The organism is Streptomyces yerevanensis, assembly GCF_000716805.1.
Classification (GTDB): Bacteria; Actinomycetota; Actinomycetes; order Streptomycetales; family Streptomycetaceae; genus Streptomyces; species Streptomyces flaveus.
In genome coordinates, this window is the sequence record NZ_JNWJ01000002.1 from 57,672 (window position 1) to 113,779 (window position 56,108).

Annotated in this window: 57 protein-coding genes and 1 pseudogene (2 of these 58 cut by a window edge); 24 read left to right on the top strand and 34 right to left on the bottom strand. The window is 68.4% G+C overall.

From position 1 onward, the window contains the following. From OP79_RS02265 to OP79_RS02280, 3 genes are all read right to left on the bottom strand, one after another. On the bottom strand, positions 1-375 hold the beginning of the coding sequence (locus OP79_RS02265; RefSeq protein ID WP_033318180.1) for a sugar ABC transporter substrate-binding protein. It extends 717 nt beyond the left edge of the window; only the first 375 of its 1,092 coding nucleotides appear in the window; it begins with the start codon at positions 373-375; its stop codon lies off the left edge, out of view. Between the two features lie 1,338 nt (positions 376-1,713). Then, positions 1,714-2,133: an integrase core domain-containing protein gene (locus tag OP79_RS02275; protein WP_157857266.1), complete on the bottom strand. Its 420-nt coding sequence runs from the start codon at positions 2,131-2,133 to the stop codon at positions 1,714-1,716. A gap of 154 nt (positions 2,134-2,287) precedes the next feature. Further along, positions 2,288-3,727: a DUF1996 domain-containing protein gene (locus tag OP79_RS02280; protein ID WP_033318388.1), complete on the bottom strand. Its 1,440-nt coding sequence runs from the start codon at positions 3,725-3,727 to the stop codon at positions 2,288-2,290. Between the two features lie 383 nt (positions 3,728-4,110). On the opposite strand from OP79_RS02280, the gene OP79_RS02285 reads away from it, so the two are divergent. Beyond that, positions 4,111-4,515 carry a transposase gene (locus tag OP79_RS02285; RefSeq protein ID WP_078491568.1) on the top strand — a complete coding sequence of 135 codons (405 nt, stop codon included), beginning with the start codon at positions 4,111-4,113 and terminating at the stop codon, positions 4,513-4,515. A 286-nt stretch (positions 4,516-4,801) separates the two neighbouring features. Here OP79_RS02285 and OP79_RS02290 read toward each other — a convergent pair whose 3' ends face one another. From OP79_RS02290 to OP79_RS02310, 5 genes are all read right to left on the bottom strand, one after another. Then, positions 4,802-5,788 (bottom strand): aldo/keto reductase, encoded by a 987-nt coding sequence (locus OP79_RS02290; protein ID WP_033318182.1) that lies wholly within the window; start codon positions 5,786-5,788, stop codon positions 4,802-4,804. A gap of 104 nt (positions 5,789-5,892) precedes the next feature. Beyond that, positions 5,893-6,852, bottom strand: a complete 960-nt coding sequence (locus OP79_RS02295; protein ID WP_033318183.1) for an amidohydrolase family protein — start codon at positions 6,850-6,852, stop codon at positions 5,893-5,895. Positions 6,853-6,903: 51 nt separating this feature from the next. Continuing rightward, on the bottom strand, positions 6,904-8,490 hold the full coding sequence (locus OP79_RS02300) for a Na+/H+ antiporter (RefSeq protein ID WP_033318184.1): 1,587 nt from the start codon (positions 8,488-8,490) through the stop codon (positions 6,904-6,906). Between the two features lie 70 nt (positions 8,491-8,560). After that, the gene (locus tag OP79_RS02305; protein ID WP_033318185.1) at positions 8,561-8,986 is read right to left on the bottom strand and encodes a nuclear transport factor 2 family protein; all 426 of its coding nucleotides are present in this window, start codon (positions 8,984-8,986) and stop codon (positions 8,561-8,563) included. A 110-nt stretch (positions 8,987-9,096) separates the two neighbouring features. Beyond that, positions 9,097-10,113 (bottom strand): zinc-dependent alcohol dehydrogenase family protein, encoded by a 1,017-nt coding sequence (locus OP79_RS02310; RefSeq protein ID WP_033318186.1) that lies wholly within the window; start codon positions 10,111-10,113, stop codon positions 9,097-9,099. A 401-nt stretch (positions 10,114-10,514) separates the two neighbouring features. On the opposite strand from OP79_RS02310, the gene OP79_RS02315 reads away from it, so the two are divergent. From OP79_RS02315 to OP79_RS02335, 5 genes are all read left to right on the top strand, one after another. Next, positions 10,515-11,384 (top strand): helix-turn-helix transcriptional regulator, encoded by an 870-nt coding sequence (locus OP79_RS02315; RefSeq protein ID WP_033318187.1) that lies wholly within the window; start codon positions 10,515-10,517, stop codon positions 11,382-11,384. Positions 11,385-11,560: 176 nt separating this feature from the next. Then, positions 11,561-12,340: an IclR family transcriptional regulator gene (locus tag OP79_RS02320; RefSeq protein WP_033318188.1), complete on the top strand. Its 780-nt coding sequence runs from the start codon at positions 11,561-11,563 to the stop codon at positions 12,338-12,340. 120 nt (positions 12,341-12,460) lie between these two features. Next, the gene (locus OP79_RS02325; protein WP_033318189.1) at positions 12,461-13,396 is read left to right on the top strand and encodes a dioxygenase family protein; all 936 of its coding nucleotides are present in this window, start codon (positions 12,461-12,463) and stop codon (positions 13,394-13,396) included. Continuing rightward, complete coding sequence (locus tag OP79_RS02330) at positions 13,393-14,175, top strand: fumarylacetoacetate hydrolase family protein (protein WP_033318190.1); 783 nt, start codon at positions 13,393-13,395, stop codon at positions 14,173-14,175. The genes OP79_RS02325 and OP79_RS02330 overlap by 4 nt, the downstream gene beginning before the upstream one ends. Beyond that, the gene (locus tag OP79_RS02335; RefSeq protein WP_063741857.1) at positions 14,172-15,044 is read left to right on the top strand and encodes an aldolase/citrate lyase family protein; all 873 of its coding nucleotides are present in this window, start codon (positions 14,172-14,174) and stop codon (positions 15,042-15,044) included. The genes OP79_RS02330 and OP79_RS02335 overlap by 4 nt, the downstream gene beginning before the upstream one ends. A 69-nt stretch (positions 15,045-15,113) precedes the next feature. Here OP79_RS02335 and OP79_RS02340 read toward each other — a convergent pair whose 3' ends face one another. The 5 genes from OP79_RS02340 to OP79_RS02360 form a co-directional block, all read right to left on the bottom strand. Further along, entirely contained in the window at positions 15,114-15,983 is an 870-nt protein-coding gene (locus tag OP79_RS02340) for a helix-turn-helix domain-containing protein (RefSeq protein WP_033318191.1), read from the bottom strand. A gap of 80 nt (positions 15,984-16,063) precedes the next feature. Next, the gene (locus tag OP79_RS02345) at positions 16,064-16,762 is read right to left on the bottom strand and encodes a type 1 glutamine amidotransferase domain-containing protein (RefSeq protein ID WP_033318192.1); all 699 of its coding nucleotides are present in this window, start codon (positions 16,760-16,762) and stop codon (positions 16,064-16,066) included. A 25-nt stretch (positions 16,763-16,787) separates the two neighbouring features. Continuing rightward, entirely contained in the window at positions 16,788-17,180 is a 393-nt protein-coding gene (locus tag OP79_RS02350; RefSeq protein ID WP_033318193.1) for a nuclear transport factor 2 family protein, read from the bottom strand. Positions 17,181-17,233: 53 nt separating this feature from the next. Further along, positions 17,234-17,833: a flavodoxin family protein gene (locus OP79_RS02355; protein ID WP_033318194.1), complete on the bottom strand. Its 600-nt coding sequence runs from the start codon at positions 17,831-17,833 to the stop codon at positions 17,234-17,236. A 221-nt stretch (positions 17,834-18,054) separates the two neighbouring features. After that, positions 18,055-18,966, bottom strand: a complete 912-nt coding sequence (locus tag OP79_RS02360; protein WP_033318195.1) for an alpha/beta hydrolase — start codon at positions 18,964-18,966, stop codon at positions 18,055-18,057. Positions 18,967-19,322: 356 nt separating this feature from the next. Here OP79_RS02360 and OP79_RS56750 point away from each other — a divergent pair, with 356 nt between their 5' ends. Then, positions 19,323-19,901 carry a TetR/AcrR family transcriptional regulator gene (locus tag OP79_RS56750; protein ID WP_033318196.1) on the top strand — a complete coding sequence of 193 codons (579 nt, stop codon included), beginning with the start codon at positions 19,323-19,325 and terminating at the stop codon, positions 19,899-19,901. A 17-nt stretch (positions 19,902-19,918) separates the two neighbouring features. Here the strand turns inward: OP79_RS56750 and OP79_RS02370 are convergent, their stop codons facing one another. Then, positions 19,919-21,619, bottom strand: a complete 1,701-nt coding sequence (locus tag OP79_RS02370; protein WP_281193090.1) for an FAD-dependent monooxygenase — start codon at positions 21,617-21,619, stop codon at positions 19,919-19,921. Positions 21,620-21,791: 172 nt separating this feature from the next. On the opposite strand from OP79_RS02370, the gene OP79_RS02375 reads away from it, so the two are divergent. From OP79_RS02375 to OP79_RS02405, 7 genes are all read left to right on the top strand, one after another. After that, positions 21,792-22,220 (top strand): nuclear transport factor 2 family protein, encoded by a 429-nt coding sequence (locus tag OP79_RS02375; protein WP_078491570.1) that lies wholly within the window; start codon positions 21,792-21,794, stop codon positions 22,218-22,220. A 20-nt stretch (positions 22,221-22,240) separates the two neighbouring features. Further along, positions 22,241-22,888 (top strand): VOC family protein, encoded by a 648-nt coding sequence (locus OP79_RS50320; protein WP_051744346.1) that lies wholly within the window; start codon positions 22,241-22,243, stop codon positions 22,886-22,888. Further along, a complete protein-coding gene (locus OP79_RS02385; protein ID WP_033318198.1) occupies positions 22,885-23,724 on the top strand; it encodes a fumarylacetoacetate hydrolase family protein in 840 nt (279 codons plus the stop codon). The genes OP79_RS50320 and OP79_RS02385 overlap by 4 nt, the downstream gene beginning before the upstream one ends. A 110-nt stretch (positions 23,725-23,834) precedes the next feature. Further along, complete coding sequence (locus tag OP79_RS02390) at positions 23,835-24,578, top strand: methyltransferase domain-containing protein (RefSeq protein ID WP_033318199.1); 744 nt, start codon at positions 23,835-23,837, stop codon at positions 24,576-24,578. 208 nt (positions 24,579-24,786) lie between these two features. Further along, positions 24,787-25,782: a hypothetical protein gene (locus OP79_RS02395; protein ID WP_033318200.1), complete on the top strand. Its 996-nt coding sequence runs from the start codon at positions 24,787-24,789 to the stop codon at positions 25,780-25,782. Further along, positions 25,779-26,879, top strand: coding sequence for a zinc-dependent alcohol dehydrogenase (locus OP79_RS02400; protein WP_033318201.1), 1,101 nt, complete (start codon positions 25,779-25,781; stop codon positions 26,877-26,879). Before OP79_RS02395 ends, OP79_RS02400 begins: the two co-directional genes overlap by 4 nt. A 45-nt stretch (positions 26,880-26,924) precedes the next feature. Then, positions 26,925-27,812 (top strand): SDR family oxidoreductase, encoded by an 888-nt coding sequence (locus OP79_RS02405; RefSeq protein WP_157857267.1) that lies wholly within the window; start codon positions 26,925-26,927, stop codon positions 27,810-27,812. A gap of 311 nt (positions 27,813-28,123) precedes the next feature. On the opposite strand, the gene OP79_RS02410 is transcribed toward OP79_RS02405, so the two are convergent. Both OP79_RS02410 and OP79_RS55160 read right to left on the bottom strand, forming a co-directional pair. Then, positions 28,124-28,582, bottom strand: a complete 459-nt coding sequence (locus OP79_RS02410) for a MarR family winged helix-turn-helix transcriptional regulator (RefSeq protein WP_033318202.1) — start codon at positions 28,580-28,582, stop codon at positions 28,124-28,126. A gap of 145 nt (positions 28,583-28,727) precedes the next feature. Further along, positions 28,728-28,883, bottom strand: coding sequence for a hypothetical protein (locus OP79_RS55160; RefSeq protein ID WP_157857268.1), 156 nt, complete (start codon positions 28,881-28,883; stop codon positions 28,728-28,730). A 292-nt stretch (positions 28,884-29,175) separates the two neighbouring features. Here OP79_RS55160 and OP79_RS02415 point away from each other — a divergent pair, with 292 nt between their 5' ends. From OP79_RS02415 to OP79_RS02430, 4 genes are all read left to right on the top strand, one after another. Continuing rightward, positions 29,176-29,817, top strand: a complete 642-nt coding sequence (locus OP79_RS02415) for a (2Fe-2S)-binding protein (RefSeq protein ID WP_033318203.1) — start codon at positions 29,176-29,178, stop codon at positions 29,815-29,817. Positions 29,818-29,829: 12 nt separating this feature from the next. Next, positions 29,830-30,810, top strand: a complete 981-nt coding sequence (locus OP79_RS02420) for an FAD binding domain-containing protein (RefSeq protein WP_033318204.1) — start codon at positions 29,830-29,832, stop codon at positions 30,808-30,810. Beyond that, positions 30,807-32,993 (top strand): xanthine dehydrogenase family protein molybdopterin-binding subunit, encoded by a 2,187-nt coding sequence (locus OP79_RS02425; RefSeq protein ID WP_033318205.1) that lies wholly within the window; start codon positions 30,807-30,809, stop codon positions 32,991-32,993. Before OP79_RS02420 ends, OP79_RS02425 begins: the two co-directional genes overlap by 4 nt. A gap of 159 nt (positions 32,994-33,152) precedes the next feature. Next, positions 33,153-34,325: an XdhC family protein gene (locus tag OP79_RS02430; RefSeq protein WP_051744347.1), complete on the top strand. Its 1,173-nt coding sequence runs from the start codon at positions 33,153-33,155 to the stop codon at positions 34,323-34,325. Position 34,326: 1 nt separating this feature from the next. On the opposite strand, the gene OP79_RS02435 is transcribed toward OP79_RS02430, so the two are convergent. The 13 genes from OP79_RS02435 to OP79_RS02495 form a co-directional block, all read right to left on the bottom strand. Further along, positions 34,327-35,274 (bottom strand): nuclear transport factor 2 family protein, encoded by a 948-nt coding sequence (locus OP79_RS02435; protein ID WP_033318206.1) that lies wholly within the window; start codon positions 35,272-35,274, stop codon positions 34,327-34,329. 180 nt (positions 35,275-35,454) lie between these two features. After that, the gene (locus OP79_RS02440; protein WP_033318207.1) at positions 35,455-36,249 is read right to left on the bottom strand and encodes a class I SAM-dependent methyltransferase; all 795 of its coding nucleotides are present in this window, start codon (positions 36,247-36,249) and stop codon (positions 35,455-35,457) included. A 42-nt stretch (positions 36,250-36,291) separates the two neighbouring features. After that, positions 36,292-36,732 carry a MarR family winged helix-turn-helix transcriptional regulator gene (locus tag OP79_RS02445; RefSeq protein WP_033318208.1) on the bottom strand — a complete coding sequence of 147 codons (441 nt, stop codon included), beginning with the start codon at positions 36,730-36,732 and terminating at the stop codon, positions 36,292-36,294. Positions 36,733-36,822: 90 nt separating this feature from the next. Beyond that, positions 36,823-37,497: a response regulator gene (locus tag OP79_RS02450; protein ID WP_033318209.1), complete on the bottom strand. Its 675-nt coding sequence runs from the start codon at positions 37,495-37,497 to the stop codon at positions 36,823-36,825. Continuing rightward, a complete protein-coding gene (locus OP79_RS02455; RefSeq protein WP_051744348.1) occupies positions 37,494-38,759 on the bottom strand; it encodes a sensor histidine kinase in 1,266 nt (421 codons plus the stop codon). The genes OP79_RS02450 and OP79_RS02455 overlap by 4 nt, the downstream gene beginning before the upstream one ends. Before the next feature lie 121 nt (positions 38,760-38,880). Next, the gene (locus OP79_RS02460; RefSeq protein ID WP_033318210.1) at positions 38,881-39,717 is read right to left on the bottom strand and encodes an ABC transporter permease; all 837 of its coding nucleotides are present in this window, start codon (positions 39,715-39,717) and stop codon (positions 38,881-38,883) included. Further along, complete coding sequence (locus OP79_RS02465; RefSeq protein ID WP_033318211.1) at positions 39,714-40,652, bottom strand: ATP-binding cassette domain-containing protein; 939 nt, start codon at positions 40,650-40,652, stop codon at positions 39,714-39,716. Before OP79_RS02465 ends, OP79_RS02460 begins: the two co-directional genes overlap by 4 nt. Before the next feature lie 289 nt (positions 40,653-40,941). Beyond that, positions 40,942-42,072 (bottom strand): sensor histidine kinase, encoded by a 1,131-nt coding sequence (locus tag OP79_RS02470; protein ID WP_245685192.1) that lies wholly within the window; start codon positions 42,070-42,072, stop codon positions 40,942-40,944. Between the two features lie 22 nt (positions 42,073-42,094). After that, a complete protein-coding gene (locus OP79_RS02475; RefSeq protein WP_342669486.1) occupies positions 42,095-43,087 on the bottom strand; it encodes a response regulator transcription factor in 993 nt (330 codons plus the stop codon). Continuing rightward, positions 43,084-44,148, bottom strand: coding sequence for a quinone oxidoreductase family protein (locus OP79_RS02480; RefSeq protein WP_051744349.1), 1,065 nt, complete (start codon positions 44,146-44,148; stop codon positions 43,084-43,086). The genes OP79_RS02475 and OP79_RS02480 overlap by 4 nt, the downstream gene beginning before the upstream one ends. A 173-nt stretch (positions 44,149-44,321) precedes the next feature. Continuing rightward, positions 44,322-45,410: an amidohydrolase family protein gene (locus OP79_RS02485; protein WP_157857269.1), complete on the bottom strand. Its 1,089-nt coding sequence runs from the start codon at positions 45,408-45,410 to the stop codon at positions 44,322-44,324. A gap of 345 nt (positions 45,411-45,755) precedes the next feature. After that, positions 45,756-46,040, bottom strand: coding sequence for a hypothetical protein (locus tag OP79_RS02490; RefSeq protein WP_033318212.1), 285 nt, complete (start codon positions 46,038-46,040; stop codon positions 45,756-45,758). Positions 46,041-46,693: 653 nt separating this feature from the next. Beyond that, the gene (locus tag OP79_RS02495) at positions 46,694-47,293 is read right to left on the bottom strand and encodes a TetR/AcrR family transcriptional regulator (protein WP_033318213.1); all 600 of its coding nucleotides are present in this window, start codon (positions 47,291-47,293) and stop codon (positions 46,694-46,696) included. Between the two features lie 142 nt (positions 47,294-47,435). On the opposite strand from OP79_RS02495, the gene OP79_RS02500 reads away from it, so the two are divergent. Both OP79_RS02500 and OP79_RS02505 read left to right on the top strand, forming a co-directional pair. After that, the gene (locus OP79_RS02500) at positions 47,436-48,230 is read left to right on the top strand and encodes an alpha/beta fold hydrolase (RefSeq protein WP_033318214.1); all 795 of its coding nucleotides are present in this window, start codon (positions 47,436-47,438) and stop codon (positions 48,228-48,230) included. 176 nt (positions 48,231-48,406) lie between these two features. Next, positions 48,407-48,778 carry an antibiotic biosynthesis monooxygenase family protein gene (locus tag OP79_RS02505; RefSeq protein ID WP_033318215.1) on the top strand — a complete coding sequence of 124 codons (372 nt, stop codon included), beginning with the start codon at positions 48,407-48,409 and terminating at the stop codon, positions 48,776-48,778. A gap of 224 nt (positions 48,779-49,002) precedes the next feature. Here OP79_RS02505 and OP79_RS02510 read toward each other — a convergent pair whose 3' ends face one another. The 4 genes and pseudogenes from OP79_RS02510 to OP79_RS02520 all read right to left on the bottom strand — a co-directional run bounded on the left by OP79_RS02510 (position 49,003) and on the right by OP79_RS02520 (position 50,570). Then, the gene (locus OP79_RS02510; RefSeq protein ID WP_157857270.1) at positions 49,003-49,203 is read right to left on the bottom strand and encodes a hypothetical protein; all 201 of its coding nucleotides are present in this window, start codon (positions 49,201-49,203) and stop codon (positions 49,003-49,005) included. Between the two features lie 227 nt (positions 49,204-49,430). Then, a pseudogene (locus OP79_RS58420) lies at positions 49,431-49,547 on the bottom strand (AsnC family transcriptional regulator); the annotation flags it as partial. A gap of 10 nt (positions 49,548-49,557) precedes the next feature. Next, positions 49,558-50,013: a MarR family winged helix-turn-helix transcriptional regulator gene (locus OP79_RS02515; RefSeq protein WP_051744351.1), complete on the bottom strand. Its 456-nt coding sequence runs from the start codon at positions 50,011-50,013 to the stop codon at positions 49,558-49,560. 101 nt (positions 50,014-50,114) lie between these two features. After that, complete coding sequence (locus OP79_RS02520; RefSeq protein ID WP_051744352.1) at positions 50,115-50,570, bottom strand: MarR family winged helix-turn-helix transcriptional regulator; 456 nt, start codon at positions 50,568-50,570, stop codon at positions 50,115-50,117. A 250-nt stretch (positions 50,571-50,820) separates the two neighbouring features. Here OP79_RS02520 and OP79_RS57995 point away from each other — a divergent pair, with 250 nt between their 5' ends. The 3 genes from OP79_RS57995 to OP79_RS02530 all read left to right on the top strand — a co-directional run bounded on the left by OP79_RS57995 (position 50,821) and on the right by OP79_RS02530 (position 54,208). Then, positions 50,821-50,943, top strand: coding sequence for a hypothetical protein (locus tag OP79_RS57995; protein ID WP_281193094.1), 123 nt, complete (start codon positions 50,821-50,823; stop codon positions 50,941-50,943). A gap of 223 nt (positions 50,944-51,166) precedes the next feature. Beyond that, positions 51,167-52,702, top strand: coding sequence for an aldehyde dehydrogenase family protein (locus OP79_RS02525; protein ID WP_051744353.1), 1,536 nt, complete (start codon positions 51,167-51,169; stop codon positions 52,700-52,702). Positions 52,703-53,125: 423 nt separating this feature from the next. Then, complete coding sequence (locus OP79_RS02530) at positions 53,126-54,208, top strand: amidohydrolase family protein (RefSeq protein ID WP_078491589.1); 1,083 nt, start codon at positions 53,126-53,128, stop codon at positions 54,206-54,208. A gap of 98 nt (positions 54,209-54,306) precedes the next feature. Here OP79_RS02530 and OP79_RS02535 read toward each other — a convergent pair whose 3' ends face one another. Then, entirely contained in the window at positions 54,307-55,089 is a 783-nt protein-coding gene (locus OP79_RS02535; protein ID WP_033318217.1) for an IclR family transcriptional regulator, read from the bottom strand. A 120-nt stretch (positions 55,090-55,209) separates the two neighbouring features. On the opposite strand from OP79_RS02535, the gene OP79_RS02540 reads away from it, so the two are divergent. Beyond that, positions 55,210-56,108 carry the 5' portion of a cupin domain-containing protein gene (locus OP79_RS02540; protein WP_051744354.1) on the top strand. 178 nt of this gene lie beyond the right edge of the window, so only the first 899 of its 1,077 coding nucleotides appear in the window; the start codon lies at positions 55,210-55,212; its stop codon lies off the right edge, out of view.

Here is a 56,108-nt window from a genome sequence, read left to right on the forward strand (position 1 = left end):
GTAGTCGATCGTGGCGACGCCCTGCGCCTTGGCCTTGTCCAGAACCGCCTTACCCGTGCCGCTGTCCAGGTTCACGATCACCAGGACGTTCACGCCGCTGGTGATCATCTGGTCCGCGATGGTCTGGAACTCCTGCTTGTCGCCCTGCGCGTTCTGGATGTCGTACTCGACGCCCGCCGCCTTGAACGCCTCGGAGAGGTACTTGCGGTCCGCGGTCTCCCAGCGGGCCGAGGACTTGCTGTCCGGGAGGATCACACCGATCTTCGGCTTGGCGTCGGAGCCTGAGTCACTGCCGCTCGACGAGTCGTCGCCACAGGCGGTGAGCGAGCTGACCAGTGCCACCGAGGCGGCGGTGAGGAGGAGTCCCTTGCGCATGGGCAGGGTCCTTTCTGGTGTTACGGCCGGACGACCGGACGTACGAGGGTGGTGAGAAGAAAGGCGAGAAGCGCGCTCTCGGGGGAATTGCCGGGTGTCGGGTGATCCGCCCGGCTGAATGTTGTGAGCGGGAACTTACGGCGCTCCGGAACCCGTGCGCCAGAGTGCGGGCGGTGCTATTTGTTATCCGCCATAACAATTAGGTGACGCTGTCGCAACGCGGCGACCTCTCTGCCTCCTGTGCGCCATGAACCCGGAGAGGGCATGAGGCCGTGCGATGGCGGCCGTGCAGTGGCCCATAGGGCGGCGTGGCCCGGAGTGTCCACGCTGATGGCGCTTCCACGGCCGTGACCGCGTCCGTGCCCGCGCGCGTTGGTGTGCCCGTGTGCATCACGACCGGACCGGAGCTGGGCCCGCACCGGGAGCCGGACGGCGGGAGCCCTGTGGAGCGATCCACCTTGCGGGCAGGGGGTGAAAATGGCTCCGATCTTCGGCCTTTTGGGGTGTCTGCGCACCGCATGGAGGAGTGGGGATGCCGCATGGAGGAGTGGGGATGACAGCACGGGATCGTCCGGGCCGGGACTTCGCAGGCTGGCGTGCTCCCAGCCTGCTCGCGCCGTTCACTCCAGCGTGCGGTGCCGGAATTGGTACTTGTCGGCGCCGTGTCAGGTGCCGGTGTCCTCAACGGCTCGCGTCAGTCGGGTCGGTTGCTCAACGGGGCCACCCGGAGGTACGGCCGATCGAGGGCGGGCTGCTGGTCGCTGTCGTCGTGATCGCTGGCGCCTACACCCGGGCAGGCCCTTGCGTGTTGTTGTTCGGCCTGTCGTGCCGCATCGGTGAGGCGTCTGCTGTGGGGCCGGCCCCGGCCATGATGCAGTCAGCGGAGGGTCTGTTGGCCGGACTGATTGAAGTGGTGGGGGCTGTAACCCGACTCGACCGAACTGTTGAGGCGCATGGGCGCCGAGCCTGGCTTCTGTCGTCACGCGGCTGCGGACAAGGCACCGACCGGGCCGGGGTCTGGAACACAGGCTGATCCTCGAGTCGGCTCGTCAGATGCGGTGCGGACACCGACCGGAGAGTCGGCGACAGATGCCGACTGCGATCGGTGCGGGCCGCCTCAGCGCAGTGATCGTCCTGGTCGATCCGTGTGACTCCGACCGGGTTTCTGGCCTCGGCAGGCCGGACGTTGTGGCGGGCTGGCCGTTTTTTGACCGCTGCGCGTTACTCGCCGTGCCCATCCTCGGGGGCTCCTTGGACCATTTCCTGCGTGGCGAGGCGGATGGGCCGCTTTTAGCGGCAGGGGACCGCGGCAGTCTGAACCGCTGATCGGTGGAGGCTCTATGCGTTGGCTCCAGCCGCCGGTTGGGGTTGGTGTTGAGCGTAGTGGTTGGTCTCGTGCTCGTGGGGCGGGATGTCGCCGATCGCGGTGTGGAGGCGCTGGTTGTTGAACCGGTCGACCCATTCCGCGGTGGCCAGTTCCACGTCGGCCAGGCCGTGCCAGGGCTTGCGGGGTTTGATCAACTCGGTCTTGCAGAGGCCGATCTGGGATTCCATGGGCGCGTTGTCCAGGGCGTCGCCGACGGTGCCGAGCGAGGCGTCGATGTCGGCCTCGAGGAGGTGCGCGCTGAACGCGAACGACGTGTACTGACTGCCCGCATCCGAATGATGAACCAGCCCCGGCCCAGCGGGAGTTCCGACGCGGTCACGGCGCCACAGGGCCATGTCGAGGGCGTCGAGGACGAGCTTGGCCGATGCCACGCTGGAGGTGGCGGTCGTCCTTCGGTGTGACTGAGAAACGCAACATGTCGATGGTGCGCTGCCCGCTTGACGCCTCGGACGTGGCGTTCCCACCAGCATTCCGTTCATGGCGGTGGGCGTCGTCAGCGCGACGCCCACCGCCCGGTACTCGGACTCAGCTGCACTTACGTCCGGTGTTGATGCACTGGACCGCCTTGTTCATCAGCTTCGCGTCGAAGACGTTGATGAAGTCACCGTGGTCGGTGACCGGCTTGTGCTGCTGTTCGGGGAAGCTGTCCAGCGAGAAGAACGGACGGGTCTTGCCGTTGTCCTTGACGCTGGGCGCGTCCACGTCGTACACCAGACGTTGCACCAACTGGGGAATGGCCTTGAAGCCGGTCGGGCAGTTGCCGCCCGCGTCAGCGAAGGCCACGTGCGTACGGTGGTTGGCGCTGTCGATGTTCGTGCCGTCCCAGCAGCTCTGGAACTTGAAGGTGCGCACCACGTCGCTGCCTGACGGGCAGAGGGGGTACTTGTCCTTCAACTGCACCTTGTTCTCGAAGCCGGTGCAGCTCCATGAGGCGTTGGCGTTGGCCGTGCCGTTGACGAACGCCTTGGCGTCACCGGTGATGATGCGCAGGAACTTGGGCATCGCCACCACCTTGCCGCGGGGGCTGCCCACGAAGTTCAAGGTGGCCTTCTTAGCCGTCAGAATCCGGCCCGTGTTGCCCTCGGCACCGCCGCCCTGCTTGTCGGCGTCGAACTCCTTGGTGCCGTCCTGCAGGCGCAGCACCGGCCAGTAGTAGGACGACTTGTCGCCCCTGTTCTGGCAGCTGGTCCCGGCCTTGGCGAAGTCCTGGTCGCTCGAGAAAGCGTCGTTGTCCTGGTTGCCGATGTAATCGTGCAGGTGGTGTGCGCCGTTGGTGACACCGGGCGCGACGATGACGTTGTCGCTGTTGTACAGCTTGTTGGCGTTCACTCCGCACTTGCTGACGAAGACGCCCTTTGAAGCCTTCGCCGACTTGGCCGGCGTGCGCACATTGGACTTCACCTTGGTGATGTCCACGAAGTCGGCGGCGACGGGGCCGTTGCCGGTCCCTCCGGCATTGGTGCTGTTGCCACCCTGACCGGCGGCGGGCTGGTTGCCGGTGGCGCGCAACGTGCAGGCCGCCAATGCGTCGAGGCCCTGCGGCTTGGCTGCCACACGGCCGATGGCGATGGCGATCCGGTCGATCGTCGCCTTCCGCTTGTCCTTCAGCGGACCCACGATCGCGTTCTGGGCGAAGTTGGGGTCCTGCTGAATCGCCTTCTGGGAGGTGGAGAGGCGCTGGTATGCCTCGGATATCTGCTTGTCGAGGAGTGCCAGCTCCTTGTCGACCTGGGCCTTCGCCTTGGCAGGCACTGATTTCAACTGCTGGCCGACGTCGGGGCAGTCAATGGTGGAGGTTCCAGCCGCGAGCGCCTGGTTCTGGGCAGAGCCCTTCGACGCGCTGGTTTCGTCGGCCGAGGCGTAGAGGTTGACCGCCACCAGTCCACCGGCCCCTATGGCCAGTGCGGCCGCCGCGCCTACCGCCCGGCGGGCGGTCTTCGATCTTCTTCGCGTGTTGCGTCTCATCAGGCCTCTCAAGGACATCTCCGGAGCCGGCAGGACTTCCGGCATGGGGGAAGCGCATCCTCAGATACGAATGTGCGCGCCGAATACTCAGCGAATTCTCAAGTTCGTAGGTTCCTCCATCCGCAAACAGTGCATAAGGTCCCAATCGTGGCCAGGTCAGCTTCCAGTAATTGTTGTGACGGGCAACAGGTCGCCCGGGGCGGTTACGGTGAGTTCGACGCACCGGCCGACATCTGTCTCTGCGCCGGCGAGCGTCGTCTCCCGGGCTCGGGAGGGTCAGGCCTTCCCGGCCACATCTGTCCCCGTCGCCCATGGTTGAAGCTTCCCCTTGATCGTGGACACCTGGAGACTGGGACCTGAGGTTCCAGAGGAAGTAGCACCAGGTGGGAAGCAAGTACACGAAGCGGTACACCGAGGAGTTCAAGCGGGACGCGATCGCGCTCGTGGACTCCTCGGGTAAGACGGTCACCGCGGTCGCCCGGGAACTCGGCATCAGCTCGGAGTCCTTGCGCGGCTGGTACCGCCGGGCCAAGGCAGACCGGGGCGAGGGGCAGCCCGGCGAGCTGACCAGCGCCGAGCGTGAGGAACTGCGCCGGCTCCGCAAGGAGAACCGCGAACAGCAGCAGACGATCGAGATCCTGAAAAAAGCGACGGCCTTCTTCGTGAAGGAGAGCGACCGGTTCATCGAGACCTTCTGCAACCGCCGCCGCCTGCGCAAGCACAAGATCTTCGGCTACCTCACCCCGGCCGAGACCGGACAGCGGCACCAACACACCCTCGCGGCATAACATCGAGTGTCCAAGATCACGGGGAAACTTCACCCGCATACCCGCCCACCGTTTCTGACAAGGACTGAGCCTGGTCCGCAGGGTTGGGTGGCGTCGGCAGCGTGTACTCGGGGGTACCGTGCCCGTACGCGTGGGACGGCTTCCGTGAGGTGGAAGCCATCCCATCCGCGATGGGCCCGATCACGACCTTCATTGGTGTGCGGCTCGCTACCGGCGGAAATGGCTGCGAACGGGTGCTGCCACCGAAACCGGTGCGCCCGCCCGCAGCTCGCTTCCGTTCGTCTGGCTACTTGTCGACCAGCGACATGTGGTGCTCGTTGTAGCGGTCTCCCTGTACCCCGACCCGGCCGGCGAGTTCATTGAGGTCCGACAGTTCGTCGGCGGAGAGCGGCAGTTGGGCGGCGCCGGTGTTCTCCTCGATACGCGCGATGCGCCGCGTTCCGGGAATCGGAACGATCGACGGATGCTGTGCAAGCAGCCAGGCAAGGGCGACCTGCCCCGGTGTGGCGTCCTTGGCCTGCGCGAGCGTTGCAATGTGCTCGACGAGAGCCTGGTTGGCCGCTCGATTCTCGGCCGTGAACCGTGGAATGGTTGTTCGGACGTCGCCGGCCGCGAACGACGTGGAGGCGTCCACCGCCCCGGTCAGGAACCCCTTGCCGAGCGGGCTGAAGGGCACGAATCCGATTCCGAGCGCCGCGCACGTCGGCAGGACCTGTGACTCGGGATCTCGGGTCCACAGCGAGTACTCGCTCTGCACTGCCGTGACCGGGTGGACCGAGTGAGCACGGCGGATAGTCTCCGCACTGGCCTCCGAGAGCCCGAAGCAGCGGACCTTGCCCTCCTGCACAAGCTCGCCCACCGCGCCGGCGACGTCTTCGATCGGCACCTGTGGATCAACGCGGTGCTGATAGAACAGGTCGATCGTCTCGACCCCGAGCCGTTCGAGGGAGGCCGTGGCGACGGCACGGATCTGCTCGGGCCGGCTGTTGAGTCCGGCTGACGCACCGTTCTCGATGCGGAATCCGAACTTCGTGGCGATCACCACTTGGTCACGTACCGGAGCGAGGGCCTCTCCGACGAGTTCCTCGTTGACGTAGGGGCCGTACACCTCCGCGGTGTCGAAAAACGTGACCCCGCGGTCCACGGCCCCACGGAGCACGGCGATCATGTCGCTTCGATCACCGGGGTTCGGGCCGTAGCTCTGGGACATTCCCATTGCGCCGAGACCGATGGCGGAGACTCGGAGGTTTCGCCCGAGCGTTCGCGTGTGCATTCTTCCTCCTTGTTGATGCCAACCTTGTTGATGCCAACACCGGTCGACGTTCACAGCCGAGCGATGTTGACCGCGTGATCGCGCTGAGCCTGGGCGGCTGTCGTTCACCGCGCAGCCCCCGGGAACAGGCGTTTGGCGTTGGCCGTCGTCAGGGAACGCCACGTGGTCCCCTCTGCCGGTGACTCGGCCGCGTCGATCGCCGCGATGTGGGCGTCGGCCAGCGGGGGAGGCGTCCAGCAGTAGTCGCTGCCGAACAGTACGCGGTCCGGATCGACGAGCTTCAGCAGCGCGGGGACCTGGCGTGGGAACGCCGTGCCCGCCATGTCGTAGTACAGGCGCTGTAGTTGCTGCACGGCATCGAGGGAGGCCGAATTCTCCGAAGGCAGGAACAGCCTCATGAACTCGTTGATGCGGTCGGCCAGGACGGGAACCGCGCCACCGCCGTGCGGAACGATCACCTGCATGTTCTGATGTCGCGTCAGGACGCCCGCCATCACCAGGTCCGTGACGGCACGGGCCGTGTCGAAGATGTACTCGACCATCGGCCGTGGTCTGCCGAGTGCGGACTGTTCCCAGCACACCGGTGAGGTGGGGTGCAGGAAGACCACGGCCCGGCGGCGGTCGAGTTCCGCGAAGACCGGGTCGAGGCGCTGGTCGCCCAGGTACACACCGTGCGTGTGCGTCAGCAAGGCCACGCCGTCGGCGTCGAGTTCGTCGAAGGCGAATGCGATCTCCTCCAACGAGCCGTCCATGTCCGGCAGGGGAAGCGACACGAAATTGCCGAAGCGGCAGGGGTGTTCGCGGGTCAGTTCGGCGGCGAACTCGTTGACGCGCCGGGCGAGGAGGCGGGCCGCCTTGTCGTCGCCGAAGTGCACGCCGGGGGAGGACATGGACAGCATCGCGGTCTCGATGCCGTTGCGGTCCATCAGGTCCAGGTGGGCTTTCACGGACCACGACGGCCAGCCGCCCATGCCATCGGGGTGAGCGTGGCCCGCCGTTGTCGCCTGCTGGACGTAGAAGTCGGGCAGGAGGTGGGCGTGGACGTCGATCAGGCCGGAGGACATGACAGGGATCCCTTCCGGGGGGCTTGTGTGAAGGCGGGTGTCGGGCTCGGGTCACTCCACCTGCTCGCGTCCGGCCAGCCGCACCTCTTCGTTGTCCAGCGCGGCCTGGAGCCGGCGCAGCACGGTGTCGTCGATCTGTCCCTCGTCGCGCAGGCGGACGACGGTTGCGCGTCTGTGGGCGATGAGGGCGAGGCGGAGGTCGGTGTAGTGGCGGTTGTGGAGCAGGGCGGGATCGTCGTCGGTGCCCGCGTCCTTGGCCCGTACGGTCGCCAGGTGGGCCCCGTACTCCTGGCTCAGCCACTCCATGACTTTCGGGGTGGTGCCCAGTTCGGCAGCGAGTCGCGGCAGTGCTGTGATGGCTTCCTCGGTCGCCTTTGTCTCGGCGAGGACCTGCTCCTCGTCGACGGACGTGTCGCGCGGCAGCCGGGCCCAGCGCACCACGCCCGGCAGCAGCAGTCCCTGCACCACGAGAGTGACCACGATGACGCCGGAGGTGACGAAGACGATGAAGGCACGGTCGGGGAACGGCTCACCCGAGTCGAGGGTCTCCGGCACCGAGAGCGCCACGGCGAGCGACACCGCGCCCCGGAAGCCCGCGAACCCGCTGACGGTGCGGGCCCGGTGACTGATTCTGCGCAGCCGCTGCTCAGGACGCCGGTCGAGCAGGCGGATCAGGTAGGCGGAGGAGAACAGGAACGCGAACCGGACCATGACCAGCACCACGCTGACCACGCCGATCGCGATCAGGGCGTCCTGGAGGTCGGAGCGGTCCAAGTGCCGGAGTGCGTACTGGAGTTCCACTCCGACCAGGACGAACAGTGCGCCGTTGATGATGAAGGTGAGCAGTGGCCAGAAGGCCAGCGCCTGGCGGCGATGCTCGGCGCGGATGAGGCTGGGAGCCACCTGGGCCATGATCAGCCCGCTCACGACGACCGCGAGGACACCGGAGGCGTGGATCAGCTCGGCGAGCAGAAACGCCGTGAACGGCGCCAGGATCATGACGAGATTGCCGAGCAGGGGATCGTCCAGGCGGCGCCGCAGGTTCATGTTGATCCAGGCGACCAGCACGCCGACCGCTGCCCCGCCGCCGTAGGCCAGGAGGAACAGCGCGCCCACGTGCGGAACGGTGAGGTGTTCCTCGCCGACGGTGATGCCGACCGCCAGGCCGAAGATGACCAGTGCGGTGCCGTCGTTGACGAGGCTTTCGGCACGCAGCACGGTGACCTGACGGCGCGGCAGGGAGCGGGCCAGGACGCCGACCGCTGTCGCGTCGGTGGGAGCCACCGCCGCGCCCAGCGCCCAGGCCGGTCCCCACGGCAGTCCGAGCGCGTGCCCGGCGACGGCCACGGCCCCCGCGGTGAGGATCACCAGGACCGTGCTGAGCAGGACGATGCCGCGCAGGTTGGAACGGATCTCCCGGATGGACGTGGTGAGGCTCTCCCAGTACAGCAACACCGGCAGGAAGAGCAACAGCACCACTTCCGGCGGCAGTTGAGTCTGACGCGCGGCCGGGACGAGCCCCAGAAGAGCACCCACGATCAGCAGTACGACGGGTGGTGCTACGCGGAAGCGCTGGGCGATGACCTGGCCCAGTAGCAGAGCCACGCCCAGGAGCACGACGAGTTCGAGACCGAGCATGACTGTTGCTCCCGTGTGGGCGGACTGCGGACTGGGGACTGGGGACGAACGGGTCTGGGCAGACCTGCGGTCAGGCGGGAGCGGTGGTGAGCGGCTCACCGAGGCAGGTACGCGTGATGCCGAGCGAGTCCTCGAAGACGCGGTAGTCGGTGATCAGTCCGTCGGCGACGGTGAAACGCAGGATCATCTCGCTTTCGAGCACCTGCCCCGAGGGACGGAACCGGGAGGCGTAACGGCCCGGTACCAGTACCCGTCCGTCGGCCTCCACCATGGTCTGCAGCTCGAACACGAGCGGATCGACGGCTGCGAAGAACGCGGTGAGGGACTGCTCGATGTCCTTTGGCCCGGTGCGGTGACCGGCCCAGGGCGTCAGTGCCGGATCGCCCGGGATCGTCCAGGTCGCGTCGGGAGCGAAGCGGGAGAGGATCCGCTCCATGTCGCGGGCGCCGAGGGCTTCGAAGTACGCCTCGACGGTGAGAATCGCCTCGCTGGTCATGGCGGTCGGTCCGTTCTGCTGGGCTGCGGTGGGCGGGCGAGGTTGCCGCTCGTTGGTGCCGGCGGTGGTGGGCGCGGCTGATCCCGCGCCCCCCACCGCCAGGGTTCGGGTCAGGGACGCAGCAGCGTCTTGATGGCGCGGCGCTCGTCCATGGCCTTGTAGCCTTCGGCGACCTCGTCCAGGGGCAGGGTGAGGTCGAAGACCTTGCCCGGGTTGATACGGCCGCTGAAGACGCGGTCGATCAGGTCGGGAAGGTAGGCGCGCACGGGGGCGGGGCCACCGCGCAGACCGACATGGGAGAAGAAGAGCTGCAGACCGTCGATCTGCACGTCGTGCGGCATGCCGACGAAGCCGACGTTGCCGCCCGGGCGGGTGGACTGCAGGGCCTGCTGCATCGACTGCTGCGTGCCGACGCACTCGAGTACGGAGTCGGCGCCGACGCCGTTCGTCAGTTCCTTGACGCGGGCGATGCCTTCCTCGCCGCGCTCGGTGACGATGTCGGTGGCGCCGAACTCCAGGGCCAGCTTCTGCCGGGACTCGTGGCGGCTCATGGCGATGATGCGTTCGGCTCCCAGTTCCCTCGCGGCGATGACGCCGGACAGGCCCACCGCGCCGTCACCGACGACCACGGCCGTCGAACCGGGCTTCACCTCGGCCGCCCTGGCGGCGTACCAGCCGGTGCCCATGACGTCGGACAGGGCCAGCAGGTCCGGGATCAGCTCCTCGGCCGGCTGCTCCGGGGTGGCGACCAGGGTGCCGTCGGCGAGGGGGACGCGGACGTACTCGGCCTGGCAGCCGGTGACCCACTGCGCGTGCCGGCAGGAGGTGTGGTAGCCGGCCTGGCAGATCGGGCAGGTGTTGTCGGAGGCGACGAAGGAACCGATGACGAACTGGCCCGGCTCGACGTTCGTTACGTCGCTGCCGACCTCCTCGACGACGCCGACGTATTCGTGGCCGATCGGCTGCGGCTCGGTGACCGGCAGGACACCCCGGTAGCTCCACAGATCGGAGCCGCACACGCAGGCGGCGGCGGTCCGGATGACCGCGTCCGTCGGCGCCACGATCTTCGGCTCTGGGGCGTTCTCCACCCGGATGTCACCGGGCGCGTGAATGATGGTTGCTCGCATGATGCTCTCTCAGGCTCGTCAGGTCGCCCCGCGGATGGACGATCGCGGGCAGCGGGCGACCGGCACGCTGCCAGGAGTGTGGAGGTGACCGGGCGGCGTCAGGTCATTGCCGAGGAACGTGACATCCGTCCTCACCGTCCTTTCTCGCCTCCTCCGTCAGCCGCATGGAATATGGAATACGGAATATCGGTGGCATTCGAAAACAATCCCGGTCCCGGGGTCGGCGGCCCCGCCTGTACGGTGAATGTTCTCCACGGGCCGGTCCTGGTCGGCGGCCACCTCATCGAGCCTGCCGCCATTGAGTGAGCCCGCAAAGGGGAGAATTCCATCCCGGGAATTACTTATCCAGGGGAGGAATCCTTACCCCCCTGGCGAAGGCTGAGCGGTGCGAGACTGGGCGTATGACCAGCGACGCGCATCTGAACGAGCTGGGAGAATTCCTCAAGGCGCGGCGGGCCGAGTTGAGCCCGCGCACCGTAGGCCTGCCCGACACCGGTGGCCCCCGGCGGGTGGCCGGCCTGCGCCGGGAGGAGGTCGCCGTGCTCGCTGCCGTCAGTACCGACTACTACACGCGGTTGGAGCAGGGGCGTGCCCGTGCTCCGATGTCGGTGCTCGCCACGCTCGTCCGTGTCCTGCACCTCGACGACGACCAGCGTGACCGCCTGTTCGAGCTGGCCGCGAGAGACGAGTACGTGCCGCGCCGCCGGTCGGCGCAGAAGGTCCAGCCGCAACTCAGGCGTCTCCTGGACGAGTTGACCGCGGCCCCCGCGCTCGTCCTGGGCCGTCGCATGGACATCCTGGCCTGGAACCCTCTGGCGGCCGCTCTGCTCACGGACTTCGGCCAGGTTCCGGAGAAGAAGCGCAACTACGCCCGGCTGTGCTTCACCAGCCCCTGCTTCCGCGGGCTTCACCTCAACTGGAGGACGATCGCCCGGAACTGCGTCGCCGAACTGTGCCTGGAGGCCGCCCAGTACCCGGGCGACCCCGAACTGGCCGCGCTCGTCGGCGAGTTGTCGGTGGTCGACGCCGACTTCCGGCAGTGGTGGGCCGGGCGTCAGGTGGCCGGCTTGCGGGTGGGCACCCAGAGACTGCGCCACCCGGTCGCCGGCGACCTCACTCTCGACTGGGACAGCCTGACCTGCACAGCCGCCCCCGCACAGCAGTTGGTGGTCTGGACCGCCGAGCCCGGGACCCCGTCCCATGACGGACTGCGCTTTCTCGCGTCGTGGACGGCCGACCCGTATCAGCAGGCGCGGGATGAGGCAGCCTGACGAACGAGAGCCGGGTTCACGGTGAAAGGCGGCTTGGGGGAGACGAGTCCTGGATCGCCGGGTCGGGTGTCACGATGGGCCGCTGAGTCCGGATCTGCCATGCGTACGGTTCTGCCATGCGTACGGTCCTGAGTCGGCAGGACGAGCGGTACCGCACAGCGAGGAGGCCGTACCGTATGCCCCGCACCAGCGAACCCGGCAGGACAGTGGGCTCCCGCCTGCTGGAAGTGCTGTTCGCGTTCCAGCCCGGGCACAGTGCGCTCAGCCTCGCCGACCTGGTGCGCAAGACGGGCATGCCGCACGCCACCGTGCGGAGACTGGCCGTGGAACTCGCCGACTTCGGCGCGCTGGACCGTCGGCCGGACGGCAGATTCACGGTGGGACTGCGGCTGTGGCAACTTGGGACCCTGGCCCCGCTCACCGAATCACTGCGCACACTGGCCCAGCCGTTCCTCGAGGATCTCTACACAGCACTTCACCAGCACGTGCAACTCGCGGTCCTGGAAGGCCAGGAAGCGGTGATCATCGAGAGACTGTCCGCGCCGGAGGCGCCAGAGCTCGTCTCCCAGGTCGGTGGGCGGCTTCCACTGCACTGCACGGGTGTGGGCAAGGTGCTGCTCAGCCACGGCGGTACGGAGCTGATCGAGACCGTGCTGGCAGGCGAGCTCCAGGAGTACTCGTCGCGAAGCATCGTGGCACCGGAGGTGCTGCGCAAGGAGATCGCCGACTGCCGTCGCACCGGGACGGCCACGGTGCGAGGAGAGTTGACCCCCGGTACCGATTCGGTGGCCACGCGCATCGTGGACGGCGAAGGCCATGTCGTGGCGGCGCTGTCCGTGGTCGTGCGCACTGACTCGGTGAAGCACCCGGCAGTGCTTCCGTCCGTGATCGCGAGCGGTCTCGGCATCTCCCGCCTCCTCGGCTGGAGCCCTGGCGTCAAGGTCCGCCACAGCTGATCACTTTCTCGTGGTCCATTGGATGGACGGTGGCGTTGTGCGGGCCGGACGGCCTTCGGATACTGCGCGGGGCAGTGCTCACCGCGGGCCGGCAGCCGACCGTTACGAGGAGACGCCGACGTGATCATCCAAGACGAACTCCAGCTCACCGCGGCGGTACTTGCCGAGACGGAGCGGGCCGGTGACCCGAGGGTCAAGGAGATCATCCAGGCGCTGGTGCGCCACCTGCACGATCTCGCCCGCGAAGTGCGGCTGACCGAGAAGGAGTTCGACGCCGCCCTCGACATCGTGACCAGGCTCGGCCGGCTCACCACGCCCAGCCACAACGAGGTCAGGCTGATGGCGGGTTCGCTGGGCCTGTCAACGCTGGTCGCCCTGATGAACAACGGCACCGAAGACAAGCCGACCTCGGCGAACCTGCTCGGTCCGTTCTGGCGCCAGGGCAGCCCGAGGATGAACAACGGTGAGTCGATCGTCCGCTCGCCCACCGAGGGACCGCCGCTGTTCTTCACCGGCCGGATAGTCGACACCGACGGAGAAGCGGTCGACGGCGCGGAAGTCGACGTCTGGCACGCGTCACCGGCCGGCCTCTATGAGAACCAGGACCCCGAGCAGGCCGAGTGGAATCTCCGCGGCAAGTTCTTCAGTGACGAGGAAGGAGTGTTCGCCTTCCGCAGTATCAAGCCGTCCGGTTACCCGATACCGATGGGCGGGCCCGTGGGCGAGCTCCTGACCGCGCTCAAGCGCCATCCCTTCCGGCCGGCCCATATCCACGCGCTGATCCACAAACCCGGATACAAGACGATCGCGTCCCAGCTCTACAGCCACGACGACCCCATCCTGGAGACCGACGCGCAGTTCGGCGTCGTACAGAGCCTCGTCGGCACGTACGTACGCCAAGAGAACGAGCCGGCGCCGGACCCGGACGTGACCGAGCCCTGGTACAGCCTCGAGTTCACCTTCGTCGTCGAGCCGGGTGAGGCCTGGCTGCCGACCCCGCCCGTGTCGGCCAAGCGCGACACCGAGCTGGACGTACTCCCGAGAGGAACCCAGTGATCAGCGAAGCAGAACGTCGCGCGGCCGCAGCTGCCCTGATGCAGGCCGACCGTGACCGTAAACCGATCACCCAACTCAGCCGTACCTATCCCGATCTGGAGATCGTCGACGCCTACGCCATCCAGCAGCTCTGGGCGGCGGAGCGCGTGGCGGCCGGCGCTCGGCTCGTCGGGCACAAGATCGGACTGACGTCTCGCGCCATGCAGATGGCCTCGAAGATGACGGAACCCGACTACGGCTTCCTCACCGACGACATGGTCGTGGGCGACGGCGCCCGCCTCGACGCGAGCCGCTACATGAAGCCCAGACTGGAGGTCGAACTCGCCTTCGTGCTCGGCAAGGACCTGCACGGTCCGGACCTACGCGTCCACGACGTCCTGCGGGCGACGGAGTACGTCGTCCCCGCGCTCGAGGTCATCGACTACCGCACCGAGGTGCCGCGCGCGATCACCGACACCATCGCGGACAACGCCGCCGCGGCGGCGATGGTGGTCGGTGGTCGAGTCGTGCGCCCGATGGACCTCGACGTCCGGTGGGTGGCCGCGACGTTGGCGAAGAACGGGGTGATCGAGGAGTCCGGCGTCTCGGCCGCCGTCATGGGCCACCCGGCGGCAGGCATCGCCTGGCTCGGGAACAAGCTCGCCGCGGTCGGCCAGCACCTGAAAGCCGGTCAGATGCTGCTGTCGGGCTCGTTCACGCGACCGGTCTCGGTCGAGGCGAACACCGTCGTCCACGCCGACTTCGGCCCGCTGGGTTCGATCGGGGTGGCGTTCCAGTGACCACGCACAACCCGCCGACCGGCGCAGCACAGCCCGCACCAGACCAGTGGCCCCTGCCGACGAACGCGTTCAAAGCGGCGCTTGCCCGAGGCGAGCAGATGATCGGCATGTGGTGCTCGCTGGCCGACCCGTACCCGGCCGAGATCGTCGCCGGCGCCGGCTTCGACTGGCTGCTTCTCGACACCGAGCACTCGCACGCCGACATCGCGATCGTGCTCGCACAACTCCAGGCGGTCGCCCCGTACCCCTGCTCGCCCGTGGTGCGTCCTCCGGTCAACGATCCCGTGGTGATCAAGCGGCTCCTGGACGTCGGCGCGCAGACGCTGCTGATTCCGCAGGTCGAGTCGGCCGAGGAAGCGCGCGCCGCCGTCGCCGCCACCCGTTACGCCCCCATCGGCGTCCGTGGCGTGGCGGCATTGACCAGGGCCACCAGGTTCGGTCGTGTCAAGGACTACGCCGCACTGGCGCACACCGAGCTGTGCGTGCTCGTCCAGGTCGAATCGCGACACGCCCTGGAGCAGATCGAGCAGATCGCGTCCGTCGACGGCGTGGACGGGATCTTCATCGGCCCCAGCGACCTGGCAGCCAGCCTCGGCCACCCCGGAGACCCGAACGCACCGACCGTCACCGAGGCGGTCGAGCACGCGATCGGCCGCGTGCGTGCGGCGGGCAAACCGGTCGGCGTGCTGACGACCAACCCCGCGTTCGCGCGGCGGTGCATCGAACTCGGGACCACGTTCACCGCCGTCGGTGTCGACGTGGGCCTGCTGGCACACGGCGCCGACGCCCTCGCCCGGACCTTCACACAACAGGCCGCCGCGGCGACGGCTGCGCCTGCCGCCGCGAGCCAGTCACTGGAGGTCCGATGACGCCGGATCCGTAGCGCCACTCGCCGAGGGCCGCATTCGTCGAGGTGTCCGAATCAATGGGGGGGAGGTTTACGCGACGGTGTCGGACGCCGTCCGCTTCTGGTCCGCGCCCCAGGAGGCCAGGAGACGCAGTTCGTCGTAGGAAGGGGAACCGGGTGCGGCGGTCCACACGATGATGTGCTGCTCGGGGTCCGTGCCGCATGTGAGCGTGTCCCAGTCGAGGGTCAGCTCTCCCACCGCCGGGTGACGAAGCTTCTTGGTGCCCTTGCCTCGCATCGCGACGTCGTGTTCGGTCCACCACTGCCGGAACTGTGTGTCGCGGGCGGAGAGCTCCTCGACCAGAGCGGCGAGACGCTGGTCGCCGGGGTAGCGCGCGGTCTCCATGCGCAACTGCGCGATGGCAAGGCGGGTGACCTCTTCCCAGTCCACGTACAGCTCGCGCATCCAGGGTTCGGTGAACAGCAGCCGGACGAACACGCGTTCCCGCTCTGGGAAACGTGCGAAATCGGTCCACAGCGCGGCGGCGAGCTGGTTCCAGCCGAGGATGTCGGTCCGTCGGCCGATGACGAAGGCCGGAGTGGCGGTGAGATCGTCCAGCATGCGCTGGAGCTGCGTATCCACCTGCTGGCGGTCGCCTGACCTGGCCGGGCGCACCCTGTCTTTCGCCGCGAGCTCGAAGAGGTAGGTGCGCTGGTCCTCGTTCAGGCGGAGCACCCGGGCGATCTCGTTCAGAAGGGGAGCCGACGCCTGGAGACGGCCCTGCTCGATCCGGGCGTAGTACTCGGTGCTGATCGCCGCGAGAAGAGCCACTTCCTCGCGGCGCAGACCACGCACACGCCGCCGTTGCCCGCCGCGGAGCCCGACCTCGGAGGGACTGAGCTCGGCACGGCGGGCCTTGAGGAACTCACCCAGCTCGTTCAGATGGGGGTTGCGGTTCATGCTGTGCAGCGTGGCACAAACGTCCGGCGTTGTGAGGGGGGAGAAATCCTTCCCCTGGTCGAGCGATCAGCCCAGCCGGCTCAGCCCAGTGCCTTGAGCACCGCCTGGGCCAGCGGAACCGCCGAGCCCGGGTTCTGGCCGGTGTACAGAGTTCGGTCGATCTCGACGTGCGGGGTGAACGGATCGGCCTCGCGGTAGTCCGCCCCGAGTTCGTCGACGAGGCGGTCCTGCAGCAGCCACTTCGCGCGGTCCGCGAGACCGTTCTGCTTCTCCTCGGCGTTGGAGAGGCCGGTCAGGCGGTAGCCGGAGAACGGGGACGTCCCGTCGGGACCGATGGTGGCCAGCAGTGCCGCGGGTCCATGGCACACCAGGGACACCAGTTTGCCCGAGGCGAGCCACTCGGTGAGCAGCCTGCCGGACGCGGCGTCGTCGGGCAGGTCCTCCATCGGGCCCCAGCCGCCGGGATAGAAGACGGCCTCGTACTCGTCGATGCGTACGTCCTCGATACGCATCGGGTGCGCCAGCTCGGTCGCCTCGCGCAGTGCGGTCCGCATGCGCTGCGCGCCTTCCTCGCCGCCGTTGAACTCCGGGCTGAGGCTGAGCACGTCCGCCGTGGGTGGCACACCGCCGGGTGTCGCCGCCGCGATCTCGTATCCGGCCTCCTTGAAGACCTGGTACGGGCCGAGGGCTTCCTCGGCCCAGAAGCCGGCCGGGTGCCGGGCCCCGTCGGCCAGCGTCCAGTGGTCGGACGCGGTGATCACGAAGAGGATCTTCGCCATGGTTATTGGTCTCCTGGTGACGGTCTCAGCCCTTGAGGGCTTCCTGGAGGATGTGGCTGTCGGCGGCCTGCCGCATGCTGACGGCCTTGCCGTCACGGAGAGTCCACAGGTGGATGAACCGGACGTCGGCCTTGTCCCCGGTCTTGGTCTCGGCGTGATAGTGCCCGAACACGAAGACGTGGCCTTCGTCGTCCGCGTAGAACTCCTCGGGCACCGCGCCGAAGGACTCGATGTTCGGCATCGGCGTGCCGAAGAAGTCCTTCGCCACGCTGTCCCAGCCGTGGTACACGCCGCTGTTCGGGAAGCCCGGGGTGATGTCCCAGGCGAGGTCCGGGGCCATGACCTCCTTGGTGACCTCGGGCGCCATTCGGGATTCGTAGACCCGGCGGATGAGGGCGAGGTTCGGGGAGTCGGACATGGTTCGCTCCTTGCGGGGGGTGGATTTGGACTATGGGAAAGAAGGCCTTGTGATCAGGTGGCCAGGGTGGCCCGCCCGGCCTGGAAGACCGCGGCCTGGCGTGCGACGCGCGCACCCAGGTACTCCGCGGTGGCGATGTCCGACTTGTGGACCGCTTCCGGACCGGCATCGGTGGGGCTCTGGGCGCCGGCACCCATGAAGAAGCCCAGCCGGTTGATGTCGTCCTCGCTGCCCGTGGTGGAATCCCAGCCAGGCAGCAGACCCAGGCTGATCCAGTGCATGCCGTGCTGGGCGGCCAAGGTGGCGAAATAGCCCAGGGTGGATGACTTGTCGCCGCTCTTGGCACCGGAGTTGGTGAAGCCCGCGGCGAGCTTGTCCACCCAGACATGGGAGAACCAGCGCCTGCTGCTGGCCTCGGCGAACGCGTGGAAGGCCGCGGAGGCGGTGCCCATGTACGTGGCGGCACCGAAGATGATCGCGTCGGCGGCGTCCAGCTGCGCCCACTGCTCGTCGGTGATGGTGTCGACGGAGATCGAGACCACCTCGGCGCCGGCTCCCGCTGCGCCACGCGCCACTGCTTCGGCGACGACGGCCGTGTGGCCGTAGCCCGAATGGAAGGCAATGGCGACCGTGGGGCGGCCGGAATGGGACATGGTGATCGGGCTCCTCGAATGTTTTCGTTTCAGTGCGTGACCAAGCTTTGCATCGGAAGGGCGCGCTGTGAGGGGTAAGAAAATTTCCCCTGCCTACCGTTCTCCGGGTGAGCGATTCTCCCCTTCGGGGTCGGCCCGCCCACCATCGGGTGCTGCTTCGGCAGCGTCGAACGGCGCCGGAGCAGTGACTGACTCTGACTGCATGGTCGTGGTAGCAGGTCCTAAAGGGCAGCGAAGAACTCCACCATCTTGGTGATCGCTTGATCTACGTACTCAGGCACGTCGTACATGGCGATATGAGTCGCACCTTCGACGACGAACAACTCCTTCGGCCCTTTGGAAAGCTCGTAGGCCTGGTCGCTGAACACCTTTGTGTCCGCCTTGCTCCCTGCGATGAGGAGAATCGGTTGGGTCAGCAGTTCTGGAATCTGGTCGAACGCCGAGAAGGCGAACATCTTGTCCATGCTGGTCAGCAGGAAGCGGCCCTTGGAATTGGGATGTTGACCTCGGGGCGTCCTGTAGTAGTCGTATCCTTCACGCAGGAGATCCGGTGTGTTTTCGTTGATCTCCTCCAGTTTTTCCGGGACGAACGGGGCGTAGAGAGGCTTTTCTCCTCTCGCTTCCGCCGTCCGCTGCTCGGCCACCATTTCCAGCGTTCCGATCTGCTCGGCCACAGGGGACATGTGCCCCAGGAAGCCCCTGGAGCCTTCGCCCATGGGAGCTGCGCTGACGGTAGCCACTGCCCTGAAGCGACGTTCGGTCTGTGCCACGCTGATCGCGTAGCCACCCCCGGCGCAGATGCCAAAAACTCCCATTCGTTTGGGGTCGACGAACGGAAGAGTGCTAAGGAAGTCGGCTGCACAGCGGGCGTCTTCCACCCTGGTCGTCGGGTCTTCCAGGAGGCGAGGTTCGCCGCCGCTCTCTCCCTGGTAGGAGGAGTCATATACCACGGTGACGAATCCATGCGCAGCGAGCCTCTTGGCGTAGAGGCCGATGGTCTGTTCCTTTACTCCGCCAGCCGGATGAATGCCGACGAGAGCCGGATACGTTTTGTCTTCACTGAAGTCGTCCGGCAGATGAAGGTGTCCCGAAATTTCTACTGCCTTGTTCCTGAAGGAAACAGTTTTGGCCATGGTTTCTTCCCCTTTCTCGGCCTTGGTCCGCCACCGGGCGGCCCTGACGCCATGGTTCGCCGAAGCCGAGATTATGTCTACTCATGATGGGGGGGAAGAAACTTTCCCCTGTATACCGCTCTCGGGGTAAGTGATTCTCCCGTGAAAGGGAAGCGCGGGCCTCCCCAGGGCTCCGTCGTTCTCGCGGTCGGTCCGATGTGGCGGGTATGGGCTCGGTGCGCAGAAGGCGATGGACCAGTAGTCCGACATGGCTGTCCCTGCCACAGTCAGGGACAGCCATGTCCACTGCCGTCAGGTCACTGGAGCCCGCTGTCTACACTCAGTTGAGACGAGCTGAACACATCAGAGGAGCCGGGATGCCGCGGAACCGCCAACAGATCCCCCGTGAGGAGCGGGCAGGTGATCTGCTGGCCGCGGCCACCGAGCTTTTTCTCGCCAAGGGGTACGACAAGACCACGATGGCGGACATCAGCGCCGCCGCCGGGGTGGCCAGGGGCAACGTCTACTGGTACTTCGACTCCAAGGACGACATCTTCGCCGCGGTGATGGACCGGATGCTCAGTCGCGAGATCCGTACCCTCAGCGCGGAGCAGGCGGGAGCCGACCCGCTGAGCCGGCTGGTGCGGGGGCTGTCCGACATGCGCTATTCCCGGCCGCTGCACCAGGCCATGCACGACCGGCTTCCGCATTCCGAGGCGGTTCGGGCCGCCCACAACACCTTCCTGGGCTGGATCGTCGGACTGGTCGACGAGGTCATGGCCGAGCGCGGCCTCGACGGCGACCCCGACATCGATGCCGCGCTCCTCCGCGATACCGTGGTCGCCGTGTTCGAAGGCGCGAACGTGCCCAACGACCGGAACAGACCGGCACACGAGATGATCCGCCTCCTGATGGAGTCCGTCCTGGCCGGGCGTTCACCGGTCAAGAGGGCGTGACCGCTGACCATGGCGGGTCAGTGTTGGTGAGTGGCGACTTTCGCCGCGACCGCCTGCGTCACCGTGAGGGGACCCGCAGCCGGATTCCCAGCCTCTGCCCCGCGCAGCCGGTCGAGCACCGCGACGGGGTCGGCCGGAGCCTGCTCGCCCCGCCACCCGACGTGCCCGTCGGGGCGGACCAGCACCAGCGGCCGCTCGTAGAGCCTCGCCGCGGCCGGGTCGGCGAGGCGCAGCACCGTCAACGGCACGCCACGATGGTGCGCGGCCTTCACCAGCGGGGACGGGTCTGTTGACCCCAAGACCACGAGCACGAAGCCGCGGCCGAAGTGGTCGAGCACCGAGCTGCCGTCGGGCAGCCATACGTGCGGTGCGCGGCAACCGGGCCAGGTGGACGGGACGTAGTCGTCCGGCTCGTCGGGCGGTTCCGGGGTGCCGTCCGGCACGCAGGCCGGGGAGCCGCTGTAGCGGTATCCGAGCTGGACGCCCGTGCAGCGGAACTCCTTGCCCCTCGACCGGCGGATCATCTCGCCCATCTCGCCGCGGACCCGGTCGCCCTCCGCGTCCGCGCGGCCGAGTGCGGCGTCGGGTGCGAGCTGGGAGTCGGACCTCCAGTTGCTCGATGCCTCCGTGACATTGCGGACGGCGATCGGCCGCCGCTCCAGCTCGTAGCTGTCGAGCAGCGTCGGGCCTCCCCAGCCCTGGAGGACCGCGGCGAGCTTCCAGCCCAGGTCCACGGCGTCGCCGATCCCGGTGTTGGCGCCGAAGCCTCCCTTGGGCCACAACAGATGCGCCGAGTCACCTGCGAGGAACACCCGCTCCGCGCGGTAGCTGCGGGCCACGACGCAGTGCCCGCTCCAGGGCTGGGCGGCGAGTATCTCCACGTCGATCGGCGCCCCGACAGCTTCGTGCACCCAGGCGACCGCGTCCTTGGGCTCGGGCTCTTCCTCCAGGTAGACCGAGAGCCGCCACTCGTCCACGCCGTTGACCACCGTGATGTACGGCCTGCGTGCCGACGACAGAGTGTGGATCTGCACCGCAGGGCCGCCCAACCGCTCCCTGAGCAGGTCCAGCAGTTGCGGCGCACGGAAGTGCACCGCGAAGTTCTGGCCCTGCGCGAACATGCCCTCGAACTCGACGCCCAGTGCGCGCCGGACGCTGCTGCGGCCACCGTCACAGGCGACGAGGTACGCGCCGGCCAGTGTCTCGGAGGCGCCGTTCTCCAAGTCACGTACGACGGCGAGGACACCGTCGGAGTCCTGCTCGAACGTCTCCAGGCGCGTAGCGAACCTGATCTCGACTGCGGGCAGGCCTCGCGCCGTCCGCTCGAGCAACGGCAGGAACGAGAACTTGGACAGGAACGCGGGACCCTCCGGCGTCAGCGGACCGTACGCGCCGGGAGACCGGTTCGTGACCCCGTAATCGAACTCGGCGAGTACGTGTCCCGTCACTGACGTGGCGAACACCGTACGGTGCGGATAGTCCGTGGGCGGTGCCGACTCCGCGCGCGCCTCTTCCGCACAGCCCCAGCGCCGAAGGTGCTCCATGGTGCGGGAGAAGATCGCCTCGCCCGCCGGGAAGGGCACGCGGCCGTCGCCTTGATCGATCACCGTCACCGGCACACCGCGCCACCCCAGCTCGATCGCGAGCGAGAGACCCACGGGCCCCGCTCCAACGACCAGGACACGCCGAGATCCGGCTCTTTCGTTGCGGTCAGACACAGGGGACCTGCCTTCCAGAGCATGGCTTGGATCAGTCGCGACCCAATCTCTTGAACCCGAGTCAGAATCGCATGCCTAGGTTGCTCTGTGGAAGAGCTTGAGAAACGGGCGCCTATCGGCAAGGCGGGTGCAGTGCTACGCTTGACCCGAGTTCAAGAGATAGGAGAACGTCGTGGTGTCTCCGTCCGATCGAAGCGATGCTGTGGGCCACTGTCGGACCCTGGTTGTCAGCTACCACCGCGACATCGACAGCGGCCGGGCCACCGCCGGGATCGGCGCGTTCGCCGACGACGCCGAGTTCGAGGCACACGGCCGGGTCTTCCGCGGGCGGGACGAGATATTCGGCTTCCTCAAGGCGCGGGAAGCCAACACCGGACGGCAGACCGTCCATGTGCTCGCCAACGAGGTCGTCACCGGTCAGGACGACGGAAGCGACGACAAGCAAGTCGAGTTGCAGGCCATGGTTCTGCTGCACGTCCGGCAGCCCGACGGCGCCTACGTCTTGGACCGCGTTCTCAACACCGTCCACCGGTTCCGCCACTCCGGCGGGGAGTGGCGGATCACGCACCGTATCTCGAGGCCGTTGCACCCCACCGTCTGACGGGCAAGGAGGCCCCCACGATGACGACGACCCCCCAGAGCACGGCCGCCCCCGCGGCCACCGAGACGCAAGCCGTCGCGCTGCAGATAGCCGAACTCGTGCTCAAGACCGGCCGCTACGACGACATGGCCGCCTTCTACACGCACGTACTGGGACACGGCCCGTTCTACGAGCGGACTCCAGATCCCGACGCCCCGCCGCGTCCCGCGGGGATGCCCGAGCGAGCGGTCGATGTCCGACTGGGCTTCTTCCGTGTCCATGACGCCCCGCACGGCAGCCAGGTTCTCGCGCTGTTCGGCATCGACAGCCTGATCGGGACCGATGCCTCCGGGCCGGGCCTGCATCACTTCCAGTTCGGTGTCGGCTCGCTGGGCGAACTCGTCGCCCAGTACGAGCACATGGCGTCCATGGGCGCGCGCCCGCACCGTGCCGCCAACCACGGCCAGGCCACCAGCTTCTACTACCGCGACCCGGACGGGAACATCGTCGAGTTCTCCTGCGCCAACTTCGCCACCACCGAGGAGGAGGTGGCCTTCATGTCCGGGCCCGTCTTCGCGGCGAACCCTTCCGGCCTGGAGCTCAACCCCGAGCGCTTCGTCGCTCGCTACCGTGCCGGTGACCCCGAGAGCGAGCTGCTGCGCCTCGACAACCAAGCGGTGGCCCTGTGACCAGGCTCGTCAGCACGGCCAAAGGGATCGGCAGACTCGAGGACGACGGCGAAACCGTCGCCCTTCTCGACCTCGACGCGACGGACCTCGGTGCCGCCCTGCAGGTCGGCCTCGACATCGCCTCCATCACCACGGCCGCGGTCCGCGACCGTGTACCCATGGCCCAGGCCCAGCTCATCGCCCCCGTCCCCAGACCCTCCAAGATCTGGGCGGTGGGTTACGCCTACGCCGGTCACCGCACCGAGGTGGGGTACGCAGGCACGGCGGAGGATCCGGTCATCTTCCTGAAGTCTCCGTCCTCGGTGATCGGCACGAGGGAGCAGATCCGCTTTCCGAAGGCGGCTCCGGACGAGGTCGACTACGAAGGCGAACTCGCGGTCGTCATCAGCAGGCGCGCCACCGACGTGCCGGAGGCGGACGCGTACTCGTTCGTCGCCGGCTTCACGATCTGCAACGACGTCAGCGCGCGCGATGTCCAGAAGGGACGCGTTCCCGGCCGGGCCGCCAACGTCACCGCGGCCAAGAGCTTCGACACCTTCACCCCCATGGGCCCCGCCCTGGCCACGCTCGACGAGTTCGCCGACCCCGACGACCTGCGTCTGCGCACCTGGGTCACCGGCGAGCTCCGCCAGGACGCGCGTACCTCCCAGCTCATTCACCCGGTTCCCGCGCTGGTCTCCTACCTGTCGCGGCAGACGACCCTCGAACCCGGCGATGTGATCGCCACCGGAACCCCGTCCGGGGTCGGGCACAAACAAGGCCTGTTTCTGCGGTCCGGCGACGAGGTCCGGATCGAGATCGAGGGCATCGGCACCCTCGTGAACACCTGCGCCTGACGCGCAGAGGTCATCCAGAGGATGCCGGAGCCGTGGCGTCCTCGAAGTCAGGAAAAGTCAATTCTGGCGGCCGTCGCACGTGCGACGGCCCGGTCGTAGGAGTCAATCAGGTGAGCAGCGACCCCAAGAGCAGTTTCGGCGGCGGAAACCCGTGGGACCACGTCCAGCCGTGGGACGAGGAGATTTTTGGGAAGGAAGTCCACGACAGCACCCTGCAGCACAAGTGGGGGACCGCCGTGTCGATCGCCGGCGGGCTGCCCTACATCTGGAGGGAGCTGGCCCGGCCGATCTCCGAAATCGTCTATGGCCTCCTCGAACTCCGCGCCGGAGACAAGGTCCTGCTCATCGGCGAGGGCATCGCCCCCGCGGGGTGGGTGGAAGACATGCGGAAGATCGTGGGACCGGACGGCACCGTGGACGAGGTGGAGATCATCCACGACGGGCGCAAGGCCGTCCTGGGCCGGCTCCCCGGACGGAACGGCCAGACCGGCTGCTGGCGCTGGGATTACGCCGACTCGAAGGCCGACGAGGAGTACGACTGCGTCGCAGTGCTCCAGGCGACCCAGCACTGCGACGACTGGGGGGAGGCGGCCAGGGACCTGCTGCGCGTGATGAAGCCGGGCCGCCGCATCGTGCTGGCCGAGTCGGTCCTGAAAGGGCCGACGTTCACCGCGCGCATCAACTCCGACGTCCATCTCCGGCAATGGTTCGACAAGCTGTTTCAGCAGGTCCCCGTGGCAGACATTCCCTACTGGTCCGGCGAGGAGGTCCGCGAAGCATTCGGGGACACGGTCGACAGCCCACAGCTGATGGAATGGCGCGGAATCGAGATGTTCTGGGGGCGAAAGAAGTAACAGCGCCAGCAGGCACTTGTCATGCCGGACAGGCTGCGCACGGAACCGAAGCCCGGAATCAGCCCCTTCCTTCGAGCGCAGCCCCATCACCTGTCTGCCGGAAGTGCCGACGACAGGTGACCCCCCGATCCTTCCGAACTCCGGGCAGTGGGATCGGCTGACAACCTGAGCCGCATTACGCGACGCCACCCAGAACGAGGAGGTTGCCGTGAGTGTCAACGAGGACCTCATGGTCATGGCATCGGACCAGCCGCTGCAGAGCGCCGTCCGAGACGAACACCTGCTGCTGTCGCCGCCGCATCCGCCCAAGGTGCCCATCAAGCTGGCGGGCGAGCAGCCGGCACTGGCCGTGGTGCACTACCCGCAGGAGTTCCAGGAAGAGGCGTACGCCCCGCCGCGCGGTGTCTACGAGAATGACGAGATCCGCGTCGAGTGGCAGAAACTGGACGGCCGGCAGCCGTTCTACCACCGCAACTGCGACGTGGACGAGATCTCCTATCAGATCGCCGGCAAACGCACCCTGATGACCGAACTCGGCTCGATCGAGCACAACTGGCCCGGCGAATTCTCCCGCATCCCCCAAGGCGTGGCGCACGACAACTACAGCCGCGCCGAAAGCCACCTGCTGTTCTACATCCCCGCGCCGGTCACCGAACTGGTATCGGCCCACCGCGAGTCCCGGGCAATGTTCCCGCCGTTTCCCGGCTGGCAGCCCGGTGAGGCCAACGAGGCCGTCACCTGGAACATGGGAACACCAGGCCGCGACATCATCCTCTTCCCGGTCGACGAACAGCAGCTGCTCGAGCATGTGCACAGCGACGACCGCCGGATACAGGTCCTGCGTGCCGACCCTGGCCGGGACACCACCTGGCTGTACGGCACCGACCGCGTCCGCATCGGCATGGTCGCCACCCTGCCCGGCGGTGAACGCCGCTATCGCCGCACCCTCGACGCCGACGAGATCCAGTACCAGGCCGACGGCCACCGCACCCTGATCACCCAGCACGGCATCGTCGACCTCGAGCCCGGCGACTTCGTGCGCATCCCGCTCGGCATCTCCCACGCCGACGTCACGACCGAGCCCGGCGCCTACGTCAGCCTGCTCTCGCGCGGCGAACTTCCCCAGGTCGCCGGTACCTCCCGTACCGCTGACCGCTACTCACCCGAACGGCTCGCGGTCCTCAAGGCGGAGGTCCACTCATGACCACGATGCTCGCCCTGCGCGCCCACCGCGATGCCACAACCCTTGCTCTGGAGGACATCCCCGTCCCTGAGCCCGGCCCGGTCGACGTCATCGTGCGGGTCGCCTCCGCCGGCCTGGCCCCGGGCATCATGCGCCTGCTCGAAATGGGCGCGTTCAAGCATCTGCCCACCACCCTCGGCTTCGAGGCCGCCGGCACCATCGCCGCCGTCGGCAGCGACGTGACCGGCGTCCACGTCGGCGACCGGGTGCGGGCACACACCTTCCTGAACTGCCGTTCCTGCATCTACTGCCGTACCGACCGCGACATGATGTGCCCGCAGCAGTCCATCATGGGCTACGCCGCCTTCAGCGACGCCGCGATGCCGCTTTACGACGAGTACCACAACGGCGTGCTCGCGGAATTCGTACGCCTCCCGCACTGGCTGGTCGACCCGCTGCCGGAATCCGTCAGCTTCGACGTCGCGGCCAAGGTGCACACCATCGCCAACGCCGTACGCGCGCTCAAGTGGGCCGAACTGCCGATGGGATCCACCGTCGTCGTCACCGCCGCGACCGGTGCCATGGGCACCGCGACGGTCAAGCTCGCCAAGCACTTCGGTATCGCCGACCTGATCCTCGTCGGCCGCCACAGTGACCGGCTCAAGACCGTCGCGGGGCTGTCCGGTGGCATCCCGGCGGGCATCGTCGCCCTTGACGAACTCCCCGACGACTGGGCCGTGAGCGGCGCACTCGCCGGCCGGCTGCGCGAACTGGCACCCGGCGGAGCACACGCGGTCCTCGACTACGTCCCCGACGGGCCAGTGACCGGTCAGGCCATGGCCGGGCTTGCGACCGGCGGCGCACTGGTGCACATGGGAGGCAACCACACGCCGCTGCCGCTGTCGCCGATGGCACTGATGATGAACATGTGGCGGTTCATCGGTACCCGCGCCTGTACCCGCAACGACGCGCTGGAAGCACTGCGCCTGCTGGAGACCGGCGCCCTCACCGCTGACGAGCTCATCACCCATCGATTCCCGCTCAGCGACGCGGTGGAGGCCATCAGCGCCATCCAACGCCGCGACGAACCCATGTGGATGCCTGTGATCAATCCCTGACCGCATATCCAACTGAGGAAAACTGAGGAAAGAGGGAACCCGAAAGTGTCCGAAACGGAAGCCGTACGCAGCGAAGAGCCGCCCTTGCTCGCGGTGGTCGGGGCGGCCGGGCTCTGCGGTACGTATCTGTTGGAGGCGGCGCGGCGGGCTCCGTTCGGGGTCCGCGCCGTGGTGCACGGGCAGGCAGGCCGTGAACGGGTGGCCGCCCTGGGCGCCGACGAGATCGTCGAGGCCGATCTCGCGGAGCCCGACTCCGTCCGTCAGGCGCTGAAGAACGCGGATTTCGTGTTCATGATCCCTCCGGCGTTCCACCCGGAGGAGGACGTCTTCGCGATCAGGGCGCTCGAGGCGGCCGAGCACGCGGGTGCGCGCCGGTTCGTGTACCTGTCCGTCCTCCACCCGCACACCCCCGGGCTGCGTCACCACCTGCGCAAGGCGAACGCCGAGGCCGCCGTGCGGGCCTCGGGCCTGGACTGGACGATCCTCCAGCCCTCGATGTTTGCCCAGATCGTCCTGTCGACGTGGGGGAGGGCCCCGGGCGGGCCGGTGAACGTGCCGTTCGACGTCCACCACGAATTCTCGATGATCGACCTGCGTGAGCTCGCGGAAGTCGGCGTCAAGGTTCTGGCCGAGCAGGGGCACGATTCGGCGACCTACGAGCTGGCAGGACCCGCCGTCACGCTTGCCGAGGCCGTGCGTATCGCGGGGCGTGCACGAGGAGTGGAGCTCGAGGCGAGGACAGTCGACTGGGGGGAAGCGCCGCTCCCGCCAGGAGTGGCCGACGATCCGTCCCGAGGCTCCGACATGCGTGCCATGTGGCAGGACTATGACCGGCACGGCCTGCGCGGCAACAGCAACGTCCTGCGGATGCTGCTCGGCCGTGAACCCGCGTCCTTCGAGGAAGCGGCCACTGCGTTCGCCGCCCGAAGTTAGCCTCGCTCCTTCGCGGGCGGGCACATCACGGTGCTGCGGCCGAGTGTGGCCTGCGGCGGTTCACAGGCTTCAAAAACCGCTCAGGCGGCGCACATGGCTGAAGGGCAGGCATGACTCCACTGCCGTGCGCGGGAGTTGGGAGTGGCTTGGCCGCGGTGCGGTCGAGCCGCGCAGGAGGCCCGGTGGGCCTCCGTCCCGAGAGCAGCACTCATCTGTGCGTGGCGGTGATCTGTGTCCCGGTCTGCTTTTCCACGTCTCCTCCGCACACCGAGGTGCCAGAAGCAAAAGAGACATCCGCTGGACAGCCAGGGCTAGTTCAAGGATCGACTGTCGATGGCAAGGGCGTCGGGGTTCAGCTCCTCGACCAGACGGTAGAGCAGACGGTGAATGGTGTCCTTGTCATCCGGAGGGAGCGGCGAGGTCGTCTCCCGTTCGATCCGCCGGGCGATCGACGCGGCACGAGCGGCCGCCTCGTCTCCCTCGGCGGTCGCGAACAGACGCATGCTGCGTCGGCTGGTCGGATGCGGCTCACGTCGCAGCAGTCCTCGCTCGACGAGCTGACCCACGCGGCCCATGGACTGGGCCGTGATGCCGGAGCGGCGCGCGATCTCCGCGGCGGGCACCCCCGGCGTCCAGAAGACCTGTTGCAGAGCGTTGTGCTGAGCCAACGTGAGGTCCCCCGCGCGCAGCGCCCGTTCGAGTCGTCCGGCGATGATCTGGGAGGACTGCCAGGCGAGATATCCGGTGGTGGGGAACGCCGCGTCGGTCACGGCCGCAGTCCACGAGGGCGCGGTGTGCTGTTAGCGAGCGTGTTACCGGTCAGTGGCGCTGCGGTCTCTGTGTCATGGACCGTGGGTCGATCCGCCATCCGTCCTACCGGCAGCCCGGGGGAGTGGCGCTCGGCAGGGAGCCGGGTCAGTCGATGGCTGTGCGGCGTGACCCGCGAGCATCACGCCAGAAGAGCACAGCGGCAGCGAACAGCGGCGTAGCCCCACGGCAGGCCAACCCGTCTTCGCCCTCCCCGTTGACGGCCCAGGTCTCCTCGTCCGGCTCGGCCAGGACGACCACCACCTGCTGATCGTCTGCACGGTCCGCCCAGGGACGGAGTCGTACGAGCGGTTGCAGCTGCTGCGGGTGGTGGGCACGCAGGACCTGACGCCAGAAATGTTGTAAAGGTGCTTGATGCAATGACGGTTGCCTGATGGGCATCAGGAGGTTAATGCTGGGCTGGTGTTCCGAAACCCGGTCCTGATCATCGACGGGTCCTCGGTCAGCAGTGCCGCAACGGACAAGGCGTACCTCCGCGGAGCGGCACCGGTACGCCCTGACGACCACCCGCACCCCCCATCGAGGGAGAGTGGACATGTCCACCGAACGTCCCGTCCAAGCCGAGACTCCCCCCGTCGAGTCCCCATCCGCCCCCACCCGGCGTACCTTCATCGCCACGACCACCGTTGTCGGAGGAGCCGCTGTGGCCGGCGGCCTGGTCGCGGGTCCGCTCACGCCCGCCGCGGAGGAAGCGGTGGCCGCCGAGGCGCCGCCCGGCAGCCGTGTCTCCTTGACGGTCAACGGCGTCCGGCGCACCGTCACGGTCGACAACCGGACCTCGCTGCTGGACCTGCTGCGCGAGCATCTCGATCTGACCGGTTCGAAGAAGGGCTGCAACGCCGGTGCCTGCGGGGCTTGCACGGTCCTGGTCGACGGACGCCGGGTCAACTCCTGCCTGACGCTGGCAGTTCGGCTGGACGGTGCCGAGGTCACCACCATCGAGGGCCTGGCGAAGGGTGACCGGCTCCACCCGCTGCAGCAGGCGTTCATCGACCAGGACGCCTTCCAGTGCGGCTTCTGCACGCCGGGGCAGATCGTGTCCGGCGTCGGGTGCATCCAGGAGGGCCACACCGGCTCCCCGGAGGAGATCCGGGAGTGGATGAGCGGCAACCTCTGCCGCTGCGGCTGCTACGTGAAGATCGAGCGCGCGGTCGAGCAGGCCGCCGGCCGGAAATGAGGGCAGATCCCCATGCACCCCTTCACCTATACCAAGGCCGCGGACACGCGGGAGGCCCTCAACGCCGGTCGCCGCGGCGGGCGTTACATCGCCGGCGGCACCACTCTGGTCGACCTGATGCGGGAGACCGTCGAACGCCCCGAGACGCTGGTCGACATCAGCGCGCTGCCGCTGAGCGAGGTCACCGTCACCAAGCGCGGTGGCCTGCGCATCGGTGCGCTGGTCAGCATGACCGAAGCCGCCGCCCACCGGGGGGTGCGTGCTCTGTATCCGGTGATCTCCGAGGCGCTGGAGCTGAGCGCGTCGGCTCAGTTGCGGAACATGGCGACCATCGGTGGCAACATCATGCAGCGCACCCGCTGCACGTACTTCCGTGACGTGAGCGCCGACTGCAACAAGCGCGAGCCCGGCTCGGGTTGCGCCGCCCGGGAGGGCTTCAACCGCAGCCACGCGATCCTCGGCACCTCCGACAGTTGCGTGGCCACGCACCCCTCCGATCTCGCGGTCGCCCTCGCCGCCCTGGAGGCCACCGTCCACCTGCGGGGCCCGGACGGCGAACGCACCCTGCCCTTCGCGGACTTCCTGCTGAAGCCGGGCAGCACCCCGAACCGCGAACAAGCCGTCCGCCTGGGCGAGTTGATCACCGCCGTGGAGATCCCGGCCCATCCTCGCCCATTGAAGTCCGGCTACCTGAAAGTGCGCGACCGTCAGTCCTACGAGTTCGCGCTCACCTCGGCCGCGGTCGCGTTGCACATCCGAGGCGGCGTCATCCGCGAGGCGAAGGTCGCCGCCGGCGGTGTGGGCACCGTGCCCTGGAAGCTGCCCGCCGTCGAGCAAGCCCTCATCGGCGAACGCCCCTCCGACCGGCTGTGGACCGAGGCCGCCGAGCACGCGGCCGACGGGGCCCGTCCCCTCACGCACAATCGGTTCAAGGCCGAGCTGCTCAAACGCACCGTCGCACGCCAGCTGAGCACCGTAGGAGGCAGCAGATGAGTCAGCCACAGGCAGCGGTCGGTGCGGCGGCGCCCCGGGTCGACGCACGGCTGAGAGTCACCGGGCGAGCGAAATACGCCGCCGACAACAACCCCGACGGGGTCGTGCACGCGGTCATCGTCGACAGCAGCGTCGGCCGTGGCCGTGTCACCGGCGTCGACGTCCGCGCCGCTGAAGCCCAGACCGGTGTTCTGAAGGTGATCAGCCACCTCAACGCCCCCGAACTGCCGCCCCGCGAAGGGCAGTTCCCGCCGGGTGAGCCGCTGCGCCCCTTGCAGGACGACCGCATCCGGTTCTTCGGTCAGCCCGTCGCGGTCGTGGTGGCGACCACGCTGGAGATCGCCCAGCACGCCGCGAGCCTGGTGGAGGTCTCCTACGACGCCCAGCCTGTCTCGACCGACATCAGTGTCGCCGAACCCGCCGACGACCCGGAGACCTATGCGCGCGGCGACGCCGACGGTGCCCTGGAATCCGCCCCTGTCCGGCTGGACCTGACGTACCGGATGGCCCGCAACCACCACAACCCGATAGAACCGGCCGCCACCGTCGCCCGCTGGGACGGTGACCGGCTGACCGTCTGGGAGAAGACCCAGTATGTGCAGGGCACCGTGTTCACCCTGTCCGCCGAGTTCGGGATCCCGCCGGACAGCATCCGTGTCATCTCGCCGTTCGTCGGCGGCGCCTTCGGCAGCGCCGCCCGTACCTGGGTGCAATCCGTCATCGCGGCCCTGGCCGCCCGCGAAGTGAAACGCCCCGTCAAACTCGTTCTCACCCGCAGGCAGTTGTACTTCGGCGTGGGATACCGGCCCGCATACGAGTACGAACTGAGCCTGGGCGGCAACCGGCAGGGCCGCCTGACCGCGTCGGCGCACGACATCCGCACCGAGAGCTCCCGCTTTGAAAGGCACAACGAACACGTTCTGGAACCCGGCCGGATGCTCTACAGCACGCCCAACGTCCGTCAGGCCTACCGTCACGTCCCGCTGGACGTGAGCACCCCGTGGTTCATGCGCGGCCCCGGCTACGCCAGCGGCGCCTTCCCCGTCGAGACGGCGATGGACGAACTCGCCCACGAACTGGGCGTGGACCCGATCGAGTTGCGGCTGCGCAACGAACCCGCCGATGACGAGTCCACCAATCTGCCGTTCTCCACCCGCCGCCTGCGCGAGTGCTACCGCGCGGGCGCCCGAGAGTTCGGCTGGCACCGGCGCAACCCCAAGCCCCGCTCGACGCGTGACGGTGACTGGCTCATCGGTATGGGGATGGCCGCCGGTGTCTACGACACCCAGCGCAGCGAGGCCCAGGCCTCGGTCAGGCTGGACGCCGACGGCACCGCCCTGGTGCAGTCCGCGACCAGCGACATGGGTCCCGGCACGGCCACCTCCATGACCCAGGTCGCCGCCGACGCCCTCGGCCTGACCATGCGCCAGGTGACCTTCCGGCTCGGCGACTCCCTCATGCCCCCGGCCCCCGTCCACGCCGGCTCACAGACCATGGCCAGCGTCGGATCCGCCGTCCAGGACGGCGGCGACAAGCTGCGCAAGCAGGCGATCACGCTCGCGGTCAGGGACGAGGACTCACCGCTGTACGGAGCTGACGCCGCCGACATCGTCGTACGAGGCGGTCGGTTGTATGTGAAGGACGAGCCCACCCGTGGGGAGACGTACCAGCGCCTCCTGGCCCGCAACAACCGCAGCCACCTCGAAGCGATGGGCTCGTACGCCGGGGCGTCGGAAGCGGAGAAGTTCTCCTTCTACGCCTACGCCGCGACGTTCGCCGAAGTCGCCGTCGACGCCCGCCTCGGCCTCGTACGGGTCCGGCGCATGGTCGGCGTGTACGACGCCGCCCGGATCATCAACCCGAGGCTCGCCGACAGCCAGGCCATCGGGGCCATGACCGGCGGCATCGGCCAGGCCCTCCTGGAGCACACGGTCACCGACCACCGCGACGGCCGGATCGTCAACGCCAACCTCGCCGACTACCTCGTGCCGACCCACGCCGACATGCCCGAAATGAAGGCGATCTACATCGAGGGTGAGGACTACGAAGCCGACCCGATCGGCGTCAAGGGACTCGGTGAGATCGTCATCGTCGGAGTGGCGCCCGCCATCGCCAACGCGGTGTTCAACGCCACCGGCCGCCGGGTCCGCGAGCTGCCGATCAAGCCCGAGGCACTCCTCTGAACCCCCGGGTGGTCGGAGTGCCCCACCCGGCCACCCGGGCTCCCGAGCGTCCGGCGGCTCATGACGCCACACCGCCGGGCACCAGGGCCGCCGCCGCGGTTTCCTCTCCCAGGGCGCGGCGGCGGCCCGCCAAGTCACTCACCTCACGGAAAGCCCGCCATGCTGAACGTCGCGGACACATTGCACCAGTGGTGCCGCGAGGCCCGCCCCTTCGCCCTCGCCACCGTCGTCCATGTCAGTGGCAGTGCACCCCTGCCCGTCGGCACGGCAATGGCCGTGGACACGGACGGCACCGCGGTCGGCAGCATCTCCGGCGGCTGTGTCGAAGCGGCGGTCCACGAACTGTGCCAACACGTCCTCGCACACGGCGGGCTGCCCGCCCGCGCCGGCTTCGGCTACTCCGACGACGACGCCTTCGCCGTCGGCCTGACCTGCGGCGGCGAGATCGAGGTCCTGGTACAGCGCGTGGAGCCCGCCGCCGAGCCCCACCTCGTCGCCGCCCTCGGTGCCGTCACCGCGGGGCGCCCCTTGGCCGTGGCCCACGTCGTCGACGGCCCCGGTGAGCTCGTCGGCCGTACGCTCCACGTCCCCGACGAGGGGCCCCACGACGGCACTCTCGGCGAAGAGAGCGAGGACCGGGCGGTCGTGGCGCATGCCCGTGCGCTTCTGCGGGCGGGCCGCACGGCCCGGATCGAGGCCGGCGGTGGGGGAGAAGCAGAGAGCTTGGGGGACGGTACATGCCCACGGCAGCTCACCGTCCTCGTCCACGTCCACGCGCCCCGTCCCCGTATGCTGATCTTCGGCGCCATCGACTTCGCCGCCGCCCTCAGCCAGGCCGGGAGCTTCCTCGGCTACCACGTCACCGTCTGCGACGCCCGCCCGGTCTTCACCACCACCGCCCGCTTCCCGCACGCTGACGAGGTCGTCACCGACTGGCCCCACCGCTACCTCGCGGCCACCGAGACCGATGCCCGCACCGCCGTCTGCGTCCTCACCCACGACGCCAAGTTCGACATCCCCCTGCTGCGTCTGGCACTGACCCTCCCCGTCGGCTATGTCGGCGCCATGGGCTCCCGACGCACCCACGAGCACCGCATCGACCTGCTCCGGGAAGCCGGCGTCCCCCAGGACCAACTGGCCCGTCTGCACTCACCGATCGGCCTGGACGTCGGCGCCCGTACTCCCGAGGAGACAGCGATCTCCATCACCGCGGAGATCATCGCTCACGCCAACCGTGGCACGGGCCGACCCCTGTCGCACGGCACCGGCCCCATCCACCGCGAGCCTTGGCCGGCCCGCGCGGCCGATCAGGTCGCGCGGACCGGGGCATAGCTCAGAACATGGTGTTGTCGTTCGCCGATGTCTCCGGCACCGCCTGGATGACGTCCCAGTGCTCGACGATCTTCCCGTTCCGTACGCGGAAGATGTCCACGACCGCACTGCCACGCTCGCCCGGCGCGAGGACGGAGTGGCTGTGGACGGCCACCAGGTCTCCCTCGGCGATGATCCGCTTCGGCGTGTTCGTCAGTTGCGGGTACTGCTGGAAGAGCCACCCCAGCCCGGCCTTCGCTCCCGCGGCTCCGTTCTCGATGTCGGGGTTGTGCTGGTAGTAGTCGGCGGCCACGTAGGTGTCGATGCCGGACAGGTCCTTGCGGACGAGAACCTGGTCGTAGTAGGCGCTCACCAGCTTCTTGTTGTACGCGGTGAGCCGGCGCGAGCCCGGCTCCTGCGTCTGCGGCCGGCTGAGCGTGGAGAACATGTCGTTGCCGCTGGCGGTGGTCTCCGGCACCTCCTGCGAGGCGTCCCAGTGCTCGGCGATCTTGCCGCCCTGGAAGCGGTAGATGTCGACGACCGCGTCGCCACGGGTACCCGGTGTCCTGACGAGGTTGGAGTGCATCACCACCAGGTTCCCCTCGGAGAAGACCCGCTGGACGTTGTACCTGGCGTTCGGGTACTGGTGGTGAAAGTAACCTCCGAGGTTCTTCAGGGCCTCGGCGCCGTTGGCGGAGTGCGGGTTGTGGGCGATGTAGTTCGGCTGTACGAACTGGTCGACGACCCTGGTGTCCCCCCGCTCGAACACGCCCTTGGTGAGACGGACGGCGGCGGACTCCTGGTAGCTGAGCCGGGCCTTCTCACCGTGGCTGACGCCGGAACGGTCGTCATGGGCGGCGAACGAGGGGGTGGCCGCGGCGGCGGGCACCACGGCGACGCCGACTGCCAGGGCCGCGGTCATGAGCGCGGCGGTGGCGGCCCTGCGGGCGTGTGCGGGAGTGGTGTTCATGGTGTTCTCCTTGGCGGTCATGGCGAATTAAGTACGACGCGCTGACTGAAATAGTCAGCATCTCTGACTTATCTGCGGTCAGATTAGTCAGAGACGCTGACTATCGTCAAGAAGTTCGCAGGAGCTGTGACCGGACGCCGAGCTGTCAGACGCCCAGGAAGCAGCGCCTCATCCCGCCCCTCAGGGGCGCCGGGCGAAGGCGACGAAGTTGGCGCCGAAGAACCTGACCTCGCGCCCGTCGTGTTCGGCCCTGCGGAAGGCCTCGTCCCAGCGGGCGATGTCCTCCGGCGTGACCAGGCCTTCGGCGATCATGGCGTCGCGGGCGGCCCAGGCCGGACCGCGCATACCCGGCGGCGGCGTGATCACATCGATGTGCCCCTCGAAGGCGACGAGCTCCAGGCCGGCCGCGGTGAGCAGTTCGTCGAGCCGGGTGCCGATGGTGAGGTCGTTGCCCCGGCGGCGGTGCAGTTCGCGGTATCGCTCGTCCATCTCCTCGTACGCCGCTGGGGCTCCGCGCAGCCGGAAGGAGTCGGCGTCGATGTCGTCGAGGTACACGGCACCGCCGCCAGGCCTGGCCAGCGTGGCGAGGTGGTCGACGATCGCCTGCTCACGGCCACCGTTGTGGGCCAGGACGTGCCGGAGCATCACCAGGTCGAAGGTTCCGGCGGGCAGCCCGGTGGCGTCGGCGGACCCGGTCGCCGTGTGCACCCGCACCCCGGCCTTCTCGGCAAGGACGGAGGCGACGGACAGCGCGTCGCCGTCCCGGTCGACCGCCCACACCGCGCCGTCCGGGCCGGCCGTCTTCGCCAGTCGCACCGCGATCGCGCCGGGTCCGCATCCCACATCCGCGATCCGCGCACCGGGAACCGCTCCTGCGGCGACCCACAGGTCGCGTTCCCTCCGCTCGGCGGCTTCGGCCATGAGTTGGTACCGCTCGATCTCCGCGTCGCTGAGGGCCAACGAGTACTCGGGCATCTCGGCCTCTCCCGTCGTCTGCTTCGGTCGCGATGGACGGCCTCACCGGCCGAGGTACGGGTCCGTGATCTCGCGGAGTCTTGCGAGACCCTCGCGGAGCTGGTCCATGCGACGTTTGCCGAGGTGGGCGGTCCACTCGGCCTCGATCTCGGCGATCGCCGCAACGGCGATGGGGTGTATGGCCTGTGCCTTGCCAGTCTGGCGGATCAGCCGGGCGCGGGCATCCGTGGGATCCGGGCGGCGCTCCACGTATCCGCCGGCCTCCAGCTGGTCGACCAGGTAGCCGGCGGTCTGTTTCGTCACCTGCGTCGCTTCGGCGAGTTCGCTGAGGCGGGTGCCGTCGGCGTTGATGCGCTGCAGGAGCTTGAACTGCGCCATGGTGACGTCGTCGTACCCGGCCTCGGTGATGGCGGCGAAGACCCGGTCACCCATCGCCCGGTAGGCGATGAAGAGCAGGGACCCGATGTCGAGCTGGTCGGTCATGCGGCCAGGCCTCCTTCAATTTTCTCGGGAATCGTCAGACACTCTGACTGAATTTGAGTACCTAAGAGTCAGAGAGACTGACTATTTTAGTCAGAGTACCGGCCCTTGGCCCCGAGCGAAGCCGGTCTGGTAGGCGATCACGACGAGTTGGGCGCGGTCCCGGGCGCCGAGCTTGGCCATGATGCGGTTCACGTGGGTCTTGGCGGTCCAGGGCGAGACGTGGAGCTGTTCGGCGATGGCGTCGTTGGAGAGGCCGGCGGCCACGAGGACGAGCACTTGGCGCTCGCGTTCGGTCAGGCTCGTCAGTTCCGGCACCGGAGGGCCCTTGGGGTCCGGTACGGCGAGGTAGCGGGCGATCAGCGCCTTGGTCGCCCTGGGCGACAGCAACGCCTCGCCCCGGGCGACCAGACGGATGGCGTCGAGAAGGTCGGTGGGCTCCACGCCCTTGCCGAGGAAGCCGCTGGCCCCGGCACGCAGCGCCTGGAAGACGTACTCGTCTGCTTCGAAGGTCGTCAGGATCAACACCCGTACGCCTGCGAGGTCGTCGTCGGCTGTGATGGCGCCGGTGGCGGCGAGGCCGTCCATGTCGGGCATCCGGATGTCCATGAGGACGACGTCGGCGAGGGTGCCGCGGGCCAGCCTGACCGCTTCGTCACCCGTCGCCGCCTCACCGACGACCTCCAGGTCCGGCTCCGACTCGATGATCATGCGGAAGCTGACACGGACGAGGGTCTGGTCGTCGGCGAGCAGAACACGGATGGTCATGCGGGTCTCTCCTGCGCGGTCGTTGCAGCCGGCTCTGCGGCAGATCCGCCCGGAGCATCCGCCGGTGTTTCGGTCTCCGGCAGCGGCAGACGCACGTCGAGGCGGAAACGACCGTCGGCGCCCGCTCCGGCGTGGAAGCTGCCGCCGACCGCATGGGCGCGCTCACGCATGCCCGTCAGCCCGTGGCCGGTGCCCTGGGCGTCCGGGACCGGGCCGGTGCGTACCGGGTTGGAGATCTCGATGTGCAGCGCGTCGGTGTGGTAGTCGACGAGCAGGTCAGCCACGGCGTCGGCACCGTGCTTGTGGGCGTTGGTCAACGCCTCCTGGATGACGCGGTAGGCGGCCAGATCGACGGCGGTCGGCAGGGGGCGCGGTCGGCCGGCCTGCCGGTGGCGGACGCTCAGCCCGGCGGCGGTCAGCGATTCGATGAGCCGTCCGAGGCGGGACAGACCGGGCACGGGTTCCGTCGGCTGCGCCTCGTCCGTCTCGTCTGTGTCGTCGCCGGACTGTCGTAGTACGTGCAGCAGCGAGCCCAGTTCGTCCAGCACCGTGCGGCCGCCCTCGCGGATGTGGCCGAGTGCCACCTCTGCCCGGTCCGGCCGGTCACGCAGGAAGTGTCCGGCGACGCCCGCCTGAATGGTGATCAGGGCGATGTGGTGGGCGACCACATCGTGGAGTTCCCTGGCGATGCGCAGCCGCTCCTCGGCGACCCGGCGACGGGCCTCCACTTCCTTGCTCGCCTCCGCACGTTGCGCCCGCTCCTCCATCGCGGCCGTGTAGTCGCGCCAGGTGCGCACGGTGCCCCCGACAGCGGCGAACGTGCCGACCCAGGCGAACACGGCACCGCCCTCCGGGTCGGAGGCCGAGTCCATCGGATAGGCGACGACGACGTACAGTGCGGTGGCCGTGAGGGCGGCGGCGATCACCGCGGTCCGACGCCGGACCGTACGGGCCACTGTGTAGACCGCGATGAACGCGGTGACGGCGAGCACGGGTGATGGACGGGAGGCGAGGACGGTGAAGGCGGTCTCGCCGAGCACCGTCAGCGCCAGGACGGGAAGCGGTGCCCGTCGGCGGGCCAGCAGGAGGAGGACCGCGGCCCCGGCGGCAACGGCGTCGGCACCTGACGGTGCTTCGCCGTCGGGCCCTCGTCCGATCAGCAGGTAGAGCAGGCCGCCGGCGCCCACGACGGCGGCGAGGGCGGCGTCCAGCAGGCGTGGCTCGACGCCGGTCACCCGTCGCCACGCCGCCGGGCCGGTCACGGCTGCACCGTCCCCTCGTACCGAGTCCCCTTGTACCGGCGGACGGGACCACCCGCCCGTACGCCAGAGGGGTACGAGCGGGTAGGCGGAGTGCTGGCGGCGATGTACTCAGTCATCGGACTCAGGCATCGCGTCGCTTGAGCAGGACGGCCGCGCCGGCCAGGAGTACCACGATGTACACGGCGAACACCGCCAGTCCGGACCCGGATGACAGTGAGCCGCTCTCCGTCTGTACCGCCATGAACGCGTTCGCCGCGTTCGACGGCAGGTACGGGCCGATGGCGTCGTTCCAGCTGCTGGGCAACAGCTGGATCAGGCCGGGCACCACGAACAGGGCGCCCACCACGAGGGTGATCGCCCCGGCGGTGTTGCGCAGCAGGGCGCCGACCGCCAGACCGATCAGGCCGGCTCCGGTCAGGTAGACCGCCGCGCCGATGACCGCGCGGAACACCCCCGGATCCGACAGCGCGGCGGTGTCCATGTCGCGGGAGGACAGGACCGACTGGCCGAGCAGGAAGGCACCCAGGGCCGCGATGAACATGAGCACGAAGCTCACCGCGGCGAAGACGACCACCTTGCCCCACAGCACCGGCAGGCGTGAGGGAACCGCGGCGAGCGTGGCGCGGATGGTTCCGGTGGCGTACTCACCGGCGCTCATCAGGACTCCGAGCACCGCGGTGGCCAGCGCAGCGAGCATCACGCCGCCCAGGGTGATCGAGGTCGGGTCGCTGAAGTCCTCCTGGTCGGGGCCCTCTCCCGAGCCGACCACGCTGCTGAACAGCAGGCCGAAGCCGATGAGGAGGGCCACCGTGATCGCCAGCGTGAGGGTCGTCGAGCGCAGTGACCGCAGCTTGATCCATTCCATGTGGACGACCCGCGGAAAGGTGACCCGCTGACGGTCCGCCGACCGGCGTTCCGTCCTGTTCGTGTCCTGCGGGGCGAGGTCTGTGGTGCTCATCGGTTCGTCCTTCCCGTCGTGACGGGCTCCGCGGTGGTGGCGTGGTATTCGACGGAGTCGTGGGTCAGCTCCATGAACGCCTCTTCCAGCGAGGCCTCCTGACGGAACAGCTCATGCAGGACCACGCCGGCGGCCGCGGCGCGTTCACCGATCTCGGCCGCCTCCAGTCCGGTGACGTCCAGTACACCGGGCTCGCTGGTCGAAACCGTGACGTCGTCGCCCAGCAGCAGGGCACGCAGGTCCGCGGCCTGCGGTGAGCGCACCCGTACGCTGCGGCTGGAGGACCCGGCGATGAATTCGGCGAGCGGACCGGCGGACAGCAGCCGCCCCCGTCCGATCACGATCAGGTCCTCGGCGATCAACGCCATCTCGGTCATCAGGTGAGAGGAAACGAAGACCGTCCGGCCCCGGTCCGCGAGATCCTTCAACAGGTTGCGGATCCACAACACCCCTTCGGGGTCAAGGCCGTTGACCGGTTCGTCCAGCATGACGACCTGCGGATCACCGAGCAGCGCCGAGGCGATGCCCAGCCGCTGCCCCATGCCCAGTGAGAAGCCGCCCGCACGTTTGCGGGTCACCTCCGTAAGCCCGACCATGTCGATCACCTCCAGCACCCGCCGCTTGCCGATGCCGTTGCTCGCCGCCAGAGCCAGCAGGTGGTGATAGGCCGAACGACCGGGGTGGATCGACTTCGCTTCCAGCAAGGCCCCGATCTCCTGCAGCGGGGCCTTGTGCTGCTCGTACGGGCGGCCGTTGATACGCGTCGTGCCGGACGACGGCCGGTCAAGGCCCATGATCATCCGCATCGTGGTCGACTTGCCCGCGCCGTTGGGCCCGAGGAAGCCCGTCACCACTCCAGGACGCACGGTGAAGCTCAGTGCGTCGACCGCGAGCTTGTCCCCGTACCTCTTACTGAGGCCGTTCACCTCGATCACAATCCACCTCCGGGTTGTTTAGGCCTCAAGGTTCTTGCAAGACGGTCGCCTTTCGCGTCGCCCTACGGCGGTCACTGCGTGTACCACGACCGCGGTACGCCGCTGCCGACGGCAACGACCGTGGGGTGACGCTCGTCGTCGCTCGCCGTGCTCGAGCAGGGTTGACCACAGACTCGAGAGGGCTGTGAGCTGCGGATCTGTCGAGCCGCTCCGCCTCCGCGTCGCGGTGTAGGTACATCGGCTGCGGGCGCCCACCGGGACGTCGCTCCGCGTCGGTGACACGTGGGTGTCAGTGGGAGACCTCAGCCGTGTCGGTCCCTGGGGCGGGTTCCTGCGGTAGGCGCAGGGTGAACATCGCTCCCTTGCCCGGTCCCGGCGATTCGGCGGCGATGTCTCCGCCGTGGGCTCGGGCGATGCCCCGGGCGATGGTCAGGCCGATGCCGCTGCCGCCGGCGGCAGCGGGGCGGCCGGGATGCTCGAGGCGTTCGAAGCGGTGGAAGATGCGCTCCAGGTCGTGTGCGGAGATGCCGATGCCGTCGTCCACGATGCGGACGATCACGTGGTGCCCGGGATACGGGTCGCTGTGCACGGACAGCGCCACATGCCCGTGCCGATCGCATGCGGTCAGTGCGTTGCCGAGCAGGTTCACCAGGACCTGGGTGATCCGGTCCGGATCGCAGAAGGCACCGACAGGGGTGCCTGCGTCCATGCTGAGGGTCACCATCTGGTCGTCGTACTGGGGGCGCAGCCGTTCGGCTGTGGCCCGTGCCAGCGTGGCCACGTCGGTGGGCTTGCGGTGAAGAGCGAAGGCGCCCTCCTCCGACCGGGACAGGCTGGAGAGGTCGCCCGCCAGGCGCTGCAGCCGGTCCAGGTCGTCGGCGAGCGAGGCGAACATCGCGTCGTCGGGGACGAAGATGCCGTCGGCCATGCCTTCGATCTGGCCGCGCAGGATGGTGATGGGGGTCCGCATCTCGTGGGCGACCTCGGAGATCAGCCGGGCGCGGCGGCGTTCGGTGTCGGCAAGGGTTGCCGCCAGCCTGTTCACGTCCTCGACCAGCGCTGCCAGGCCCGGCTCGCTGGGGATTTCGAGGACGTCGTCGTAGTGCCCCTCGGCGAGCCGGTGCGTGGCGGCGCGGACCCTGTCGAGCGGACGCAGCAGAAACCGGGACAGGGCGATGGACGCCGGGAAAGCCGCGGCCACTCCGAACAAAAGACCGACCTGCAGGACCACGTCGCCTTCGATGTCGTCAAACCCGAGCCACACCTCGATCAGCGCGCTGATCGCCGCCATGGCCAGCAGTGCCAGGAGGAGCACCATGACGTGCGAGAGCACCAGCCGGTTGCGCAGCGACAGACGCTCCTGGAGTCGGCGCAGCCGCGCACGACTTTTGTGGTAGGCCGGGAAGCGGGAGGGCGGCATGGGCGGGTGTCCTTCCTGGCCGCTAGGCGGGGCGCCCGATGAACCGGTAGCCGATGGTGCGGACGGTGCCCACGAACCGCGGTGCGCTCGCGTCGTCGCCCAGCGCGCGCCGCAGGGTACGGATGTGTACGTCCACGACGCGCTCGTCGCCGAAGAAGTCCTCGCCCCACACCTGGGCCAGCAGGCCGCGCCGGGTGAAGACCCGCCCGGGGACCCGGGCCATCGCAAGCAGCAGATCGAAGTCGAGGGCGGACAACTCCACGGTCCGGTCGGCGTCGACGAGGACGGTCCGTGTCTCGGGATCGACACTCAGGCCGTCGAAGCGCAGCACCCCGTCCTCGTGGGCCGCCTCGGGCCGGTTGTCGGCGCGCCGCAGGATCGCGCGCACGCGCAGTGCCAGTTCGCGGGGGCTGAACGGCTTGGTGACGTAGTCGTCGCTGCCGGTGGTGAAGCCGATCAGCCGGTCGACTTCCTCGTCCCGGGCGGTGAGCATGATCACCGGGATCTGGCTCGCCTCCCGGACGCGGCGCAGGACCTGGAATCCGTCCAGCCCCGGGAGCATCACATCGAGCACCACCAGGTCCGGCCGGTCACGGGTGACCGCCTGCAGGGCGGACGGTCCGTCCGCGGCTTCGATGACGTGGAACCCGTCCGCCTCCAGATAGCCGCGCACGGTCATGCGGATCTTGGGTTCGTCATCGACGACCAGAACGCGCTGCGTACTCATCGTGCTCGCTTTCCATCGCCGAGATGGGGAGGGGAAGGGGAGGGCCGTCGCAGCCGCGGGGTGACCGGCGGCGTGGAGACAGAGGGCCTCGAACGCGGCCAGCGTACGGCGGATGTCGTGGCTGACGACGATCTCCCGGCCGGCCTCGCCCATCCGGCGCCGGGCCGCCGGGTCGTCGAGCAGTTCGATGAGGTGGCCGGCACAGAGCGGGCTGCTCTTTCCGGCAGCCGTGACGATGGCGCGCTGACCGCGCCTTCTGCGGATGTCAGCAATCGACCCGGGTGTCATGGCAGGAGGAGCACTTTGCCGACCTGTCGTTGGCTTTCCAGGTACGAGTGGGCTTCGGCCGCCTCCGCCAGGGGGTAGGCCCGGTCGATGATCGGGTTGATCTTTCCGGCCGCCAGCAGCTCCAGGCACAGCTGCTGGTCCCGCCAGGTCGCGCCGCGCACACTGGCGATCCTCACCTGCTGGCCGATGAGCGCGAGTGCGTCCAGCTCGAGCCGGGATCCCTGGCTGCTCGGTGTGCCCAGGACGATGACCGTGCCGCCGAGCCGTGTGCAGGAAAGGGAGAGCTTGAAGAAGTCGTTGCCGCCGACACAGTCCCAGACGGCGTCGGCGCCCAGACCGTGCGTCAGCTCCCTGACCTGTGCCGGCAGTCGGGGATCGGTGGAGTGCAGGATGTGGTCGTAGCCGAGCTTCCTGAGCGCTTCGTCGCGGTCCGGCTTGGTGGTGGTGCCGATGACGGTGGCTCCGCTCAGCTTCGCCAGTTGGGCGCAGGCGATCGCCATCCCGCCGCTGGCGCCGGTGATGACCACCGTGTCGCCGGGACCGACGGGTGCCTGCCGCGCACAGTTGAGCGGGGTGGTGTAGGTCCACATGGTGGCTGCGGCTGTCCCGAAGTCGACGCCGTCGGGGATGGGCAGGATCGCGTCCTGGCGACGCACGACGTACTCGGCGTATCCGCCGAAGACCTGGTGTCCGGGGTAGGCGGTGTCGACGCACAGGTTTTCGAGCCCCCGTACGCACAGGGCGCAGTTACGGCACGGCGGGTGCGGAAGCTGCACCGCCCTGTCGCCGGGGCGCCACCTGGTGACGTTCTCGCCGGTGGCGACGATTTCACCAGCAGCGTCCCGGCCGAGCTGGAACGGCAGAGGCCACGGCGGCCGTCCCGGGAGAGGCTGTGGCAAGTTGCCCGCGCGGTACCGGAGATCCCAACTGTTGACGGCCGTGGCGTGCACGCGCATCAGGATGTCGTCGGGGCCGACCTCGGGAATCGGCACCTCTGTGTACTTGAGCACCTCGGGCCCGCCATGTTCGAACAGGCGGACCGCCATCATGGTCTGTTCCACTGTCACGTTCCTTCAGATCGTTACGCGGTTCATCGGGGGCTCCATGGAGCCGCCTGCGCCTCGCCCGCCCCGGTGAGACCGTGTGCGAACGGACCTCGACCAGGCGGCTTGCCAAGCGCCGCCCGCGCCCCGTCGGCGGGGCGCGGGCGGCGGGCTCGGCGTGCGGTCGCGGCTCAGCGCGAGCCGGCGCGGCGTATACGCGCCCGCAGCTTCGGGAACTGCTCGAGGGCGTTGGTCCGCTCGAGAGCGATCCGCTGGCGCCGACTGAAGACCTCATCGACGGTCGGTTCGGGGTCGCCTGCCTTGAGAAGCGGCAGGCTGCCCTTCAGGAAGGGCATCGTCTCGACATTGTCGGCCGCGTAGAGATGGCGGGTCGCCGGCCAGTCGCTGCCGAACATGATGTGGCTGTCGGGCACCAGCGACGACAGCGGCTCCAACTGCGCGGCGGTGAACGCCTGTGCGTCGTCGAAGTACATCCGCTTGATGTAGGTGAGGGGGCCTTCCGGCAGCACCTCATTGAATGGCGGGAAGGCCGAGTGCCGTGTCGCGAGCCGGTAGGCCAGGAACGGCAGTGCCCCGCCGCTGTGCGTGAAGTGCCAGCGGATGTTCGGGTAGTCCCGCAGAACACCGTTGTAGATCAGGCTCGTCATCGCACGGGTCGCGTCGAACGTGTACTCGAAGACGTTGTTTCCGGCCGGGATGTCGGGGCCGAAGCAGAGCTTCGGAGCCGGGTTCACATCCGGACCCGTCGGGTGGACGTAGACGTAGGCACCGCGGTCATTGAGGATCTCGTACAGAGGTGCGAAGGAAGGATCCCCCAGGTAGGTGCCCTTGTAGTTGGTGAGCAGGCAGATGCCGTCGAGATCCAGTTCGCCGAGTGCGCGGTCCACCTCGGCCACCGAGCCCTCGATGTCGGGCATCGGGGTGACCGCGAAGATCCCGAACCGGTCACCACGGGTCTGCACGAGGTCGCGGGCCCAGTCGTTGACCGCGCGGGCGGTGGCGCGCCGGTCGTCGACCGGGCCGACGGTGACCTGGAGGTCGCCGAACGACAGGACGCTGGCCTGGATCCGGTACTGGTCCATGAAGGCCAGGTGCCGATCGACCGACCACGGACCGTACGCCCCGGTAATGGCGCCGAGGAGGCCGTAGCGCTCCAAGTAGTCGTTGTACACGTCGGGGGAGTAGTGCGCGTGGGTATCGATACGCCAGTTGCCCTTCGGCAGCCCCGGACCGGACGGCGCCGCCTCCGGACTGGCCATGGCAGCCGGCACCGTGGCCGCCGCCGCCGTGACAAGTGCAGCGGCCGATGCCCCTTCGATCATCCTTCGACGCGAGATGTTCCGTCGCAGGTTCATTTCCAGTTCCCTCTTCATTCTGTGTGCGAGTCAGGTCGTATGCGCGTGCGTCACGGCGCCGTCGCCAGGCCGGGCAGGGCCTGCGCAGGACGGCGATGGTCCCCGCCGTAATGGAGACCGCTGCCTCCACGCGCGGGCGTGCGCGCGGTCCAGGCCGATCGGGGAGTGCAAGCGGGTAAGTCGCTCCTCGGCCGGGCCGGTCACCGCCAACAGGTCGATCCGGCGTTTATGCGTGGGAACCCATGGCGCCTACGTAGCCGCGTCGGCCGGCAGTCGGCTGTAGAGCGGACCCGCGAGCAGCGCCGCCCACCCCGCCGGCGCTGCCCCCACCCAGGTGAACAGGCCGGCGGTTCCTTCATGCAGCGCGTCATCGCCGACCGCCGGCCCAACGGGGTCCACGTGCCTGGCCGACTCCAGCCGAAGGAACGCGCCGATCACAACGGAACCGGACAGCGCGGCGTCAACCGCCGTCGTCAGGTGCCGCACAGCGAGGTGATCAACGGTGTCCACCGGCGAGACGAGGAGTGCGTGCATGACCGCCAGACAACAGCCGCCTCATAAAGCACGTACCGCTCAGCGCATGAAGCTTCCATGAAGCCAATCGCCGGACTGGCGCCCACTTCCTGCAGCGGTCACGTGCTTCTTCCGGATTCAGGTGCCGCCCCCGGCCGCCATCCTGAGGAAACTGACGCGGAAGGCGCTGCCACCCGACCGGTACGACGAACGCGAGACTTACTCGGACGGGTCCGTCAGGAGTAGGTGGTCAGTTCTTGGGTGCGTCCGCCGTGACCGGGTGCGGGTGAAGCGGCGATCCAACAGTGCGGATGTGTGCTGCCTGTTCTCGAGGTTCGACGGCCCTCAGTTCGGCGGCCCTCAGTTCGACGGCCCTCAACGCCCGTGCCTTCGAGAGCCTCGTACCAGAGCAGGGCCCTCGCTCAGGTCGGTGGTCGACCACGCCGGCACGATCGGCCAACCGACGTCGACGAGCACGTCCAGGAGCACCTGGCGGCGCTCCACGTGCGGACGCGGGCACTGGATGGCGGCCATGCGGGGTGTGCGGTAGCGCGCGGCAGCGGTGTGGCGAGGCTCGACTCGATGGGGGTGGCGATGACGGGTTGACGCGAGTCCGTTTCGCTGCCTGAACGCGGTTGTTCCGGTTGGCCTTTGTCAAGAGCTCTCGGTGACTGCTACTGGGAGTTCTGGTGTGTGTCGGCGTGCTGCAGGGTGGTGAGCCACTGGGTGACGACGGTGTCGATGAAGGTGTCGGTGACCTGGCCGCGGTCGAGGAAGAGGCGGGCGAGGACGGGCCCGTACAGCAGGGTGAACTCGTCGTCGCTGATCTGGACGCCTGAAGGCTCCAGCAGCTTGTTGAAGTCGGTGTGGCGGTCTTTGCCGATGCGGACGAGTGCCTGGGCGCTGTCGGGGTCGTGGTCGGCCTGGGCGGCGACGGCCAGGGCCGCGGTGCGCACGGCCGGCACGCCGACGCCGGCGCGCAGGCTCTTCAGCCAGGCGGTTGCCACGGCGCGCACGTCTGTGCCCGGTTCGGGGTAGGTGCCGAGGTCGGGGCCTTCGAGGATGAGGTCGAAGAGCAGTGCGGCTCGGGTGGGCCAGTGCCGGTAGAGGGTCTGGCGGGTGACGTCTGCCCGCTCGGCCAGCAGGGCATAGGTCAGCCCGGCCGGTCCGACCTGAGGCAGCAGTTCTCGGGCGACGGCCAGCACGCGGTTGCGGGTGCGCTGCACGCGCGGGTTTCCCTGGGTCGGCTGACGGCGATGGAGGGGCTGCTTCATGCCGCCACCCTATCGACAAATCATACGCCGTGCGTGATTAGCGTCACAACCCAAATCATACGCCACGTGTGATACACATGAAGAGTAATCATACGCGCTGGATGATTCTTGTGTGTCGGTAGCATTCGAAAGGCAGACGGCCATGTCACCTCGCAACCTGCTCGAGCCCACCTTCGCCCGCACGCGCCTCGGCTCCGGCCCCGGCCTGCTCCTCGCCCACGGCGCCGGCAGCAGCCTGGCCAACACCTACGGCCCCGTCCTGCAAGCCCTCGCCGCCCGCCACACCGTCGTCGGCATCGACTACCCCGGCAGCGGCGACACCCCCCGCTCCACCACCCCGCTGTCCGTCGACGACCTCGCCGACCAGCTCATCGCCGCCGCCGACGCGGAGGGCCTCGACCGCTTCGCCGTGTCCGGCTACTCCCTCGGCGGCCCGGTCGCCATCCGCGCCGCCACCCGCCACCCCGAGCGCGTCAGCGCACTCGTCCTGACCGCCGCCTTCGGGCACCGCGACAACCGGCTCGCGCTCGCCTCCTCGGTCTGGAGCAAGATCGCCGCGTCCGGCGACCGCGAGCTGCTCGCCGAATTCCAGCTCCTGATGGCCCTCGGCAGCCAGGCACTGGAGTCGATGCCGTCCGAGCAACTGCAGCAGACCCTCGGCTACGTCGCCGCCGGCGCGGCCGACGGCAGCTCCGAGCAGACCGACCTCGTCGGCCAGGTCGACGTCCGGGACGACCTCGCTGGCCTCAAGGCCCCCACCCTGGTCATCTCGACCACCGACGACCGGCTCACCTCCCCCGCCCTGCACCGCCACCTCGCCGAGACCATCCCCGGCGCCCACCTCGCGGAAATCCCCACCGGCCACCTGCCGATGCTGGAACGGACCGACGAGTGGCTGCAGCTCATCACCGATTTCCTCGGCAAGCACAACGCCTGAAAGCACACCACGGGCGGGGCACGCAGCGAACAGCGGCGGGGCCCCTCACCCGGACCGCCCAATGATCGCGACTCACTACAGGCCCTAGTGGTGGAAATTGGCCACTTCCCGGCCCCGGATCACTTGAATCTCTGTGGGTTCGTAGACCCACTTCCCCTCGAGTTCATGGAGGAATCATGCTCAAGTTCGGCAACCTCGACGAGTCCACCGCCTTCCGCGACCAGCAGAAGGAGAAGGCCGGCCCGGTCACTGTCATCAACACGTTTGTCGCCCCGGAAGGTATGGAGGACGAGGTGGTGGCCGCCTGGGCGGACGACGCGGAGTACATGAAGAAGTCGGGGAGCCTTCTTTCGGTGCAGCTGTACCGGGGCATCGGCGGCAGCCGGCTTTTCACCAACGTCGCGGTCTGGAAATCCACCGAGCACCTCCGTGCAGCGCTCGGCACGCCGGAGTTCGCCTCGCACCTGGAGCGCTACCCTGCTGGCACCGTCGCCTACCCGCACCTGTACCAGAAGTTCGCTGTCGAGGGCGTCTGCGAAGGGGAATGATGATCGCTCCCCGATTCCGGGCTGCCGTTCGCCACGCACACGACGTGTGAGGGGGCGCTTCCCGTTGCTGGTCCGACGGCCGGGACGGGTCGGCGGTGATGGCAGTACCTGGAGCTGTTCCCCAGGTACTGCCAGAGGACCGGCAAAGCAGCTTTGACTCCCTCAGGGGAAGCGGCAGCATCACCGCAACGTCGTCGGCCCGCCCTCTGCGGCGGCGAACGCCGTCACACCGCTTCGGCGGAGTCTGCCTTGCCACGGACGACATCCCGCAGACGCTTCTTGCCGATCTTGCCGATCTTCGTCAGCGGAAGTTCGTCCATGACCAGCAGGTCCTCGGGGAGTTTGTAGCGGGCCCCCTGCGTCGCGGTGAGGGAGGCTCGGACCGATTCGAGGGTCAGGTCGTTGCCCGGTTCGACGACCACCACCACGCACACCCGTCCCCCAGGTCCGGGTCGGGCTTCGCGATGGCGGCGACGCGGGCGACACCGGGCAGGCGGTGGATGAGAGGAAGGCAGCAGGACGTACCGGACCGAGTCGTACCTCGGGCATGGAGCGGCCGACTTCTCGCTCAGGTAGGTGTACAGCTCGTCGGGGCTCCGGAAGTGGACGGAGACGACGATGTTGGCCTGGCCGGTGGTGGCGGACGCGAAATGCGCCTCCGGGTGTGTGGCGAGACTCCGAGGACGGCGGCGATACGGTTGAACGGTGCGCGCCCGTCGAGCTGCAGCGCTTGCAGTATCTGGAGGTCGAGGGAATCGAGGGCCGGCGAGCCTGCCGTCTTACGCCTCCCGGACCACGTCGGCCACCTCGTTGAGCAGTGCCCTCAGCTGTGCGGCTTTCTTGGTCCCCAGCTTCTCGGCGATCCGCTCTTCGATCTCCACGATCACGGCATCGGCATCGCGCAGGGAGTCCCGGCCGGCGTCCGTGAGGTGAAGCTCCTGCACGTGGCGGTGGCGTGGGTGCGGCCGACGTTCCAGTTGGCCCCGGCCCTCCAGGCGGGCCACCTGGGAGGCCACTGCCTGCGGGGTGACGTTCAGGTGGCGGGCCAGTTCCGCGCCGGTCAGGCCGGGATGGTTATGGACGGAGATCAGCAGGGCGTACTGCGCGGCCGCGATGCCCTGAGGTCGTAGCCGCTGATCCTTCCGGGCCTGCACAGCCCACTCCGCCCGCCGCAGCGCCCAGGTCACCCGGTTCAGCGTGTCGGCAGCGATCGGCCGTTCGTCATCCTGTGTCACGCGGCGAGAATACGACACATGGGTGCTGGTCAAGCGCTTGATTGTGTTCAAGTGAGTGAATAGCTAAGTGAATGAACAGCTCAGTCGACGGGACCGCGGGCTCAGGCCTCGCGAACCGTCTCGGCCACCCGGTCGAGCAGACCCCGCAGTTGCGCGGTCTCGTCCGGGCCGAGACCATCGGTGATCTGCATCTCGATGTCGGCGATCACTTTGTCGGCCGCGTGCAGCGCCTCCCTCCCGGCGTCAGTGAGGTGCAGCTCCTGCACATGCCGGTGACGCGGATGGTCGCGTCTCTCCAACTGTCCGCGGCTCTCCAGGCGCGCCACCAACGAGGCGATGGCCTGTGGGGTCACGTTGAGGCGGCGGGCCAGCTCGGCGCCGGTCAGTCCCGGCTCGACATGCACCGAGATCAGGAGCGTGTAGTGCGCCGCCGCCATGCCCAGGGGGCGCAGCCGCTGCTCTTTGAGTGTCTGCACCGCCAGCTCCGCGCGGCGCAGCGCCCAGGTCGCCCGGTCAAGTGCGTCGGGCCCGACGGGCTCCTTGTCATTCCGTATCACGCGAGAAGAATACGACACTTCAAGAGCGTAAAGCGTTTGATTCCTGTCCATGTTTAGTGACCGCTCTGGTCGCGGGTGGTAATCAGCCCACCCTCGCGGCTCGCTACATGGGCCCGCGAACATGGGGGGGCATGACTGGCGGGCAGGCGGCTGTCTCCCGCCGTCTCCTCGGCCACTGTCCATCGCTCGGTCTCGAGCGGGCCTGTGGCGCCCGCCGTGCGCCCTGGCCTTCCTGGACACCGTCAACCGTGTGCCGGTTTCCTCCCTCGGCGTGACCCGGTTCGGGCAGTCCGGATCGCTCGAGGACGTCTACCGCCGTCACGGGCTCGATGCGGACAGCATCGTTCGTGCCGCCCTTGACCTGACCGGCTGAGCCGCAAGAACCTTTCTAGCTATCAAATGGTTGATGCTAGCCAGCTTGGTTGATATTCTGGTGCTTGCTCGGCCCTCGAGCCATCGCTGAAGTCATTCACGTCGGCGCGCACCCGCTGTCACACAGTGGCCCTTCACCGCGCCGAAGACCGCGTCCGTCACCTGCCATCGCCCTCGGGGGTGCTGCTCGGGCGCAGGCGGTCGCAAGAAAGTGGGAGAAACCCGTGACCAACAACACTCCAACGATCACGCGTGACGGAGTCATCGGACAGGACGGGAGCGAGGTGGTCACCATCGACCAGGCCACCGGGGCCGAGTTCGCCCGGTACCCCGCGGCGGGCAAGGAAGAGGCGGCCACGGCCGTTGCTGCCGCCCGCTCGGCCTCCGGGTCCTGGTGGGACCTCGGATTCGAGGGCCGCACGGAGCGGTTGCGCGCCTGGCGGCGGGAGATGGCCGTGAGCGGTGAGGAGGGGGCCGCTCTCATTCACGCCGAGAACGGCAAGCCTCTCGACGAGGCCCGCGTGGAGGTGCTCGGGATTCTGGAGCACGTGCAGTACGCCATCGAAAACGCCGAGCGCGTACTGGGACGCCGGGAGCTCCCCGGCAGCCCCACCGTGCCCAACCAGCGTGCCTGGGTCGAATACCAGCCCTACGGCGTCGTCGGTGTCATCGGCCCGTGGAACTTCCCCCTGCTGACGCCAGGGGCCATCCTGATCGAGGCGATCGCGGCCGGAAACGCCGCCATCCTCAAGCCCAGCCAGATCACGCCCGGCATCGGGGAGTGGCTCGCCCGGACCTGGCAGCGTGCGGTTCCCGACTTCCCGAACGTCCTCCAGTGCCTCAACGGGTTCGGGGCCACGGGCCAGGCACTCATCGAAGCCGGTCTGAACAAGCTCGCGTTCACCGGCAGCGTCAACACGGGCAAGACGGTGGCCGCCCAGTGCGCGCAGACCCTGACCCCCGTACTGCTCGAACTCGGCGGAAAGGACGGCGTCATCGTGGCCGAGGACGCAGACCTGGACGAAGCCGCCAAGCACGTCGTGTGGGGCGCATTGCAGAACACCGGACATGGCTGCATCAGTCTCGAAGTGGCCTACGTCGTCGAGTCGGTTCACGACGAGTTCGTCGAGAAGATCAGCGACCTCGCCAAGCAGGTACGCGTCGGCAGCGACGAGGACGCGGAGATCGGGCCGGTTCCCCTGCCCACCCAGGTACCGATCATCCGGGAGCACATCCAGGACGCTCTCGAGCGCGGCGCGACAGCCACTGTCGGTGGTATCGAGGCAGTGGGGGAGCGCTATGTCACCCCCACCGTCCTCGTCGGCGTGACCCCCGACGCCCTGGCGGCGACGGAGGAGACGTTCGGGCCCACGCTGGCCGTCGTCAAGGTCACCGACACCGAGGAGGCCATCGCGCACATCAACGCCGGCCGGTACGGACTGGGCAGCGCCGTCTTCAGCCGCGACCGCGGCGGAGCCATCGCCCGTCGCCTCCGCGTCGGAATGACCAGCATCAACGACGCCCTGGTGTTCTCCATCAATCCCGCGGTGCCCTTCGGCGGTCGCGGCGACAGCGGTTACGGGCGCAAGCAGGGCGAGGAAGGACTCCGGGAGTTCGCCTACCCGCACTCCTTCACCGCCAAGACCGGCCCCGCTCAGTTCTCGGCCACCACCTTCGGCAGGCCCGCGGGTGCGATGGCGGGAGCCCTCGCCGGCGTACGCAACAGGATCCTGGCCGAGGGCGGCGAGAAGACCGACTGATCAACTGACGGGCGGAGACGACCGGTTCCGGGCCGAGCGCGTTCCGGCATCCACTCCGTCACCAGGCCGGTCATGGACCGGCTTGGCACCGGGTCCGAGATGGCGTACCACCTCGGACCCGGTCGCCGGAGGCGGCCCGCCGATGGTGCGAGCCGACTGCAACCAGCCGACGCCATGCCCGCCAACACGATCCGGTGGCGGCGACTCGGAGGGCCACCGGACCTCTCCTGAGGAAACGACGCGCACCTTCGCGGAGCGCACCAGGCATTGGTACGTCCCGACAACCACCCACGCCACCATCGAGGAAGAGTGGACATGTCCGACGAACGTCCCTTCCAAGCCGTGACTCCACCCGCCGAGCCCCCCACCGAGGCCACCCGGCGAAGATTCATCGCCGCGACCGCCGCTGCCGGAGGAGCCGCCGTGGTCGGCGGCCTGGTCACGGGGTCGCCCGCGCTGGCAGCCGAGGCAGCGCCCGGCAGCCGCGCTTCCACGACGGTCGGCAGCTCGAAGGACCGTCGGAACACTCAGAAGGAGAAAAAGATGCGCATCGTGGCCGTGGAAGAGGCGTTCTCCGTTCCCGGAGCCATCCGGCAGGAGGAAGCGATCCGTCAGCGCATGCCCGTGCCGGAGGCGATCAAGCAGGAGTGGTTCCGGCGGCTGGACGATCTGACCGAACTGCGGCTGGCGGACATGGATGCCAACGGCGTCGATGTGCAGGTCCTGTCGTATTCCACGCCGGGCGTGGAAGTGATCGAAGATCCCGCGGAGGCGGTGGCGGCCGCGCGGCAGATCAACGACTCTCTGGCCAAGGCGATCGCCGCCCATCCGACCCGCTTCGCGGGCTTTGCCACCCTTCCGTTGCAGGACCCCAAGGCCGCGGTCGTGGAGCTGCGCCGGGCGGTGAACGAACTCGGGTTCAAGGGTGTGCTGTACAACGACCACGTGCGGGGGCACTACCTGGACGAGCCGCAGTTCAGGCCGCTATGGGCCGAGCTGGAGCGCCTCGGCGTGCCGCTGTATCTGCATCCGGCTGTCATTCCGGCCGACAACTGGCGTGTCTTCGAGGGGTATCCCGTGCTGAACGGGCCGACGTGGGGTTGGACCGCGACGGTAGGTGCCCATGCGCTCCGGGTGATCTACAGCGGCGTGTTCGACCAGTTCCCGGGCGCGTCGTTGATATTGGGGCACATGGGCGAGCTGCTGCCGTTCCAGATGGCCCGGCTCGACAGCCGCTATCCCCACGTGCCTGTTGAGCAGAGGGTGCAGCACCTGCCCTCGTACTACCTGCGGAACAACGTGTACGTCACCACCAGCGGAGTCATGTCACATGCCGCACTGCTGGGAGCCGTCCACGCGGTCGGCGTCGACCGCGTGTTGTTCGCCATCGACTACCCGTTCGAGTCCAGCGCCGAGGCGGTGGGGTTCCTGCGCTCCGCACCGCACGAGCCGGCCGACCTCAAGCGCATCGCGCACGGCAATGCCGAGCGAATTCTCCGGCTGTGAACACCAACAGCCTGTGTAGAGAGGTCGTATGACGAGCCTCGAAGACTGCTATGGCGTGCGCCACCATGCGGCTTCACGGTGGTGCGCGCCGCCGTCGTTCACAGGTCCTGGCCGATGTCCTGCACGGTCGTGAGCAGCGGTTGGGACAGTTCTGTGAGCCGCGCGCGGGTGCAGCGGACGGACGGAGCCGCCACGGCTACGGCGGCCACGGCGGTGCCGGTGCGGTCGCGTACGCATGCGCCGACGGCGTGCACGCCGCGCTCACTCTCCTGGAGGTTGAGGGCGTAGCCGTGGCGGCGCACGGACACCAGCTCGTTCATCAGGCGCTCGAAGTCCTCGGACACCTCGGAGGCCTTGGTCCGGTCCCCGGGGAGCCCGTTGGGGTAGAGGGCCCGGAGCCGGTCCGCCGGCAGTGCCGCGAGCAGGGCCTTGCCGCCCGAGGTCACGTGCGCGGGCAGGAGCGTGCCGGTGCGGTAGCTGACGCGCAGCGCCTGGGGGCCCTCCATGCCGTCCAGGAAGCGGCTGCCGTTGCCCTCGAGCACCATCAGGTGGGTCGTCTCACGGACGGCGTCCGCCAGCCGTCGCAGGTGGGGGTGGGCGACGGTGATCAGATCCGGGGGAGGAGCCGCCTGGCTTCCCCTGATCGCCTGCAGAGCCGGCCCCGGCCGGTACACCTTGTGGCGGTCCTGCGCCGCGAATCCCTCGAAGACGAGCATCGCGAGGATCCGGTGAGCGGTCGAGCGCGCGACGCCGAGCCGGTCCGCGACGTCCATCACCCGAAGCTCGTCGAGCTCGTGCAGCAGCCGGACGACGCGGAGGGCATTGCCGGCGCCACTCACCGGATACGAAGGGCTGGGCGAACGGTCCGCTGAATTCTCCATAGAGGAATCCTAGCCTTCAAGGATTCCGGTGAAGGGAAACATCGGCGTAGCGTCATGAAACAGCGCGGGACGATGCGCGCTTCTTCTGACGGTCGCCGTAGACACGACGTGGAGGTTTCCGTGACCGACACCACCAGCGAACAGACCGAGCGCAAGCTGCTCGACGAGTTGTACGCGGACTTCAAGAATGCGGGCCTGATCCCGCTGTGGACGCAGGTGGACGACCTCATGCCGATGTCGCCGCAGCCTGCCGCGATCCCGCACCTGTGGCGGTGGGCGGAGCTTCTGCCCATCGCACAGCGCTCCGGAGAGCTGGTGCCGGTGGGGCGTGGCGGCGAGCGCCGCGCCATGGCCCTGTCCAACCCCGGCCTTCCGGGCCTTCCCTACGCCACTGCGACCCTGTGGACCGCGATCCAGTACCTGGGGCCGCGCGAGGTCGCCCCCTCGCACCGGCACAGCCAGGGCGCCTTCCGGTTCGTGCTCGAAGGCGAGGGCGTGTGGACCAACGTCGACGGGGACGCGGTGGCGATGCGGCGCGGTGACCTGCTGCTCACGCCGAGCTGGGCCTTCCACGAGCACCAGAACGTCACCGACAAGCCGATGGCCTGGCTCGACGGCCTCGACATCCCGCTCATCTCCCAACTGGACGCCGGCTTCTTCGAGTTCGGACCCGACGAGCTCTCCACCCGTGCCACCCCCGAGCGCTCGCGCGGCGAGCGACTGTGGGGCCACCCCGGGCTGCGCCCGATCGGCCGGCCCGACCGGCCCAACTCCCCGCTGGGTGCCTACCGCTGGGAACACACCGACGCCGCCCTGACCGCCCAGCTGGAACTGGAGGACGAAGGCGTACCCGGTGTGCTCGAGCCCGGACACGCCGGAGTCCGCTTCTCCAACCCCACCACCGGCAAGGACGCCCTGGTCACGATGCGTACCGAGATGCGCCGACTGCGGGCCGGCACGCAGACCGTCCCGGTGCGCTCGGTCGGCTCCGCGGTCTGGCAGGTGTTCGACGGCGAGGC

What these genes read in the sequence shown, in the direction of transcription:
- OP79_RS02280 (WP_033318388.1), bottom strand. Translation starts at nt 3,727, where the DNA reads ATGAGACGCAACACGCGAAGAAGATCGAAGACCGCCCGCCGGGCGGTA.
- OP79_RS02290 (WP_033318182.1), bottom strand. Translation starts at nt 5,788, where the DNA reads ATGCACACGCGAACGCTCGGGCGAAACCTCCGAGTCTCCGCCATCGGT.
- OP79_RS02295 (WP_033318183.1), bottom strand. Translation starts at nt 6,852, where the DNA reads ATGTCCTCCGGCCTGATCGACGTCCACGCCCACCTCCTGCCCGACTTC.
- OP79_RS02300 (WP_033318184.1), bottom strand. Translation starts at nt 8,490, where the DNA reads ATGCTCGGTCTCGAACTCGTCGTGCTCCTGGGCGTGGCTCTGCTACTG.
- OP79_RS02305 (WP_033318185.1), bottom strand. Translation starts at nt 8,986, where the DNA reads ATGACCAGCGAGGCGATTCTCACCGTCGAGGCGTACTTCGAAGCCCTC.
- OP79_RS02310 (WP_033318186.1), bottom strand. Translation starts at nt 10,113, where the DNA reads ATGCGAGCAACCATCATTCACGCGCCCGGTGACATCCGGGTGGAGAAC.
- OP79_RS02315 (WP_033318187.1), top strand. Translation starts at nt 10,515, where the DNA reads ATGACCAGCGACGCGCATCTGAACGAGCTGGGAGAATTCCTCAAGGCG.
- OP79_RS02320 (WP_033318188.1), top strand. Translation starts at nt 11,561, where the DNA reads ATGCCCCGCACCAGCGAACCCGGCAGGACAGTGGGCTCCCGCCTGCTG.
- OP79_RS02340 (WP_033318191.1), bottom strand. Translation starts at nt 15,983, where the DNA reads ATGAACCGCAACCCCCATCTGAACGAGCTGGGTGAGTTCCTCAAGGCC.
- OP79_RS02345 (WP_033318192.1), bottom strand. Translation starts at nt 16,762, where the DNA reads ATGGCGAAGATCCTCTTCGTGATCACCGCGTCCGACCACTGGACGCTG.
- OP79_RS02350 (WP_033318193.1), bottom strand. Translation starts at nt 17,180, where the DNA reads ATGTCCGACTCCCCGAACCTCGCCCTCATCCGCCGGGTCTACGAATCC.
- OP79_RS02355 (WP_033318194.1), bottom strand. Translation starts at nt 17,833, where the DNA reads ATGTCCCATTCCGGCCGCCCCACGGTCGCCATTGCCTTCCATTCGGGC.
- OP79_RS02360 (WP_033318195.1), bottom strand. Translation starts at nt 18,966, where the DNA reads ATGGCCAAAACTGTTTCCTTCAGGAACAAGGCAGTAGAAATTTCGGGA.
- OP79_RS56750 (WP_033318196.1), top strand. Translation starts at nt 19,323, where the DNA reads ATGCCGCGGAACCGCCAACAGATCCCCCGTGAGGAGCGGGCAGGTGAT.
- OP79_RS50320 (WP_051744346.1), top strand. Translation starts at nt 22,241, where the DNA reads ATGACGACGACCCCCCAGAGCACGGCCGCCCCCGCGGCCACCGAGACG.
- OP79_RS02400 (WP_033318201.1), top strand. Translation starts at nt 25,779, where the DNA reads ATGACCACGATGCTCGCCCTGCGCGCCCACCGCGATGCCACAACCCTT.
- OP79_RS02415 (WP_033318203.1), top strand. Translation starts at nt 29,176, where the DNA reads ATGTCCACCGAACGTCCCGTCCAAGCCGAGACTCCCCCCGTCGAGTCC.
- OP79_RS02420 (WP_033318204.1), top strand. Translation starts at nt 29,830, where the DNA reads ATGCACCCCTTCACCTATACCAAGGCCGCGGACACGCGGGAGGCCCTC.
- OP79_RS02425 (WP_033318205.1), top strand. Translation starts at nt 30,807, where the DNA reads ATGAGTCAGCCACAGGCAGCGGTCGGTGCGGCGGCGCCCCGGGTCGAC.
- OP79_RS02430 (WP_051744347.1), top strand. Translation starts at nt 33,153, where the DNA reads ATGCTGAACGTCGCGGACACATTGCACCAGTGGTGCCGCGAGGCCCGC.
- OP79_RS02435 (WP_033318206.1), bottom strand. Translation starts at nt 35,274, where the DNA reads ATGAACACCACTCCCGCACACGCCCGCAGGGCCGCCACCGCCGCGCTC.
- OP79_RS02440 (WP_033318207.1), bottom strand. Translation starts at nt 36,249, where the DNA reads ATGCCCGAGTACTCGTTGGCCCTCAGCGACGCGGAGATCGAGCGGTAC.
- OP79_RS02445 (WP_033318208.1), bottom strand. Translation starts at nt 36,732, where the DNA reads ATGACCGACCAGCTCGACATCGGGTCCCTGCTCTTCATCGCCTACCGG.
- OP79_RS02450 (WP_033318209.1), bottom strand. Translation starts at nt 37,497, where the DNA reads ATGACCATCCGTGTTCTGCTCGCCGACGACCAGACCCTCGTCCGTGTC.
- OP79_RS02460 (WP_033318210.1), bottom strand. Translation starts at nt 39,717, where the DNA reads ATGAGCACCACAGACCTCGCCCCGCAGGACACGAACAGGACGGAACGC.
- OP79_RS02470 (WP_245685192.1), bottom strand. Translation starts at nt 42,072, where the DNA reads ATGCCGCCCTCCCGCTTCCCGGCCTACCACAAAAGTCGTGCGCGGCTG.
- OP79_RS02475 (WP_342669486.1), bottom strand. Translation starts at nt 43,087, where the DNA reads ATGACACCCGGGTCGATTGCTGACATCCGCAGAAGGCGCGGTCAGCGC.
- OP79_RS02485 (WP_157857269.1), bottom strand. Translation starts at nt 45,410, where the DNA reads ATGGCCAGTCCGGAGGCGGCGCCGTCCGGTCCGGGGCTGCCGAAGGGC.
- OP79_RS02490 (WP_033318212.1), bottom strand. Translation starts at nt 46,040, where the DNA reads ATGCACGCACTCCTCGTCTCGCCGGTGGACACCGTTGATCACCTCGCT.
- OP79_RS02495 (WP_033318213.1), bottom strand. Translation starts at nt 47,293, where the DNA reads ATGAAGCAGCCCCTCCATCGCCGTCAGCCGACCCAGGGAAACCCGCGC.
- OP79_RS02500 (WP_033318214.1), top strand. Translation starts at nt 47,436, where the DNA reads ATGTCACCTCGCAACCTGCTCGAGCCCACCTTCGCCCGCACGCGCCTC.
- OP79_RS02505 (WP_033318215.1), top strand. Translation starts at nt 48,407, where the DNA reads ATGCTCAAGTTCGGCAACCTCGACGAGTCCACCGCCTTCCGCGACCAG.
- OP79_RS02535 (WP_033318217.1), bottom strand. Translation starts at nt 55,089, where the DNA reads ATGGAGAATTCAGCGGACCGTTCGCCCAGCCCTTCGTATCCGGTGAGT.